Origin of the sequence: Paenibacillus sp. GCM10027630 (assembly GCF_042676305.1) — a bacterium.
GTDB lineage: Bacteria > Bacillota > Bacilli > Paenibacillales > NBRC-103111 > Paenibacillus_S.
Window position 1 is genome coordinate 115,344 of sequence record NZ_JBHTGY010000049.1, and the last position, 54,494, is coordinate 169,837.

Consider the following 54,494-nt stretch of genomic DNA (forward strand, 5'->3'; position numbering starts at 1 on the left):
GTATTAATGTTCTGCGCAGTGAGATTCAAGGAAATCTGCTGAACCGTCAGCAATTTTTTATATCACAAGTGGATGCGGCCGTCGATCAACTGGCAATGTTCCCAGTTATTGTCGGCCACGATCCTTTTATACGCGAGTATGTAGGGAAGAAGTACAGCACTGTATTAGATAGACTTCTTTTACAATCAAGAGTTATAGAGAAGCTTGGCTATCAAAGCGCATCCAGTGAATGGACGAATGAATTAAACATATACTTGGCGGAAGAGAAGCAGGTATTGTCGTCCAACATTTTTGTCACTTACAATGATGCCTATATGAAACAGCCGATTAAAGCTAATTGGACTTATGATCAAGGCAGCGGCAAACCATTATACGACTCATTCGTCCGTCAAATCGCAGAGCCTGCTTCAGCATCAGGATTAGAGAAGACCCACGTCATATATGAGGTCCGGTTTTCCGCAGAAAATCTCCGGCTAATGCTGGATCATTTTAAAGCGGGGGGCAAAGGGGACCCTTTTTTATATATTCCGGGAATGCCAGGTGTTTATAATCATAGCGTTACTTCACCGCTTGCTGCCATTGTTACACAACAGCTGGATAAGCAGAAGATAGAAGCGGATTCTGGCAACCGTATTCTAGAGCTGGATTCCAAAAAATATTTAATTAACTTCGTTAAATCCAATACTTTAGGCTGGTATTTGGTTGATTATGTTCCGTTAGAGCAAACACTGCTGCCTATCAATAAAAGCAGGAACTTCTTCTATGTAGCCATTAGTTTGCTGCTTGTTGCCGGTATGGTTGCAGCTTATTTGCTGTATCGCCATGTTCAAAGGCCAATCGCTAAGCTGCTTCAGGGAGTCATGCTGCTCAAGAGAGGGGTTTATTCAGCGCGAATTGATTATAAGCCGAATAATGAGTTTGATTTCTTAATCCGCCGCTTTAACGAAATGGCTGAAGAAATTCAAGAATTAATTGAGAAAGTGTACGCAGAACAGCTACGGTCACGGGAGGCAACGCTGAAGCAGCTTCAGGCGCAGATTAATCCTCATTTCTTATATAATTGTCTATATTTCATAAGCAATATGGCCATGCTGGAGGATAAGCAATCCGTCGTAGCTATGGCTAACAATCTGGGAGATTATTATCGGTATACGACCCGGGTGGAGAAACAGCTCGTAAGCGTTCGAGAGGAGCTGCAGCTTATCACCAATTATTTGACGATTCAAAATTTAAGAATGGAACGGGTTTGTTATGAGATTGACGTGCCTGAAGCAATCCTCGCTATGACAATACCAAGACTGCTGCTGCAGCCATTGGTTGAAAATGCCGTTATTCATGGGCTTGAGCGAAAAGCGGGCAAAGGATTGATTCGGATTAGTGGAGAGTCTCACGGCAATGAACATCGGATTATTATAGAGGATAATGGAGTTGGAGTGACGACAGCACAGCTTGCCGAGCTGCGGCAAACATTGGACGAGCCGATGAGTGAGCAGATGGGCTGTGGGGTGTGGAATGTGCACCAGCGGCTGCAGCATTATTTCGGACCTGCTTCCGGACTGGAATTAATGACAGCCGATGACAATGGGGGCTTTAAATCTATCTTGAAATGGAAGGAGCCCATGAATGTATCAGCTGTTGATCGTAGATGATGAAATGCATGTGGTGGAACGGTTATCAACCACGATGGATTGGTTCGCTATGGGTATTGAAACAGTGCACAGAGCATACTCTGCTGATGAAGCATTGGCTATTTTGAGTACAACAACCATAGATATACTGATTACCGATATTCAAATGCCTGGAATGACAGGCTTGGAACTGATTGCAATAGTTCGGGAGAAATGGAAGAAGACCAAATGTATTCTGCTATCCGGTTACGCGGATTTCAGCTATGCACAAGAGGCAATTCAGCATGGAACCGTTGATTATTTGTTGAAGCCTGTGTCTGAAGAGCAGGTTCAGGAAACGGTGCAGCGAGTGTTGGATCAAATTCAGTCCGAATGGCAGGTGGTTCTTTCACACCAGCGTATTCAACATACCCTTAAGGAGCATCTGCCGCTATTGAAGGGAAACCTGTTGAATGAGCTGCTCCAAGGACGCCGATATGGTGTGGAGCGTTGGCGGCAAAAGATGGAGGAATTGAATGTCCCCATCTTCGATAATGGAGTTATTGCTTTGGTATTGGTGCGGATGGAAGAGTATTTCCTGCACTATGATGCGCATAGTTTATCGCTATTTGAATATGCGGTCAGCAACATAGCAGAGGAGCTGTTCGCTCCGCAATATGAGCTATGGCATTGCAAGGATGCCCACGACTATCTGGTATTTATGCTGAAGTGGAAAAGTGTATCTGTGGAGGAGGTTCGGACCTCGATATCCTCAAACTTATCTTCTTCCGGAGAATTTGAGGAACGGCAGCAGCATTTAGAGCGTACAGCAAGCGAGCTGCAAAAGGCTGTTAACACTTTTCTGAAAGGAAAGGTGTCAGTGCTTGTAAGCGGATGGGGATCCTTCCCGAGCGACGTCTCAGCGATCTATAATCAAGCTTTGTCATTATTCCGTAAACGGATTGGCAGTGAGCATGATATCTTTATGACTACACATGAGAAGCCTGCTGCCGAATCGTACCGAACCTTGCAGCGGCTTTACGAGCTGCCTTCCTTAACTCAGCTGTTAGAGGCAGGGAGATGGAAAGAGGTCGAAGATAAGCTCAGAGCAGTGTATGAGGAAATCAACGAAGAATGGGCGCAGTCCCAAGAGCATGTCCTGGAAGTTTTTTATGCAATATCCTCGGCCTATTCGTACATTACTCATAAAAATGGCCGCCAGCTTTCTGAATTAATCGGAGTGGATTATTTAAAGCTGACGGAAGGTGTTCCATTCCGCTCGATTGGTTTGTTAAGAGATTGGAGCTTTCGGGTGCTAGGACAATTAAAGGCTGATATGGACAAAGAAGTACAGGATTCCCGTACGTCTGTAGTGCATCGGGTACAACAGTTTGTAGAGCTTAATCTGAGCGGGGATGTTTCCTTACAGGCAATTGCCGATCATGTCTATCTCCATCCGGTCTACTTGTCCAAAATATACAAGCTTGAAACCAAACAAAACATCACCGACTATGTATTCCATCTACGGATGGAGAAAGCAGCCTATTTGCTCAAAAACAGCCACGATAAAATATATGAAATTGCAGAAAAGCTGGGCTATCAGCGGGCGCATTCGTTTAATCATGTTTTTAAAAAGCATTATGGCATGACACCTCAAGAATACCGCGACCAGAATGCTGGGACTGGGACGGCTGCAACTGTTAATGGATTGCCTCCTACTGTGTAATTAACAGAGGCAACAATACTTTCTGACATTAAATAAACAGCTCCTGAAATGATCTTTCAACGGGGCTGTTTTTGTTTGTGTAACCTGTTTATCACAGAATGTTTGTTCGCATTTTGGGTGATCTCATGTTATGATTAAGTAAACTACTACTTGCTTATAACATCATACGTTCATGAAAGGAAGAATAGCGAGCTTATGACGGGAAGAACCCATTTGATTGTTGGTTCGGGTGTAACGTTGTCTGTATTGAGCTTGATAGGACAGCCTATCACTTTGCCTGCAGCTGTTGTTGCTATTGTCAGCTCACTGCTGCCGGATATTGACGAACCCAATAGTCTGCTTTTGCAGAAGACCATGCCCAAAGCGGTGCTGAATAAGATTAAGCTTGCTCTAGTCGCAGCTGGCGTTGGATTTATGATTTACTGCTATTTTCAATCGTTTTATGTCCCTTACAGCTATGGAGTCGGCGTACTTATGATCGGCGCATTCCTTATTCATCAAAGGCTGTTTAGGCAGCTGCTAATGATTGTTCTAGGAGGATTACTGCTCTATCTTGGCGCTGAAGCGGGACCCTGGTGGGGTACCATAGGGGCACTGCTTATGGTGTGTGCTGTACTTCCTCACCGCGGATTAACCCATTCTGTTTATGGGGTAGCTATCTGGGGAGCTGTGCTGTATTTCGCTTCCATCAGGCTGGGAGAGTCGCTGTGGATTTCTGGTGTAATGGCTTATACACTGCATCTGTTGTGCGATATGCTGACTAAACATGGTATTCACCCGCTGCCACCGTTAAAGTGGAAATTTCGCCTGCCGCTAATGAGCACAGGGAAATTCAGTGGCTTTCTTGTGGAAAGCATATGCATTACGTTGACTTTTGTTTTGGTATGGCATGCCTTTATAGCGCCGATGGGCGATACGATGTTTGGATTTTTTACACATATTAAAGACAGGGTAAGTGCTTTGTGGAACACATAATTCTGAAAGCAAGTAACGTCAAGGTAAGTTTGTGAATGTTTTTTCAGTCATTTTCTATTAGAGGGTTGAAAGCTATAATGAATCTGTATATGTAGTATCTATATAGCACAGCTTAATTGAGTGCAGAACTTAATGAATGGATGGAGGAGCACCTTATTATGAATTCGTTTCAATTTCAAAATCCGACTAAATTATTGTTTGGCCCTGATAAGCTGAACCAATTGGGACAAGAAATTTCTGCTTACGGCAAAAAGGTTCTATTGGTCTATGGCGGAGGAAGTATTAAATCAACAGGTCTATATGACCGGATTTTGCAACAGCTGCAGGAAATTCAAGCAGAGGTGCATGAGCTCGCAGGCGTTGAACCTAACCCGCGTCTTACGACGGTAAAGAAAGGGATTGATCTATGCCGTCAGCATGGCGTCGAATTTATATTGGCAGTCGGTGGAGGAAGCGTGCTTGATGCTGCCAAAGCAGTAGCGGCTGGAGTACCTTATGACGGAGATGTGTGGGACTTCTGCATAAGAAAAGCACAGATTCAATCTGCTTTGCCGCTTGGTACGGTTTTGACGTTATCGGCTACAGGCTCTGAAATGAATGGTAACTCCGTAATAACGAATTGGGAAGAGAACCTGAAGAAATCGTTCGGAAGCATTCACGCGTATCCGAAATTCAGCATTCTTGATCCTACATTAACGTATTCAGTACCTGCAAACCAGACAGTCAATGGCATCGTTGACATGATGTCGCACGTATTCGAACAATACTTTAGTCCGACTACAGATACTCCCTTGCAGGAGAGATTGTGTGAATCTATTCTTCAAACTGTCATTGAAAATGGTGAGCTAGCCTTACAAAATCCGAACGACTATGCTTCGCGTGCAAATATTATGCTCTGTGGAACCTATGCATTGAACGGCGGCATGATCAGTATTGGTATGCAAAATGATTGGGCGACTCATATGATTGAGCATGAGGTCAGCGCTATTTATGACATTGCACATGCTGAAGGGTTGTCGGTCCTATTCCCGAATTGGATGAAATATGTGTATCAAGAACGAATCGACCGTTTCGTACAGTATGCCGTACGGGTGTGGCAGATAGATCCTAATGGTAAGACGGACAATGAAATAGCATTAGCTGGTATTCAAGCAACTCGTGACTACTTTACTAGAATTGGAGCACCGAGTCGTTTAGGTGATTTGAACATTGATGGCAAGGAGCTGGACCGGATGGCGAAGGAAACTGTCAGATTCGGATCTGTAGGCTCTTTCAAGCCACTTAACGAAAGCGACGTTCGCCAAATTTTAGAGATGAGTCTGTAGAATTTTATGTGAGCCATCCAAATAAAGAGCCCAGCTATATCAATAGCAGGGCTCTTTATTTGGATGGAAATCATTTAAACTATGCCGGAAATAAATAATCATTTCCCGGGCAAGCGCATAACTCGCTAAAATCAGAATTCCTTCGACATATATGTGAGGATGCTTGGCAGTTGTAAATCTTATTGTGTCGAGGAAGTCGAACTGTGCGTCCGTTAATAGTTCTAAGGACACATAGATGGCTATGATCCAACCTCTATGAACATGTTTTGGATTTTTTGCAGTCGAATATACTCGTTTTTCTCAAGTCCAGGACGGAAGTAGCTGAACAAATAAGCGGCATGGTCAAAGGTCAAGCTCGGATGGCATACAACTTCTTGTATCGTATGCGGATTGTCCAGAATGACCTGCCATTCCCCGTTTCTCTCTTCGACTGGAACCGCTTCCATTAATTGAGTCTTTATCGAAACCATCTCGGACAGCTCTTTCCAAATATGGAGCCATGAAGGGCTAAACAGACCAGGATTAGGAAATAGACGTTCAGCGGTTTGAAGCCATTCCAATACATTCTGAACCTGTGTTTCGTTCATTTCCTTTATCTGCAGCTTAAAGCCCTCCAGAAGCTGATGAAATGCAGAGTAACCTCCATTCTGAATAGAGACTTGAAGCTCAGCAAGCTCCTGTTCGGATTTGGCTTGAACTAACCGCTCCAGTGCATGTTCATTCATTGTTAGAATTCATCCTCCTGAAAAAAATGAAAATGATTAGATTTTCTTTAATTTAGCATAAATGTTGAATTTTAAAAAGCCAATATGCTATTGTTTTTGATCAACCATATTATTCCTCTGAGCCGTTTTCTGTATCCTATTGGTTAAGTATACTCCAGCTAACACAAGCGCAGCGCCGACCCAATGGTATAGGTGTAAACGTTCCCCTGTAAAAACGGTAGCAAAAACAGCACTGAAAACTACTATTAAATTTAGAAATCCTGCACAACGGGAGGGTCCGATCAATGCTATTGCCTTATTCCAGGCTGTAAAAGCTACAAGAGATGCAAAAATCCCTATATACAGCAGGCCCAATATGAGATTGGCTGAACCGTGAATGACAGGCTGACGTACCGCATACTCGATAATAGATGACGGAATCAAAACGATTATTGTAACGACTATTTGCCAAAAAAATAACGCTTGTGCAGGAAATTGTCCAGCTGCTTTTTTCATCCAGACCGAATACAAAGCCCAGCAGATGATCGCAGCTATCATCCACATATCGCCTTTATTGAATGATAAATAAATAATTGCTTCCCAGCTGCCGCGGCTAATAATCCATAGAACACCAACCAGCGACAGAGCAATTGCAGGCAGCACTGCAGCTGTAAAAGGCTCACGCAGCACAATGGCTGAAATTAATACGATAAGAACCGGTGTAGCAGAATTCATTAGAGCTGCATTAATGGATCCCGTATATTGAACCGCTATGTAGGTTAATGTATTGAAGCCGGCAACGCCAGTCAGTGACAGGAATAAGAGTGGCTTCCACTTGGCAAACATAATCGAGCGCTGCTTCCACATGTCACGTCCGATAAACGGCAGCATAGCCAGAAGTGCGATACACCATCGAATGGTAGCCAGTAAAATAGGAGGGATTTCTGTAACCAGTACTTTGCCTACAACAAAGTTTCCTCCCCAGAGGCAGGTGGCCAGCACTAATAGAATGTAGGGGGAACGCCAAAGCATAAAACATCGTGCTCCTTTGTATTTAAAGTCAAGTGACATCAGTTTACATGGGATGCGTATAGGATACAAGGCCATAATGAATTAAATTGATTAAATATTAATACGATTAACTAAATTCAGCTGCAAATGAAGCAAATCCAGTTTGATAAAGAACGCATCTGTTTTGACATCTTTAACCATTTTGTGTAGCATTAGTAGTGCAGACAAGCTTATAGACATCATGATTCCAATACTGAGAGGAGATATCCCAAATGTACGATATTGTTGTGATTGGAGCAGGTCCGGCAGGAGCAAGCGCTGCATTGTTTGCGGCCAAAGCTGGAAAGAAAACATTAGTTATAGACAGCGATCAAAGCATTACGAAACGGGCGTGGGTAGAGAATCATTATGGAGTATTGGAAATTAGCGGTCCTGATCTCGTAGAGATTGGCAAGAAGCAGGCTGTCAAGTTTGGGGCAGAGCTGGTTCAGGGTAAGGCAGTGCAAATTACTAAAGGCTCTGAGGGCTTCACCGTTTCAACAGATGCAGGCAGCTATGAGGGAACACATGTGATTCTCGCTACAGGTGTGATGACGGATCTTGCTGAACAGCTCGGAATTAAGACAAAGCCCGCAACTGAGCCGCGGATTAAAACTGTATTCGATGTGACGGCTGATGGCAAGACCTCGGTAGAAGGCATTTGGGCTGCTGGAACGGCAGCTGGGGTAAGCGTGCATACTATTATTACATCAGGCGATGGAGCGAAAGTTGCGATAAATATCATCAGCGAGCTGAACGGCGAACGTTATGTTGATCACGATATGATGAAGCAATAATAATTCAACACTTGATAGTATATAAAAGGTTCAACAGCTTCCGCTGTAATCTAGTAGGGTTGATCCATTCAAAAAAAAGAGGGTGTCTCAAAAGATCAGTTTAAAACGATCTTTGAGACATCCTCTTTTACGCTGGAAAGTCACTTGCTACCACAGACTCGGAAGTACCTTGATTCGTGAATCCAGCTTAGGCAGGAAGGCATAGCTTGGATTAAATGTAAATATACGCTTGATCTGATAGGTGATCATCACTACAGCCGTGACGGCTTCGCTCAGTGATAACTGTAAATCAGGACAATCCATAATAAGACGTTTGGATTCATTCTCGAACTCGGGTCTACCGGAGATAACAGTCAGCTTTGATTGAGCGGTGGCTGTTTCCATGGTATCCAGAAAAAATTGCGCATGTTCAAATCCATAGCTGTTTCTAAGCCACTGATGGGTATCAAACAGTACATAATTCGTTGTAACCAAGTTACGGTCCAGATCATCCAGATCAATGAATATGGACCTGGCTTTGGAATAGTAGGAAGCCTGCGGATCCATAAAGGAAGTAAGGGCGGATTGGTCTACAAACACAGCTTGATCTAAATTAATTTGTTCATGATTATTCATAATTATTCTCCCCAACTCCGAATGGTTTAAAATTTCGGTGGGCTAGCGCATCCAACAGGAATATTGGGTTTCGATCTATATGTTCCCTCGAAATAGGAGTGGAAAGCTCGTTAGTGCGCTGAAGCCAATATTGTTCCAGTATTTGTTGAACCACATCATCCACGGTAGTCTGTTTATCCTCGGCGAGTACTTTGCATTTCTCCAGTATCACCGGACTAAGTTCAATACGTTCATCGATTTCCTCAGTGCCGGAGATCAGATGATTTGCTTTGTGCTTCCAATGCTCCAGCTTTTTTTGCCAAACTCGTTTCGTAGTACTCAAACTTTATTGCACCTCCGTCGCTAATAATCATTTATTGAGTCGGAATAGCAGGACATCCTACATATTTCGAGTCGAAACGACAATTTTGAGGGGATAGCTGGAAATATAGGCAAGGGAGGGCGGTTACCGTCCGCCCCTTCATTGTGGGCTCTTTTTCAAATAAACCTGCTTCATTTCTTCTACCATCTGTAGAATGCCTGGCTTAATATCGTTTTCCTTTGCGTTAGAAGCCGTGATCTTCAGAATAGGTAACTTAGTAAATGAGGTTAAATAATTTTTGTGGACGGATTCAATCAGAATTGACTTTTTATGAAGACGGTTAATGAGCTGAGAGATTGAAACGCTGCTGTCAAGTAAGATATGAGCATGAATACACGGTTGTTTAGGTGAAGGGTAAGTTAATAATTCCCCATTAAGCTCGGACTGCTGCTGCAAAGCATCATTCAATAATCGAGATCTGCGGGAATAAGAAGAGCGGATCTTCAGTTTGTGGCGCTCAAACATGCCGCTTTTTAAATAAATGTCTAAAGCTGCTTGCGAAAGCATAGAGCTGTCGATATCGAGAAGACGCTTGTAGCGGTTGAACAATTCCATCAGAGCATCAGGGATCACCGCTATTCCTATCCGCAGCCCAGGGAAGATGATTTTGGAATAGCTTTTGAGATAAATAACATGTGACGAATTATCGTAGGCATATAGAGGATCAGCTTTACTATCTTGCTCGAAATCAGCTAAATAGTCATCCTCGACAATATACACATCATAAGCTTGAGCCAGCTCCACAATTTTCTTTTTTTCCTGCTGAGTGAGCGAGCTGCCTAACGGGTTATGGAACCGTGGCATCGTGTAAAAGAATTTAATAGATTCCGTACGAAACAGATGCTCCAGCTCGTCTAAATCAATTCCTGCAGCCGTTCTTTGGATTCCTAAGACAGGAAGCTGCCGCGTTTCCAGATGCTCGATGAACAAGTGATAGCCGGGTTGTTCAATCAAAATTTTTGATTTTCCATTTGGAAAAGGAATGGCCGTCAGCAGAGACAGCGCCTGTTGAATGCCGGAAGTGACGATAATATTGCGTTGATCTGCAAAAACTTGATGATTGGCCAATTGTCCTTTTACCGTCTGGATGAGAGAGGGAAGCCCTTTGGGTGTCCCGTACACGAACAGATCGTTTTTGTACGTATCTATCGCCTTGTTAATGCAGTGCTGGAAATCCAAATAAGGGAACACGTCGGGATCAGGAGCGTAAGTGGCAAAATCGATGATACCAGTTTCATTATCTTCTTGAAGGTTTGTTCTTTTGACCACGTAATATCCACTCTTGGGAACCGAATAAATCAGATGCTGTTTTTCCAACTCACTTAAAGCACGGATTATGGTGCTTTTATTGCAGCTATATTGTTCAGCCAACGCTCGTATGGAAGGAAGCCGTTCTCCTTCTTTGTAAGGGCGGCTATGGATCAAGCTCTCTAGGCCGTTTAATATTTGCAAATACTTATGCACGAATTCACCTCAATCATTGATTTGTACTGGTACAGATCATCTTTTTTAGCATTGTATCATACGGATGAGGGAGTTACTATGGGGATACAACTTCCGGTTAGTTATTAACTTGCATGCATGCATAAAGTTTGGGGGGAATACAGATGGAGCTCAAAAACAATAAGCAAACTCAGTACGCGTATCTTGCTGCTGGTTTATATTCTCTGTGCATTGGTTTTTCATTTATTTTTGTTAAATTGGCGCTGCTTGCTGCTCATCCAATCGACATTCTGGCGCATCGTTTTACGGTTTCTTTCGCGGCTGCTTCGATTCCAGTATTAATGGGGTGGGTACGGATAAATATAAAGCCTAAGGCCATATTGCCTATTCTTCCGTTGGCTTTATTATATCCGGTGTTGTTTTTCACATTTCAAACGTTCGGCTTATTCTATATTTCATCTTCAGAAGCAGGGATCATACAAGCTACTGTACCCATCTTTACGATGATAGCAGCCGCTTACTTTCTTAAGGAGCACTCGAGCCGCAGTCAAAAGCTGTTTGTTCTGCTCGCCGTTGCAGGAGTTATTTATATGGTGCTTATGAAAGGAGTCCGGTTTGAATCGGCTAATATGCCGGGAACGATACTTATGCTTTTAACATCACTATCGTTAGCTGGATATACAGTACTGACCAGAAAAAAAGCAAAGCTCGGAAATGTACTGGAAATCACTTATCTGATGACAGCCTTCGGCTTCGTAATCTTTAATAGCTTATCAGTTATCCGACATCTATCGGCAGGAACCTTGAACCTGTACTTTGAGCCTTTTACAAGCCCTTCATTTGTTGTTTCCATCCTGTACTTGGGCATTTGCTCATCACTCGCTTCATCCTTGCTGTCGAATTATGCTTTATCGCAGATTGAAGCTACCAAAATAAGTGTGTTCAACCATATCGCGACATTAATCACGATTGCAGGCGGGTATTTGTTTTTGCAAGAGAGTCTGGAATATTATCATCTAATTGGAGCCATAATGATCATTGCTGGGGTGGCCGGCACGAACAGCCGATTCTCAAGAGCCAAGCCCACGCCAAAAAACATTCCAGCCGCATAAGCCGAAATGTTGGTTAACTTATTCCTTAGGGTTGTCGATAGCTTCTGCCATCGTCTTGTCTGTCAAATGAGCATAGATTTGTGTAGTTTCCGGTGAAGCATGGCCCAGCTGCTCTTGGGTTTTGTACAGATCATTACGCATATAATAATCAGTGGCGAACGAATGGCGCAGCTTGTGAACGGAAAGGTAAGGCTTGCCGAACCGTTTGGCATACTTGATGACCATTTCCTGAATAGCTCGCTTGGTCATACGTTCTCCCTCTTTTTTGCCGTTTGCAATGGCGAGGAAGAGGGCTTTTTCCTTACGAGGAGCTTTATACTGGGATTGCCGCAGCTCCATATATTTTTTCAAAGCTTCAATGGCTTCCTGGCGGAAATAAACCGGCGTTTTGAAAGAATCGTCATTTTTACCTTTTCGATAAACATGCGTCAGCCGCTTTTTCATATCGATGTCATCGACATTCAGATTGAAAACCTCCGACACGCGTAACCCGGAGTTGAGAATAAGGCTTACGATACAGCAGTCTCTGACCTTATTTCTTTCAAAGGAAAATAAAGCCTGCTTGTTGTTGACAACCTCTTGTCCGTAACCGGTTTGAATATATTCGAGAAATTCGAGAATTTCTTCCTCCTGCAGCAGTTTTCCCTCCAGCTTGGCGGCCGTATCCTTTGGTTTGTGCATGCGCTTAATCTGTACCTTAGCCATTACGTTTCTCTTCAATAAGGGGTAGAATTGCTCATCCTCCGCTATTTGACTCAAGTAATGAAACAAGGAACGGAGAGAGGACAGCTTGCGGGAAATCGTCGTTCGGCTGTTTGTATTCTCGGTCCGCGTCATCAGAAACATCCGGAAATTATCCACGCTTTCCATGTGCAGCTTCTCTAATGCTTCTATCGGGATTTGTCTTATCGAATCCGCTTCTGCCAAGCCTTCGGCAAGCATCCAGGAAAAAAAGATTTCGTAATCGCGCACATATTCCAATAACGAAGAAGGAGAGAGATCCGGCAGCTTGAAATTAATAAATTTTTCCACATACCAGGGCATAGACGGGACTTTCTTATCAAGCTCCTGCCGGTCTTTCACTTTTATTATATTCATGGGTATGCACCTCAAGATAAATTTGGTTGACGCAAGCATTGTAAATTCAAGTATAGTACAGATGTTCGCTTATGGAAAGAGATCGTTGGCGGTTCGCGTAGCTTTTTGACCTTGTGCTGTGGTAAAGTGAAATGAAAACGATTGCAATAAAAATGATTTGATCAAATTTCAAAACTGTATGAAAATGGTAATGAGTTCTTATTAAATAATCAATCATTCACGTAAATCGGGTAGAAAGAGGGACCATGATGGAGCTCTTGCAAATTAAAGAACTGGCAATGAAGATCAAAAGCAATGTCAATCAGGTAGTAGTAGGAAAAGATGATGTGATCGATAAGCTGCTAATTGCAATTATTGCTTCCGGACACGTATTACTGGAGGATGTACCAGGTACTGGGAAGACTTTGCTGGCCAAGGCTATGGCGAAGTCAATCAATGGGAGCTTCAAGCGGATACAGTTTACACCGGATTTACTCCCATCCGATTTAAGCGGAATTAATTTTTATAATCAGAAGCTATCCGAATTTGAATTCCGGCCGGGGCCGCTGTTCACGAATTTTCTGCTTGCCGATGAAATCAACAGGGCAACTCCGCGGACGCAGTCCAGCCTGCTGGAATGTATGGAAGAGAGGCAGGTCAGCATTGATGGAGAAACGCGGCTGTTGAATCGTCCGTTCATAGTGATTGCAACGCAGAATCCGGTGGAGAATCAAGGCACATTTCCATTACCTGAAGCCCAGCTGGATCGGTTTTTATTTAAAGTGAATATGGGGTATCCCAGCACCGAAGAAGGTATCCATATCTTGAAAAGGTTTAAGGAACACAACCCTCTGGATGTGATTACCAGTGTAGCTGAAGCAGAAGAGGTTGCTGCGGCTCAACAGCATTATGCTAAGGTCGCTGTCAGCGACGATTTGCTTTCTTATTTGCTCGCCATAGTTGAGAAGACACGAACACACGCGGATGTAGCGACAGGGGTCAGTCCCCGTGGCAGCCAAGCCTTGCTGAAGGCGGCTCAAGTGCACGCTGTACTGCGTGGAAGAGACTTTGTAACGCCTGATGATGTAAAAGCAATGGCTCCTTCCGTGTTGGCCCATCGAATTATCGTTAAGGGCTCCTACCGTTCCCGCAATGAGGCGGCGGAAGCTGTAGTTGCCGCGGTACTGCGGGAGGTTGCCGTACCCGCTGAAGAAAACCTGCTTTCCAGATAGGATGTGACGTATGGCGATCCATTGGTTTCTTATTGTTGCATTCATCATTATTGTCATACAAGCAGCGCTGTTTCGTTATTTTGGCCAGCGTGGACTCAACTATAAACGTTATTTCAGCAAAACGGCATGTTATCAAGGCGAGGAAGTGGAGCTGGTGGAACGGATTGCGAATCGCAACTTCATTCCGGTGCCGTGGCTTAGACTTGAATCTTTGATACATGCAAGCCTTAAGTTTCAAAGCCAAACAGGCCTCGATATCAATGATGGAGCGATGTTTCAAAACCATAAAAGCCTGTTCAGCTTGATGCCATTTACCCAAATTACTAGAAAGCACCGGATTGCATGTACAAGAAGAGGCTGTTACAGACTAAATACAGCAGCTTTAACATTTGGTGATTTGCTGGGGCTGTATCGAAATACGCTGCGGCTAACGCTGGATGTCGAGCTGTTGGTATATCCGAAAATAGCGGAGCTTAATCAGATCTCGATTCCGTCTCACAGCTGGCAGGGGGATATGACCGTGCGCCGTTGGATTGTTGAGGATCCTTTCATGATTTCAGGAGTCCGGGAGTACCGTTATGGCGATCCATTGAACGGGATCAACTGGAAGGCGACAGCACGAAGCGGCAGGCTGCAGGTTCACCAGCATGATTACACGGCGGATCATCGCCTTATGATTCTTCTTAATGTGGAAGATCATGAGAAGATGTGGAATCAGGTGAACGATGAGGCATTATTCGAGCAAGGTGTTTCCTATGCTGCTGCATTCGCCCAATATGCCATCGGGCAAGGAATGGAAGCAGGGTTTGGTTCGAATGCCTATTTGGTTGATATGCCTAAGCAGACGGTTCATATTGAACCGAGAAGCGGCCCTGAGCAGATGACCTTCATTCTGGAAACGATGGCCAGGCTGGTTGTAGCCCGCAGCATTCCTTTCGATGATTTGCTGGAACAATTTGCTGCACATAATCGTGGAGCCGCGCGAATGGATCTGGTCATTATTTCCGCTTATGTGAGTACGAAGATGCAATCGGCAATTGAACAGCTTGAGTACAATGGGAATGGTATTCAAGTGCTGCTTCTTCAAAAGGAAGAGAATCATTCGGCCTCAGTGGAACAGGCAGGTGCTGGAGCATGAAGCAATCCTTTTGGAAGGGTATGGGCTCGTGTGTCATAAAGGGAGGCGTGGAGCTGCTGATGGGGCTTCCACTCCTCACTATGATGGCGGTCTATTTTGTGCCAGCTGGTATCAGTATGTGGTTATGGTTCCTTTTATTGCCGCTATGCTATGCGGCCGGTTACACAGGTGGAAGCTTGCTGTCATTGCGGAAAAGATACCAGCTCTTATTATTCATTGGCATTATTGGCGCCTTGGCGTCGTTTGTGGTTTTTGATACATCTTATGGATTTTACTTGGGACTGCCGATTGCTGCATGGCTCGCAGCACGTGGAGTAAAGCTCGTTACAGTACCCTGGTATGTGCTTTTTCCAGTAACCTTTTATGGGATTGCTCTGGTGGTGTACTTTTTATGTTCTTTGATTTGGTCGTATGTCCCGGTTCTTCAACCCTACTCGTCCTTGCTGTTATGGGGAGGGCTCGCATCGCTTGCGATTACATTACTTATGACGAATCAGTCGAATATGAAACAGGAAACTTTACCCGGAGATAAAGAGCCGGTGCTTGCGACAGCCGTTGTTTGGCAGAACCGCATCCTGATTTTTATCGTATTGGCTTTGATTCTTATTGTTGTAATGTTCCGTAAGCTGCAGCAGGCGGTTATATGGCTAAAGGAGCTATTGCTAGCATGGCTGCGGGAGCTGCTTGCCCGAAATCCGGAGCCGCCACCTGCCGATAAGGCCGAGCAACCTCCTATGAATCTCAGCGGGCTAGGGGAAGGTGGTCAAGCTGCACCTTGGCTATTATGGCTGGAGAAGGCATTCATGATTTTGATTGAAACGGCATTAGTTCTGCTGCTGCTCTATATCCTTTATTTGATTGTCAGAAAGCTTCCAAGGCTATTTAAAACCTTGTACTTAAAGCTGATGGGCATACTGGCGCGAAAGGAAACTCGCAAAGGCGCTGGTGGTTATGAGGACGATGTCGAAAGCTTAATGGATTGGCAGTCGCTTCGTGATCAATTGGCTGCTCGCTTGAAGGGCTGGCTGCCGCATAAGTCAGAGCCGCTTGAGAAATGGGAGAATTTAAACGATAACAAGGAGAGAGTTCGGTATTTATATCGGGCCTGGATACTAAAAGCAGTCGGTGAAGGCTATCAGCTCAAGCGTCACCAAACACCTTTGGAGAATACGAAGGACATTCAGAAATGGGATCCTATAAAAGGGCAATCACCCGAATCATTGATTGCATTGTATGAACAAGTTCGCTATGGCGGGAAAGCTGCCGAAGATAGGGAAGTTAGCGATTTGAAGAAATCAGTTGAGAAGAAGCAATAAAACAGAAGAAGCACGGAAGTGATGCTTAAAAACGATGACGGTATCCTTTGATCATTCATAGGCATACCGTTTATTAATTTCTTATTGATAGTTTAATATTTTAACTAAAGGATTTTGAGCGGATAAATAGAATTTTCTATAGTAGAGTGGTGATAGAGAATACACTAATGAAACCGTAGAGGGATAAAACATGGATATCAATGAGCAGTTGCTGAGCGAGGCCGGTCAAATAGTAACAAAGCAGCCTGGAGAAGTTATTTTTCGTTCGGGTGAGCCAGGTGTGGACATGTATGTTGTACTTAACGGGGAAGTCGATGTTTTTTTGGAACAGGACGGCAGGACGATTCCTGTTGCAAAGCTGGGTAAAGGTGATTTCTTTGGCGAGATGTCGCTGCTCGAAGAGATGCCCCGGAGCGGGACGATTGTAGCTTCCCGTGCATGTACACTTGTGTTGCTCCAACAGAATTCTTTTCGCAAGCTGATGCAGGAGGACAGCATGCTGGCCTGGCGGGTGATGAAGGGGCTCTCGACGCGAATCCGCGGGCTAAACAGAGAACTGGCGCAAAGGATTGGACATGATTTGCAGGAGGTCTCGAAGCTGCTGCATGAGAATGCGCAAGGCTTGTCAGCAAGCATTACCCATATTGCGGCTTCAGCTCAAGAAATTGATACCAATGAGAAGCATTTGGCAGGACAAATTCAAGAGGTACAGACTATTTCCAAAAACATCAGCGAAATGTTACAATTTATTCGCAACGTAGCGAGTCAGACCCATATTCTAGGCCTGAATGCAGCGATAGAAGCAGCACGAAGCGGCGAACACGGCAGGGGCTTTGGGATCATCGCAGAAGAAATCCGTAAGCTGTCTGCGGTGTCTAAACAAAATGCTGAGAAGATTTCCGAGTTAACCGAGCTGATTAGCATTAAGATGGACGCGGTTACAGCGGCTTCACAGGATAGCGCGAGCAAAAGCAACGAGCAGGCTGACGCCACACAGCAAATGGTAGCCTCAGTAGGTAAAGTTACAGGATTAGCCGAACGGTTAACAGGCATTGCGAACTCTTTGGCATAATAGGTAGAATGATTTGTAAAAGTTGCATGATTTGTATGATTAGTAAATGAAAGAAGGATGATTTTGTTGATTACCATTTTGGAATCCAGCATGACGCACAGCAAGGAAGATGGCTACGTAGGTAAAGTAGAATTCCGCGTAGAAAACCATAAACAGCCTTATGAGATTACCCTGTACAGAAAGAAAGGTAAAGAGTGGAGCTACAGCTTGAACTTCCTGAAAGATTCCGGTGGGGAAGAAGAGATTGAAGCAGTAGAAGAGCTTCTTGAAGAGAATGATGAAATTTACGAGCTGTTGGTTGAGGCTGCAAAAAGCAAGCTGCAGGAATAGCATAAACCCCGAAGATTCTCTGATGCCGGTTGGCTCAGGGAATCTTTTTTATAACATACAAGAAAGTTACAGCACTAAAGTAAGGTACCCTTTCTAATATAAGTTTGCCGAGAGTACCCTATTTATCTCGTTAGACAAGCTGCCTATAAGGTTGAAATGTATCCTCAATGAAAGAATTTCGTTCAGAAAGCTTTTCGAAGGAATGAAGAATGAGCGAGTAACCTGCCTACTTTACTTAGATTAGAGCTGTATTAGAGCTTAAAATCTTTAATGCACCCCACGATCAAGGGGGGATTTTTATGGGATTGCGTCGATGAGCCCTGAAGGATTTTGTGCGGAACGGAGAGTTCCGTTATTCCATCTGCCGCCGCCAATCTGGGGCGATAGCGGAAGTGGGAATTCCGTTATGTTAGCCGAATTGGAGCATTTATGCACAAAACAGAGCAATAACGGAACTGGCTGTTCCCTTATTGCTCTGATTTTTGGACTCTTCAAGTGATAAAGGAACAATTACTTCCGCATTGCCCTTCACTTCCGTTGGGAGCAGTACTGGCGCCGTATGACGCAGCTTATCGGAATATCGAGCTGACTTGAACTGAAGAGACAGCGATGAGCAGAGGAATGGGGTGGAGCGGATAATTTCATTTAAAGAAAATAATAATAAATGGTAGCGGTTTCTTCTACTTCTCATCTGACGAAATCTGTTGTAACATGTGGATAAGCGCTAGCGAATAGATTAGTTATTCAACAGGAAGTTACGAACGGAGGCATACAGATGAGAGTACATGAGATTCAAATTTGCAATGACTTGCAGCCCCAATACTTGCAGGAGGTCGCTCATCAAGCAGCGAGATTCAGCTCGGATATCAAAATTAAGTTTGATCATGACAACTTGCAACTGGATGTGAAAAGCATACTGGGCATGATGATGATTCCACTGCGTTCTGGTACCAAAATCACTATTCAAACGAAGGGCAGAGATGAGAAAGAAGCAATTGACATCATGTCCGACCTGCTCGAAAACAAATCTTAGAAAAAGGTTCATCAATCAACGACAATAAACTTCAATCGGGGTCGATTAGAAGAAACATGCGGAAGCCTGAGCATTCAGGCTTTTTTTGCACCATAAACTTATCAGGAAGGTGAGAGGTGGATGAAAATTTCATTTAAGAACGCTGATACGGGCAAGTATGTAAAAGATTTCAAGTTTGTTGTAAAGCATGTATATAAGGTCGTTTACACTGACGATTTACAAGAGGCCTATCTTTACAATAAGGAAGACTTTGAAACTCCCAAAGGGGATGAAGCGGAAACCAAAATGCAGGTTCAATTGAAATGGTGCAAAGAAAAACTTAATCAAAATATAGTGCCGCTCGACGTCACGATCAGTCTATAAATAGTCGACCAATAACAGCCTTCACCTCTTACCTGGCCTTATGTTAGTTACTCTTACTTAACTAGCGTACTTTTTTTTCATTTCTTGTTGACTTTTGGAAACTCTTCTATAATGAATCAGGAAAGAGGAAAATCCAAATGCTGGGCTAAGGAGCTGACGATTCATGAAATACCGCAGACTAGGGAAAACGGAGCTAAAGGTTTCGGTAGTTGGTGTAGGAACATGGCAGTTCGGGGGAGCTTGGGGGAAGGATTTCACTCAGGACGAAGTGGATGCGATTCTTGATAAAGCTTCGGATGTCGGTATCAATCTGATTGACACAGCGGAATGCTATGGTCATCATCTGTCAGAAAGCTTTATTGGGGAATATGTGGCTCGTCGCAAAAGCAGGGCGGAGTGGATTATAGCAACGAAGTTTGGACATAACCACTCGGATCGGAATAATCCAACAAGAAATGATTGGTCGGCACAAGAAGTGCTTAAGCAGCTTGAAGCCTCTTTATCGGCATTGCAAACGGACTATGTAGACTTATATCAATTTCATTCCGGTTCAAATGAAGAGTTTGACAATGATGAGCTGTGGACCATGCTGGACAAGCAGGTGCAGGCAGGCAAAATAAGGCATCTGGGCATTTCCATCGGCAGCAACGATAATCTGCATCAAACAGATGCAGCATCAAGTGTAGACGCAAAAGCGATTCAAGTGGTTTATAACCGGCTTGATCAAACACCTGAAAATCGCGTGTTTCCTTCCTGCGAACGTCAGGACTTGGGCGTGCTGGCTAGAGTTCCACTTGCTAGCGGTTATTTAAGCGGCAAATATAAGCCGGGAGCTCAATTTGCCGATAATGACGTCCGTTCCAGGCATGATAAGGAAGTCACGGCTTTGAAGCTGCAAAAAGTACAGGAGATCCAGCAGAACGAGCTGCCGCAAGGCGTTAATATGGCTGAATGGGCTCTGGCCTGGTGCTTGCAGCATTCTGCAGTTGCCACGGTCATACCGGGCTGCAAAAGCCCTGAGCAGGTAGAAGCGAATGCAAGCGCGGCCAACCTGGAGCTGGTGAGCGAAGAGCATCCTTCTGCTTGGAAGGATACGAAGTAACGCCCCTTGAATCAACAAACAAACAAGCCTCTATTCCCACGGTCACAGTGGATATAGAGGCTTGTTTGATTAAGATATTAGGACTGTCACGTTGGAGCGGTTCTCAATGACTGGCCTTCTTTTAAGGCTGACGGCGCAATCTTGCGTCGAGCACAAAGGTACCGAACGGTAAAAGAGAAGCAATAAGTGCACCAATCACACGAAGAAAGGACCAGCGGTTCGTAAGTGTCACATGAGCGAGGGTGAGAATGTAAAGAACAAATAGCAAGCCATGGAGCATTCCGATAATTTTAACCGGCTGCGGAAAACCTGCGTAATATTTTAGCGGCATGGCAATTCCAAGGAGAAGAATAAACGAAATTCCTTCGTACAGACCGATAAGACGAAAGCGCCCTAGCGCAGTTTTTAACATAGCATTCACACCTCTTCTAAAATTATCGACTCTATCCGTATACAGTATATATGAAATAATCAATTTACTATACAGGTAGAAGAGTTTGTTCGAAAAAGGTTCACGATTCTAATGTTCACAACTTGTGATTTTACTCCATTTGCCTGCAGTGTTAAGGTGATAGTAGAGCTAAATTAAGAAAAGTTAGGAATGATATTGTTGAGAGACAGGATTGTATATCTAATTGCAGTTTGCGCTACGATAGTTTTAGGCCTTGGCTCAAGAGCTTACTCGGATCTATTGCCTGGTTTTGTTTCAAGAAATTTTGGTGACGGATTATGGGCAAGTATGATCTATTTTGGCATTCGTGTATGGATGGTCAATAAGAAATTATCGTTGGCTTTTATACTCAGCTTCCTATTTTGTTTCGCCATTGAATTTAGCCAGCTATATCAAGCCGAGTGGATAAATGGGATTAGAAGCAGTTTAATAGGTTCTTTAATTTTGGGAAGAGGGTTTTTGATAGAAGATTTAATAAGGTACAGCATTGGCATTTCAATTTCATTTTTGATAGATAGGTATGGATTTAAGCGTGTTAAATAAATTATATAGAGGTTATTCCGTCAAAGATGGAGTGTGCATAAAAGGTTTAACATCAAAGGGAAAGTACAATTTATGCAGCGCTTACAAGATGCTGTAAGTGCTCCTATAACAGCCGATTAAGCGCTTTACCTAAAATTTACGCAGAGTTTACAAAAATGGGTTGTAAGAATAATAATACGTATGTATAATAGGAAATGTGAACCAGTTAAACCGGTTTAACGATTTGATGAATCGGTGGATTAAACCAGTTGTAGGAACTGGTTTTTATTGGGAAAATCATTAAACCGGTTTAATGATTTCTTAATAATATCAGGTAGTCTAAGTTTCAGCAGGTGAATTAAAGCTTTTCTTACAATAACTGAAGTGGGGGATCGTGTGGCAACAATTGATGATGTAGCTAAAGTAGCTGGTGTTTCTAAAGGAACGGTCTCCAGTGTATTCAGCAAGAAACGTCCAATCAGCAAGCAAGTAACAGAAAGAGTGCTTGAGGTAGCTAAAGACATGGGGTATTTTCCAAATCATGTAGCACGAAGCTTAGCCATCAAGAAAACGATGATTGTTGGATTGAAAATGCCTATTTCCAAAGACAGCACAATGTCGGGTTTCGAAATTCAAATGATAAATGGTGTGATTAGAGAATGCTCGAAGCAGGGATACCGAGTATTGCTTGATTCGTTGCCTGAGCACGATGATCCGACCCAATTCTCAATTGATCCCATTGATGGCGTTATTATGCTGAATCCGAGGAAGCATGATCCCCGAATTTCTAGATACAATCAAATGAACATTCCATTGGTGCTGATCGGCAGACCCGATCCTGAGGATGCATCCATCTGCTATGTGGATAATGACAACACCAACGTGAGCCTGCAGGTTGGAAACTATTTATTGCAGAACGGCCATACTTCGATTTTGTTCCTCAATGCTGCAGCAGATATGACGGTGTCAACTGACAGGCAGAACGGATTGTATCAGGCCTTTACCCAGCATGGGAAGCCTCTTAGCAGCGTACATGTGGTGAATTATTCGAGAAAGCATCATAGCCACGCAACAGATTACGGGTACAGCGCTCTTAAAGCACTATACGGCAAACAGGAGTTTACCGCCGTAATCACTGACACGGACCGTGTTGCACTTGGGGTACTGAGAGCCGCGAGGGAGCTGGGTATCGATATTCCGGAAGACCTCTCGGTGATTGCATTAAGCAATGATGCGACGTTGGCTCAGGAGATTACGCCTAAATTGACTTCTGTCGAGCTATCGGCAGAACGGCTTGGTGCAGAAGCAGCGCAAATTCTTATAAAAAAAATGAATGACCTCAGCGTCGTAGAGCAAAGGATCATTGAAGCCAGACTGGTGATCCGTGAATCATGCCGTAAGCTGATCTAAAGCCTCATATTGAGGCGGGCACTTTTTGAAAGCGCTTTATTAACGAATTGTAAAGGCGGTGATGCCTCAGGTTGAATTGGGTTATCAGTTTATCATTAGCCATAAAACAGAACTGTCCAAGAGTAATTAACATTGGGAGGTTAATATGATTAAGAAAACTAAAGCGGTTAGTTCGATGGTAGCATTCATGCTTCTTGGTGGAGCACTTGCAGGCTGTTCCGGTGGAGATTCACCCGCGGCCAATAATACAGGCACCAGCAATAACAACACCACGACCCCTCAGCCTAAGGCGGATGCCAAGAAAGAAGATAGAGCACTGCGTATGATGTCATCCGTAATCGGCGGTAAAAATCCGGATGAGAATACGCTTTTCGAGAAAGAAATCGAACGGTTAACCGGCATTAAAGCCAAGCTGGATAAGCCTGCGTCCGATTATGATCAAAAGCTGATGGCCGCAATTTCATCCGGTGAAAAGTTCGATCTGCTGCAAGTAAGTAAAGAAAGAATGAACCTTCTGGTCGATCAGGGTGTATTAACTCCGCTGACGGATCAAGTTAAGGCTTCCAAAGTATTGCAGGATCCGGATGTTCTGCCGACACAGGAATGGGATCAGGTAAAGACGAAGGATGGTAAAATATTCGGCGTATTTACTAAATTCCAAGGCGGCACCATGCCCACAGTACGGAATGACTGGTTGAAGAAGCTGAATTTGCCGGAACCGAAAACATTGGATGATTACTATAAAGTACTCAAGGCTTTCACGGAGCAGGATCCTGACGGTAATGGAAAGAAAGACACGTATGGCTTATCAACTGCCGGCATGTATGAACTGCAAGGATTTTTCAGTGCAGCAGGCTTGAAACAGCGATATGTGGAGAAGGATGGCAAGAAAGACGTTCCTTATTCCACAGATGCTGCTATTCCAGTATATGAGTGGTTAAACAAGCTGTATAAGGAAGGTATCCTTGATCCTAACTTTGCAACGAATGATACCGGCAAAATGCGCAACCTGTTCCTGACGGACCGTGTTGGCATGATTACTTATTGGGATGCATGGGTTGGTATGCTGAACAATACGAGATTGGAGCAGGACCCGAAAACAACATTTGAAGCAAAAGGTCTACCGGGTGCTGCGGGCCCCGACGGTAAATATATGCTGCGTCGCGGAGATCCGGATGTATGGGTAATTCCTGTCAATGCAGAGCATCCCAAAACAGCGTTTGAATTTATCGAATGGTGGCATTCCAAAGATGGAATCATTCTGGGCAGCCTTGGTATTAAAGACAATGACTACACAGAAGCTGGGGGCAAATATGAGCTGACCAAAGCAGGTAAGGAACATGCAATGGATCATGGCGTACCGTTCTGGTACAACAAAAAGGTTCAACCGCCATTCGGCTTACTGCCAGGAGTTAAAGAAGCTCAGGAGCTCGTTATCAAATATGCTACTTTAGAATTGACGCCGCCAAAATGGGCTGATGCAGAAAAAATTATTAATGAATTTTCCTTTAAAGCAATTCTCGGAGAAATGCCTGCTGCTGAAGCAGTTAAGAAAATGCGCGAGCAATTAAAAGCGAAGCAACTGATCGATTAATAGCATTAAATGCATGGACGAACGGATAAGCTGTTATATCAGCATAAGAGGGGGAGTATGGTTAGCATACTCCCTCATCAATCAACTTCGAATCGGATAAGGTGGTGGCTATCGTTTGAAAGCCGTCTGGAAATATAAAACTTTGTATTTAATGATGGTTCCTATTCTCGGTTATTTCATGCTTTTTTCCTATTATCCGCTTGTTAGAGGGTTTATCATCAGCTTTCAAAACTTTCGATTAATTGGAAATCGGCCATTCGTTGGCTTCGACAATTACATGGAAGTGCTTAAAGACAGCTCTTTTTGGGATGCTCTTCAGAATACGCTCATTATCGGCTGCAGCTCGCTAGTTGTTGGATTTATTATGCCAATCGTATTGGCGCTATCATTAAGTGAAATTTTCTCTACCTGGTTTAAAAAAGTAACGCAAATGGTCGTATACCTTCCTCATTTGTTCTCATGGGTCGTCGTGGGCGGTATGTGGATTATGATGCTCTCACCTGATACGGGGATTGTGAACCAGCTGTTAATGGCGTTAGGGGCAGGCAAACCGATCAGCTTTATGTCCAGCACCATCTATGCGCGAGGGATTATGGTATTCACCTCGGTATGGAAAGAGATGGGTTTTACATGTATTTTGTACTTGGCTGCAATCGTTTCGGTCAATCCTTCGCTTTATGAAGCAGCAAGAATTGATGGCGCCAATCGTTGGCAACTGGTGCGCTTTGTGACTCTTCCTTCTCTGGTATCGACCATGAAAGTTGTCATTATGTTAAATGTGTTAAGCATCCTTCGTATGTTCGATCAGATTTTCGTCATGAGAAACGGGGCTATTGCCAAGAAAGTGGATGTAATCATGATGTATACGTATCAGAAGGGGATTCTTGAATTCAAAGTTGGTCTTGCGACAGCCTCCGGATTTTTGGTTATTTTTGCAACGTTAATCCTGACTTTTATAACCAGGGCGCTTATTCGTTATGACGATGGGGGAGACAAATAAGATGAATAATCAGTATACAAGTTTGTCGAGCCGCGTATTCGACGTTTTCAATATATTATTCCTGTTCCTGCTGGTTTCAACGATGATTATTCCCTTTATGAATACATTTGCGTTAGCGTTTTCCACGAATTTTGCTTCCATGCAGCCAGGCATTGTTTTATGGCCGAAGGAATTGAGCATAGAGGGCTTTAGTACCGTATGGAACCGGATGCAGCTGTATTTACCTTTTACCAATAATGTCATTGTTACCGCAGTTGGTACATTTGGTCATGTGCTGCTGTGTGCGATGGCGGGATATGTGCTGGTTCAACCGCTGCTTCCAGGTAAAAAGCTGATGGTATCGCTTATTTTGATTACAATGATGGTTCCGGGAGAAGCGATAATGATCCCGCTCTATGTGGTGAACAAAGAGCTTGGCTTATTAAATACATTGTCAGCGCTTATTATTTCAGGTCTCGTCTCTGGCTTCAGTGTGTTATTAATGCGCAACTTTTTTGCTACGGTTCCTATTGAAATGTCGGAATCGGCGCGAATGGACGGGGCTGGAGATATGCGGATATTCGCTACCATGTATTTGCCGCTAGCAAAGGCAGGTCTGGCGACAGTCACCTTATTTGAATTTGTAAGCCGTTGGAATCAATTTACCCCGGCGCTGCTGTACATTAGTGACCATGCCAAATATACGTTACAAATTGCTTTGAAATCGCTTATTATCGATACGGATGCTACCTCCAGTAACTTTATCATCACCACAAATGTACGTATGGCAGGCATTGTTATTGCTCTAGTTCCGCTTATTATTATTTATCCTTACGTTCAGAAGTATTTCGTTAAAGGCATTATGATAGGAGCAAATAAGGAGTAAGGGTCATTATTGCTTATAAGGAGAGAACTTTATATGAAAAAGGTTGAGCCGAAACGTACTATATCTATTTTCTCGCTTTTTATAGAACATGCTCAGCAGGGCACTTATGTAGAGCTTCCTTTTGACATGCCGAGCGATGTAGAAGAAATTCGGGTTGGCTACATAGTGGAAGCCAAGGAGGGCTCGGGCGCCGTTATCGATCTGGGAATTCGCGATTCTCATAAAGTTAGGGGCTGGAGCGGTGGCGCACGCACTTATTTTAACTTGGGACTGGAAAAGGCAACGCCAGGATACTTACCCGGTCCATTAAGTGCCGGCAGCTGGGCTGTACTGCATAATGCTTATAAAATACCTCAGGATGGCTGCACAGTTAAAGTAACGATTGAATTCACCTACGCAACGCAGCGTTGGCTTAAAGGCGATTTACACACACATAGCATTAATAGCGACGGGTCATATACATTGGAGGAAAATGCGGCAATCATGGAGCAGCTTGGCTGCGATTTCATTGCAATGACCGATCATAATACATCCAGCCAAAATCTATCTTACCCACGTGGCACAAGTGTGGTTATGATTCCAGGCTATGAGTTTACGACCAACTTTGGCCACAGCAACTTTCTTGGGGTTACAGATCCTCTTGATGATTTTCGCGTTTCCAATCAAGCTGATGTTAATGACAGATTAAGCGTAGCCAGAGAACGTGGAGCCAAGATTGTGTTGAATCATCCGCATTGCGATTATTGTCCATGGGAATGGGATTTTCAGGTGGATCATGATTGGGTTGAGGTTTGGAACGGCCCTTGGACTATGCGTAATGAGCATACCTTAAACTGGTGGCAGCAGCAGCTCGTATCCGGAAGGCGATTGACCGCGATAGGAGGCAGCGATGTGCATAGGCCTGATCCATTTGTGAAACATGCGATGCCTTGCACATGGGTATTTGCGTCATCCAAAACCGTAGAAGGGATTCTGAATGGTATTGATAAGGGACATGTGTTGATAAGCTATTCCCCTGAGGGTCCGTTTGTAGAGCTGGAATGCGGGACCTATAAGATTGGTGAGGTTGTACCGGAGTCTGAGAGTAATAGAACGATCCGGTTGCAGGCAGAGAATCTGAAGGCAGGGGACAGAGTAAAGCTGATCAGCAGCAGCGGGGTTGAGCAGGAAGTAATAGCCCCCGATGGTGAAAATGGAATGGTTGAACTTAGGTTTGAAGCGGATCATGTGACATTTGTTCGGGCAGAGGTATGGAGGCATTTTAAAGAGACCGACTCTTTATTGATGGCTGCTTTAACGAATCCCATTTATTTTGATTAATAGACTAACTTCTTGAGGTGATTTAGTTGAATATGACGGTCATGTCTTTTAATTTACGATACAATACGCCGAATGACGGAGAAAATATTTGGCCGAACCGAGTCGATCGTGTCGCAAGCATTATTAAGGATCATAATCCGCTTATCATCGGTACTCAAGAAGGCTACCATGTCATGCTGACCGGACTAAACGAGCGGTTAGAGGATTACGCATGGGTAGGCAATGGGCGGCTGGGTGAGCATGAGAATGAACATTGTGCTGTTTTTTATAAAAAAACAGAGCTTACCGTACGGCATCACGGGCAGTTTTGGCTGTCGGAAACGCCCTATGAAGTAGGCTCCAAGAGCTGGGACAGTATGCTGCCGAGAATATGCACCTGGGTACACTTTAAGCATCATGAGAGCGGCAGAGAGTTTCTTGTTTATAATACGCACTTGGACCACTTTGGCCAGACAGCCAGAGATCGGGGTTCCGTACTCATCTGGGATACTATCAGCTCACATAGAACTGAGTTTGGTTTACCGCTTATTCTGACGGGAGACATGAACAGTCATCCCGATCATTTTCCAATCCGCTTTTTGCGGGGGGAAACGGACTATCAAGGCCGCCAGACTTGGCTAAAGGATGCTTATGCAGCGTTACCGGGTACTATTGGACTAACCGCTCACGAATTTAAGGGCGGAGATGAGGGAGAGCCGATTGACTATATTTTTGTATCTCCCGAAATGGAAGTTATGGAAACTAAGGTTGACCGCAGAGAGATCAATGGAGGATACCCTTCTGATCATTACCCGATTGTGACATTCATTCAGATTAATGATGATGTCTTCAAGCAGCAGGCATAAGCCGACAATTAGACCGACAAGAAGACAGACTGGTTCGGTGTTAAGCAGAGAAAAGGAGACAGAGCCCATGAACGATCGTTTGGAAAAAATATATGTGGTTTTTAAAACACATTTTGATATCGGTTTCACGGGTTTGGTATCGGATGTAGTTCACAAATACAAAACCGAGATGTTGAAAGACGTTATTGCAATTTGCGATAAAACCAAAGATAACGAACCGAATGAAATGTATGTGTGGACAATGTCGGCGTGGCCTTTGCTGCAATCCTTGCAGGGAAGCGATGAGCAGGATAAAGCCAGCGCTTTGAAGTTTATGGAAAGTGGTCAATTAATATGGCATCTGCTTCCTTATACGACCCATACCGAATTTTGCGGCCTTGAGGAGTGGATTCGGGGAATGTATGTTTCTCGCGGCTTAAGCGAGAAGTTTGGATACCGACCCATGGATGCAAAAATGACCGATGTTCCAGGACATACCTGGATTGTTCCTTCCTTACTGAAAAAAGCGGGCGTAAACATCTTGCATCTGGGCTGCAACGGGTTCTCAACGCCTCCCGATGTACCGCCGGTATTTTTCTGGGAAGGCCCGGATGGGGAGAGGCTGCTCACCTTTTATTCCAAAGGCGGTTATGGTACCGGCATATTGCCTCCCGAGGAGTGGACGCATCCGGTATGGCTCGCTTTGATTCTTACAAGCGACAACCATGGGCCGCATGAAGCATCGGTAATCGAAGATATGAAAGCTTCGATTGCCGAAAGCGGGCTGCAAGCTGAGCTGCATATCGGCAGCTTGAACGATTTCGCCGCGGATTTCTTGTCAAGAAATCCGAACCTGCCTGTAATCCGCGGGGATTTGGCGGATGCATGGATTCACGGCGTTGGCTCGGCACCGCGTGAGGTTTCCCGCGTGCGGGAGCTGAGAAGCCGCATCGCGGCTGCTGAAAGCGCGCTGGTGCTCAGCATGCTTAGCGGCGAGACAAGCGATGTTGGCGGGGCTGCAGGCCATTCGCAGCAGATCAAGGGCAAAATAGACGAGAGCTACGAGCATTCTCTCTTGTTCGGTGAGCATACGTGGGGGATGGATTGCAAGAGCTTCTTATTCCCCAGAACTTATGATAAGAAGTCGTTCCTCAAGGATAAGAGCAGTGAACGGTACCTCAAGATGGAGCACTCCTGGCAGGAGCAGATCGATTATTTGAATAAAGCGGAAGCTGCGCTTGATGCTGCGGTCGAAATGCTTAGCGGTAGCGGCAGTAACATTGTGAGAGAAGCCAGCGATAAAAAAACGTATCGGGTATACAATTATTTGGGCTGGTCACGCGATGCGCTAGTTCTACTGGAGAACCTGGAAAGCCCCGAAGAAGATGAAATCTTTATCGATTGCATCAGCGGCGAGAAGCTTGTTTGGAGCCATGCCAGCAACGGTATTATCTTAGAAGTGAAGCAGCTGCCAGCTCTGGGATATAAAACGATTGCTTGTATCAGGCAAGCAGAGCTTCAAGCAGCGTTCAAAGGTTCGGCGGTTGAGGTTGCTGCAGCCGTTGATACGCGATCAAACCTGCTAAAGGGGTTCATTAACCACCAAGAAGCTGTAATAGAAAATGCATTTGTCAGGGTGCAGGTAGACTGTCAGACCGGATGGATCACCAGCTTATATGACAAGAAGCAGCAGAAGGAATGGGTAGAAGAAACGTCCTCCTTTGGCTTCGGGCAGTATGAATACAATATTTATTCCAGTGAAGAAATTACCCGGTATATTAAGAAATATGCATATCGGTTTCATGATTGGGGGGTCCATGACTTTGGTAAAACGGATTATCCTGAGCAGCAAAAGCGGTTATCGTTTACAACTGAGCTTAGTGAGATACGTCTTATTGAAGAATCGGATTACGTACGATTGGTATGTAAAGCTTCGAGCATTCCATCATCCGTTAATGAGTATGGCAATGCCAACGAGACGGTATGGAGCATCACCCTAACAGAGGACTCACCTAATGTTGATATGGAGTGGAAGCTGACCGGCAAAGAGGAAACGCCTATGGCTGAATCCGGTCACATCCTGTTTCCGTTGAAGCTGGATAATCCAAGCTACCGAATTAACAAAATGGGCAGTGTTATAGATCCCTGCACGGATATTGTACGTTCGTCCAGCACATTGCTGCAATGCTGTGAAAACTTCGTAGATGTATCGGACGGAACCGTGGGAATGGCAATCGTACCGCTCGATTCACCTTTATTTTTTATTGGACGGAACGGGATGTGGGATTATGAGCATGATTACAAGCCCGAGAAGCCCGAGATCAACTTCAATCTATTCAATAATTGGTGGGGAACCAATTTCCCACAATGGGTTGGCGGCAGCTTAAGCTATCGATACAGGCTTATCCCGCATAAAGGGGACTGGGTTGAGGGCTCCGTATGGAAGCAAGCCCAAGAAGCAATGACGCCTGTTTCTGGCGTACCTGTTAGCGAGGAACATTCGCAAACCGCATTTACCGATTTTTTGCCTAATGGATTGGAAGGTATGGCAGTAACATGCTTAAAGCCTGCTGAGGATGGAGACGGATATATTCTACGCCTTCGTGATTGGTTAGGGCAGAGCCGCGAGGTTACAGTTGGTATTGCAGTACAAGCCAATGAGGTTCTTAAAACAGATTTACTAGAATATGAGGCCAAGGTAAACACATGTGTATTAATCGAAAGTGAAGATGCAAGCATGAATCAAATTTGCTTTCAAACAGAGCCGTTTGAAATCCATACTTTCCGAATTCGTTAATTTCGTAATTTTCCTAAATCTATTAGAACCCTTGTCGAGGCTTGCTAAGCAGGCGGGACAAGGGTTTTTTATAGTAAATATTTGGTTCTGATTGGACTGGTAACGAAAAGCTCTATTGAAATTCCTGCTGTACATGGTATTGTTGTAGTAGTGGAGGTTGATAGTTATGAGCTATATAGTAATAGATCTAGAGTTTAATGGAAGAAAGCATTATGATATTTATCCAATGGAAATTATTGAAATAGGTGCAGTAAAGCTGGACCGTCATTTAAATATTGTAGACACATTCCAAAGCTATGTGAATCCAAATTTTGAGTTGAACCGGTTTGCTTTGAAATTTTGCGGTATTGAGAAAGAGACTTTGCATGCGAGTCCATCGTATCAGGAAGTGATTAGCCGTTTTATAACGTTTTGTGGTGAAGATTATAAGATGTTTGCATGGGGCGGCAGCGATTTCTTTAATCTATTCGTAGATTGCAAGGTAAATAAAATTAATAACGAATGGCTTGGCCAGCTGATCGATTTGACACAATTTTTTGACGGGGGTTTACAGCAGGCTTTGGAAGCCCACGAACTGACACCAATCGGACAACATCATTCTGCTCTTGACGATGCCTTAAATGCTGCACAGCTTGTAAAATTGAAGCCGGAAGTAGTAGCATCGGAACAATATTTTGCACCAAATGAGTTTAAAATATGTACAGGCGGTATCAAGAAGTGGATTGCGTTATCGCATGATCATGCTGTTAAAATTGGTAATAAGCTAACTTGGGAGCAATTTACGAATAATGAAAAAACTAAGGCCTATTTTAGAGTGATGAATTTGACTGTCTCAGAGATTGCCATGGTTGAAACCTTATTTCACAAATATGGCTCTCAGAAGTTTGGACGTAAATACAATAAGCTGCAGCTTGCCTAACGATTAGGAGCTGCGGCTTTTTTTTTGATGTGATTGGAGACGATTGTCTTAATATTCCACTCTGTATAGGTTATAATAATAATTAACTTCAATCGACAGCACACATTTCGTAAATCCGTTAATCAATACGTAGGAGGGATTCAAGTATTATGGAAAAACGTCAATTTGGTAAAACCGGTTATGAATTCCCTATTTTAAGCTTCGGCGCTCAACGAATTGTCGATGAGCATAACTGTACAGAGGACGAGGCCATACAAATTGTTAACCGCGCTATTGATGAAGGTATTACTTATTTTGACACTGCACCTACTTATTCCAAAGGTCAATCGGAGGAACGTCTCGGCAAGGCATTAGGTGACCGTCGTGATCAAGTATGGATTGCTACAAAAACCGGTGATCGCACCAGAGACGGCTCTTGGAGAAAGCTTGAAGAGAGTCTTAAAAGACTTAAAACAGACCACGTAGAGGAATGGAGACTTCACGCGGTAGGCACAATGGATGAGCTGGATCAAATATTTGCTGAAGACGGGGCGCTCAAAGCACTTATTGAAGCTAAAGAGCAGGGTATTATTAAGTATTTAAGTATTAGCGGCCATACTAACCCGCAGGTTCAATTGGAAGCTATTAATCGATTCCCATTCGACAGTGCACTTGTAGCCTTGTCCGCGGCAGATCATTTCATATACAGCTTTGCACATGAATTTCTACCCAAGGCCAATGAAAAGGGAGTAGCTGTTATCGGTATGAAGCTGCTGGGTCTAGGTCGGCTCGCTGACTGGTATGAGCAATCCATTAGATATACATTCAGCTTGCCTGTATCCACATCCATAATTGGCATTTCATCCATGGAAGAGCTGGAGAAAAATTTGGCCGTAGCCCGGAATTTCAAGCCTATGTCGGATGTGGAATTGCTGACCTTCTTGAAGGAAATTATGCATATGTGTACCCCGGAGATATTACGCTGGAAAGCAAAGGACTGGAATAACAAAGAAGAATGGGCGGTTCGATAATCGACTGCGATTGCATTACCAAGAGGAGCAGCGGCTGCATTATGAGCCGGATGCTCCTTATTTTCTGTGCTGGGAGACTAAAACCATCCTTTTTCGAGAAAAGATAGGATAATAGGGGGATAGCTCATCCATACTATTCTAAAGTCGTAATATTGCTTACAGCGGATATTCGGGGAGTGAGACCTGATATGAATAATGCAGCTTTATTAGAGGGGCCAAAGAAACGCAAATTACTGGTCAGTGTTGGTCTAAGCTGGCTATTTGATGCCATGGATGTGGGTATTATCTCATTCATAGTTGCAGCGCTAGCTGTAGAATGGAAATTAGGAGCAGAACAGATCGGTTTTTTGACTGCGATAAACTCGGTTGGAATGGCTGTAGGGGCAGTGGTGGCAGGGTCGTTAGCCGATCGGTACGGACGACGGTCGGTATTACTCTGGACCCTGCTTATTTTCTCCGCTTCAAGCGGGCTATCCGCGCTGGCTGCGAGCTTCGGCGTATTATGCGTGCTGCGCTTCTTTACCGGGTTCGGCCTCGGTGGCGAGCTGCCGGTGGCTTCAACGCTTGTTTCCGAGTCAGTTCCTATCGAGGAGAGAGGGCGTACTGTCGTGCTGCTAGAAAGCTTCTGGGCAGCAGGCTGGATTCTTGCGGCTTTGATAGCTTATTTCGTTATTCCTGCATATGGCTGGAGAACCGCCTTTGTTATCGGGGCTTTACCCGCTCTATACGCTTTGTACCTTAGGAAAACCGTTAAGGATTCTCCTCGCTATATGGAGCAGTCGCATGTAAAGCTGACGTTTAGAGAACGTGTAGCTTCCGTATGGTCTGTTAAGTATCGCAAATCCACAATTACACTATGGATTCTATGGTTCACCGTAGTATTCTCCTACTATGGCATGTTCTTGTGGCTGCCGACCGTTATGGTGCTGAAGGGGTTCACCCTTGTCAAAGGCTTTCAATATGTACTTATTATGACTCTGGCACAGCTCCCTGGCTATTTTACGGCGGCTTACTTTATCGAGAAATTCGGGCGCAAATTTGTACTCGTCACGTATTTATTGCTGACAGCGGTAAGTGCGATCTGGTTCGGTAGTGCGGAAACTGTATTAATGCTGATTGCGGCAGGGATTAGCCTCTCCTTTTTTAATCTGGGGGCATGGGGGGCGATGTATGCCTATACACCAGAGTTATACCCAACCGCGGTACGTTCTACCGGAGTGGGGCTTGCAGCTTCCTTCGGACGCCTTGGCGGGGTTATCGGTCCTTACCTTGTAGGGATTCTGGTAGCACGGGAAGCCGCAATAGTTTCGATATTTATTATATTTTTCGTGGCAATCGTTATTGGAGCTCTTGCTGTGTTATTCTTCGGCAATGAAACCAAAGGTACGGACGTCGGTTGAATTAGTAATTAGTAATGCTGGAAGGTCTAGCAATGAATACATAGTTATATTAAATCAAATAATAATTCGGATGCATGGACAAACATCTTAACATCTTAACTATTAAAGGAGATTAACTATGTCTAATGTCAAATTAGCAATCGTTTATTACAGCTCAACAGGGACCAACTACCAATTAGCGCAATGGGCTGCAGAAGGCGGTAAAGCAGCAGGGGCAGAGGTCAAAGTGGTGAAAGCTCAAGAACTGGCGCCTCAGGCGGCTATTGACAGCAACCCGGCTTGGAAAGCACATGTGGAAGCAACAAAGGATGTACCGGTAGCTTCACCAAACGATCTGGATTGGGCGGATGCTATTATTCTCAGCGTTCCTACCCGCTTTGGCAATATGCCTTCGCAGATGAAGCAATTTATTGATACAACAGGCGGGCTGTGGGCCCAAGGTAAATTAGTCAACAAAGTGGTAAGCTCGATGTCCAGTGCCGGCAATCCTCATGGCGGTCAAGAAGCAACCATACTTGCACTCAATACTACCTTTTATCATTGGGGAGCAATAATTGCAGCGCCCGGGTACACGGATCCAGTTCTCTACGGTGCTGGAGGGAACCCATACGGGACCAGCGTAACGGTTGAACAAAATGGCTCTATGCGGGAGCAAGTGAAGGAAGCGGTTATTCATCAGGCCAAGCGGACGGTAACGGTGGCCGGATGGGTGAAAAAAGGGCTTGAGGGTTAAAATTCAGGTAGGAGAGATGGCCTAACAGGTTCTTCTCTTTCTCCACATATAAATATTTAACGCACTCCATGATCAAGGGGGATTTTTATAAGGATGCGGCGAAGCTGCGCTGCGACGAGCCTTGGAGGAAAAACGAGCCTTGAAGGATTTTGTACGGAACGGAGAGTTCCGTTATTCCATCAGTTGGCTCTAATCTAAGGAGATAGCGGAAGTGGGAATTCCGTTATGCAGGCCGAATTGGACATTTATGCACAAAAACAGAGCAATAACGGAACTAGCGCTTCCGTTATTGCTCTGTTTTTTGGGCTCTCCAGGTAATAGAGGAAGAACTACTTCCGCATTGCCCTTCGCTTCCGTGGATGAGGTGCTGGCGGGTTGTATAGGGTCATATGCAGGTGATCTCTTCTTATGGGATCCTGCAAAGGTGTTCATTGCTATGAATAGCGGCTTGAATAGCGACATAGGGAAGTAAAGAAGCGTCAACACAAAGTAGAACAAAAGAGGGAATAGGTGTGGAGTGTGAGCATCCGCCCTGGTCGTCGCCTCAAGCGACTGCTCGGGTATGCAACCTACCCTTTGAAGCTCGTATTCCTCCCGCTGCAAGCATTCTATGCAAAGAAACATGACTTCAACAGCGGCCGAAATTCCATACCCTCATCCAACGCACAAACGAAGATTACATCAAGGACCTGGCATCGGCCAGCTTTTCTTATTGAATGAGTGAAAACGGTACATAATACGACGATTTGGTGATATTCAAACGAGAGTCTATGCCTTATACTTAGGCTGCCCAATTGTAGCATTTTTACCTAACTACCTTCAGCCAGTCGAGAGGAGCTGCATGAATTATGAAATCATTCCAAATTAGCTCTTATATTCCGTTAAAAAATAAATTATTCCTGCGCATCTTGCTTTACTTTTTATCATTTCTTTTGCCTATTCTTATTATCGGATCGTTTTTGTATATTCATTTCCATGACCAGGCAAAGGATGATTTTAAACAAAAAATTCAACTCAACCTTCAAGCCTCCGCAGATTTTATTGACGTATATCTTCTGACAGCACAACGGAGCAGCCTTAGCTTTTATTCGGATAAAAATGTGATGTCTTATTTACTCCCTTACAAGCTCTATGCCCCTGCCGATAAAGTGAATTTGCCGAATATTCCTTATACATTAGCCCGTATTTCCAATAACATCGGTGAGTTGATTGATAATATTTTTGTTTTTGTCGATGATGAAAAGGTTTATACGAAGGATGGCCTGGAAAATTTCAATTATTTCTTTAATAGCATTTATCAGTTTGCCGCTTACGATCAAAGCTTTTGGAGAAGTAAAATCAGCACGGATAAATATTTGGAGCAATTGAATCCGTCTAAGGTAACAGTCACTAATTCTATGGAAAAAACCGCGATCCCATTTGTGTTTGCCAGAACGGTCAATGGTCATCAAGCGGCCATGGTAATGACCGTATCTGTAGAAAGAATTGCCCAGACGATCCAAAACAACGGTGGCTTTTCATCCACTCATTATCTTATTTTCGATAGCAGCAATGATATCATTTGGACCAGCATTAAAGATCTGGACCCTTGGAAAAGCAGCATAGAAGAATTTACAAAGGAGCAGATCAACAGCGGAGAGCTTCGTATTGACGGCAATAAGTATGTGTTAACCAATGTAAAGTCAGGTACCTACGGATGGACCTATTATGCGGTCACGCCTTATGCCGAGTTTACGGATCAATCCACGCAAATTTTCGCGACAGTTGCTTCGATATGTGTCATTTTATTAATTGCAGGTTGTGTATTGTCATTTGTTTTTGCTTATAATCTTTACAGCCCGATCCAAAAAATACGCGATATTTTAATGCAGGATGGATATGAAAGCGATTACACTAATCGTCCGCTAAAGAAGGGTAATGAGCTAGAGTGGATCGGGATGGGAATCCATCAAATCATAGAAAAAAACAACACATTTAAAAAGAAGCTGGATATTTTCTCCACAGACTATCTCGATTATGTGCTGCTTAACGCAGTTCTTGGGACCAAGCCGGTTAATGAACAGGAGCTATCCAAGCTTTTGAAGGAGGATCTGCAGTTTAGGAAGGATTCTTTTGTATGCTGTAAAGTGACATTTTCGTATAAACCGGCGTTTTATGAAGAGATCCAGGATGTGGAAAGGCTGCTTATTATTAATAAAATCAAAAAAATTATCGAGGGTTTTATTGCCCAATATGTGCCGGCCTATATTCTTGAATCAAAACAAAATGTATTCATATGTTTGGTCAATATCGATGAGAGCGAAGGGCTGGATGAGTTGAAAAGCGCCATGCTGAGCATAGTGCAAACCTTCCGGCAAGATTCCAGGTATTGCAGCATTCATATCGGTATCGGTAAAATCTACGCGGGTTTAAGTGGTATTGCAAAGTCTTTTCAAGATGCGGCAACGGCGCTGGAGCATGCGGATACACGGCAAGATTTTCTTATTACGGAGTTGACTGATATGTCCAAAGAGAGAACTAACTACTCCTATAAAGCAGATCAGCTTGTATCGACTATTGTAACTTATATTGAGGAGAATTACGGGCAAGATCTTTATTTGGAAAAAATAGCGGAGCAAATGGGTGTCTCCTCCAAGTACATATCGAAGGTGTTTAAAGAAAAGAAAGGCATTAATCTGACCGACTATATAAGCTTAATCCGAATTACGAAAGCGAAGGAAATTTTAATGAACACCGACCGGAACATTAGTGATATTTCGGAGCAAGTGGGAATTTACAGCAGAACGACTTTCATTCGATTGTTTAAGAAATTCGAGGGCTTGCCTCCCAATGAATTCAGGAAAACTAAGGGCTACAAGCCGGAAGCGGAAGAATGAAACAAGGGCGGAAAGCTGAAACAAATGCAGCACGTTCCCAAAATGGAACAAACGAAGCGCGGAATGGACGTTTATTTAAGCGCTTATGCCGTGATACAAATAGAACAGCTTAAGAGAAAGGAGGTTTTGGTATTAAACAGACCGGCTATATGGGTGAAAGAAAAAAATTAATACTGCAAAGCAAATACCTTTATCTGATGTTGATTCTCCCCATGGTGTACTTTGTGATCTTTAAATACGGTCCATTGTTCGGGCTGTTAATAGCATTTAAAGAGTACAATGTGTTTCAAGGCATTTGGAAAAGCGAATGGGCGGGCATCAAATATTTTCAGCAATTTTTAGCGGATCCTTATTTCTGGACTCTGGTGCGAAATACGGTTCTCATGAATGTCTACCTGATCTTTTTCTTTTTTCCGGCTCCTGTTCTACTAGCACTATTATTGAATGAAATGAAAAGCAAGCTGTTCAAGAAATTTGTGCAGACGGTCAGCTATTTGCCGCATTTTCTATCGACAGTCGTTATCTGCGGGATGATTATTAATTTCTTAACCAATGAAGGCTTGATTAACCGCATCATTGCCGGTCTTGGTTATGAGCCGATCCAGTTTTTGATGCAGCCCGGCTGGTTCAGGACGATCTATGTCAGCTCTGAGATATGGCAAGGGGTGGGTTGGGGCGCTATTATTTATTTGGCCGCACTTACATCCATTGATCCGCAGCTGTATGAGGCGGCTACAATGGACGGTGCGAACCGCTGGAAGCAAATGCTGCATGTGACGCTTCCCGGCATAGCGCCTGTAATTACAATCATGTTCTTACTGAACTTAGGCAACATCATGTCAATTGGTTATGAAAAAATTCTGTTGTTGTACACAGGGCCAACTTATGAAACAGCTGATGTTATATCGACCTTCGTGTACCGCAGGGGCCTTGTCGGCAGTGATTTCAGCTTTGCTACAGCGGTTGAATTTTTCCAATCGATCCTTGTTTTATGCTTTGTGGTCACTGCGAATACCATTGCAAGAAAAGTTAGCCAAACCAGCCTATGGTAGAAATGAGAGTGGCGTTGTGAGAACTAACAAAGGCATCGGCCCTTGGCTTTTTGACGGGTTCAATTATTTGCTCTTATCGGTGCTTGTAATAGTGACTTTGTATCCGATTTATTACATGGCGATTATATCTGTGAGCGACGGTTTACTGGTATCTCGGGGGGATGTGAGGTTTTTCCCCGCCGGTTTCAATTGGGAAGCTTACAAAACAGTGCTCGAGGATCCTGCGATCATCCGCTCCTACGGAAACACATTCGTCTATACGTTTCTTGGAACGCTGATTAATGTTGGATTGACAGCTCTTTGTGCGTATCCCTTATCCAGAAATAAGCTGTATGGGAAATCGGTTTTTACCTTTCTAATCATCTTAACGATGTTCTTTCATGGCGGCATTATCCCGAACTATTTGGTTGTAAACAATTTGGGCTTGCTCGATTCGATGTGGTCAATCCTGCTGCCTCCGGCGATTAATGTATGGTATATGATCATGATGCGCACCTTTTTCTCAGGAATTCCTAATGAGCTTCATGAATCCGCTTTCATTGATGGAGCTAATGATGTGCACATTTTCCTGCGTATCGTATTACCGCTCTCGATGCCTGTATTGGCTACCATGACGATGTTTTATGCAGTGTGGCATTGGAACAGCTTCTTCCCGGCGATGATCTATCTCAATGATCAAAAGCTGTTTCCGGTACAAATCATTATGCGCAAAATTGTTGTAGCAGGACAGATGGGCAATCAGAGCATGGCCGCCAGTGGCTCGGAAATGACTGTTCTGGTCTCTGCAGAGAACATCAAATATGCTGTCATTATTATTACGATCTTTCCAATATTGGCCATCTATCCGTTTATCCAGAAATATTTTGTAAAAGGGGTTATGGTGGGGTCTTTAAAGGGATAACGATGCTTCAATTGCGATTGGAAAAATAGGAAACGGAGTGAAATATATGGCCGCTAAACAGAAAAAAGTGATCTCCTTAATTTCAAGCATGGTGTTAACCGGGGCCGCGTTAATAGGCTGCAGCACGCAAGGTACGCCCCCCGCAGGGTCGCAAAAAGCGGAAGGACCCGGACAGAAAAGTGCCGAAACCAAAACTCCGAGCGGCGGCAAGCTGTTCGACCAGCCCATGACCTTAAAGGTTATGCTGCCCGATGGTGCGTCCCAGCCTATCGTAACAGATTCTCCTGCTATACAAGAAATATTCAAGAAGACGAATGTCAAAATCGAGCTTCAGCCTTCCCCTGACACGAATTATGCGGAAAAGGTGCAAACCTTGCTCGCAACCAATAATATTCCGGAAATTATCCGTATTCCCAAAACGAATTTCTTAGACGCGGCTCCTTTGGCTAAAGCGGGTATGTTTGTTGCTGTCACAGACTATTTGGACGTTGCTCCCAACTTTAAGAAGGTGATGGAGCAAAATCCCGAGATCAAAAAATTGATGGTGGATGGAAAGCTGTACGGATTCCCGGTTATGGGGAAATGGAAGGTGCGTTACGGTCAACTGCCTCTCATCCGTGATGACCTGCTTAAAAAGCTTAATTTGCAGGCTCCTACTACATTCGAAGAGCTGTACCAAGTGCTGAAAAAATTTAAGGAAGCCTATCCCGAAACTTATCCTATTACTTTCCGGAATGGAATTGCGAACTTTTTACCTTATATGGCTTATACGCTTGGCTCAGGGTATCCGACTTACTATGATCCGGACGTTAACGGAGGCAAGTATGTATACGGGCCGGCTCACTCCGCTGATTTCAAACCGGTGTTGACCTATTTGAACAAGCTGTACAGCGAGAAGCTGCTGGATCCGGATTATGCGGTGAATACAGGTCAAACATGGCAGGAGAAATTAAGCTCCGGAAAGTCTCTATTCTACTATGATAACAATACCTTTGGGCTCACTTTTACTAAGGCTCTGCAGGCCAAAGATCCTCAGGCTAAATTCGAGCAAATCCGCATTCTGAAAAACGATAAAGGGCAGACGCGAAACTACGAGTATCCGAAGGATTGGTGGCATATGTTTGCTATCAGCTCCAAAGTGAAGGATCCGAAGGCCGTTGTGAAATTTATGGACTGGATGTACAGCGATGAGGGAGTTATGGTAACCAACTTCGGCATAGAAGGCGAGCATTACAAGATGGACAACGGCAAGCCTGTCGTTCTGGACAGTGTCCTGCAAAAATTTACGGATAAAAAAGACCCGTTCCATGCCATGCAGTCAGCTCTGGGTACCGGATTGTTAGCTTTTGCAACCTATGTGGACGAAAAACCGCTGATTGCTATTTCGCCGCCGGAATTGGATAAATGGAGTAAATTGATGGATCAGGATAAGGGATATTTTCAAAATATAATGGATCCGCCTTTTAACAAAGAAGAGATGGATAAATTGAAGCAGCTGAAAACTCAGGTGGATACACTGGTTCAGCAGGAAATGGATAAGTTCATCATGGGCACAAGAAAGCTCAGTGAATATGATGATTTTGCCAAGCAGCTGGAAAGCAAGGGCGCTTTGGAAATTGAGAAAATTTACAATGATGCCAACGCACGATTGAAATAAATAGGGAGAAGAGATGAGACCGGATGATTATCGATCATATTAACAATGCTTCGCTGTATTACGGGTTGAACGGGAAATTTGCTGCAGCGTTTCAATATTTACAAGAGCATGCGCTGAATGAAATGGATCCCGGTAAATACGAGATTCAAGGCTCTGAGTTATTTCTTATGATTCAGAGCTACGACACGAGAAGACAGGAGGAGGGCTTCTGGGAAGCGCATCGCAGTTATATCGATATCCAGATTATGCTTGAAGGTACGGAGAGGATGGGATATGCCTATGCTGGTCACTTGGTTACTACAGAAGACCATCTGGACGAGAAGGACTACAAGGTACTGGAGGGCGACGGAGACTTCGTGGATGTTAAGGAGCATTGCTTTGTAATCTTTTATCCCGATGATGCCCACATGCCTTGTCTGGCTGCCGCTTACGGTTCGGCTCCTGTAAAAAAAGCAGTTTTTAAAGTGAAAATTTAATGCTAAAAGTTCAATGGCTGACTTTTGGAATAGCCCTTATAAGGAGATGAAAGGATGAACAGCACTGAATTATTGGCCCATCTGAAAGACGGGGGCAGAGCTTACGGGACGTTGATAATATCAACGTCTCCCCGTTGGCCGGCTGAGGTGAAGAAGCTGGGCTTGGATTTCGTGTTTCTGGATACCGAGCATATGTCCATGGACAGGGATCAGCTTTCCTGGATGTGCCGTACGTATGGAGCCCTCGGAATGGCACCGATCGTCCGGATTCCGTATCCGGATCCCCATCAAGCAACCATCGCGTTGGATGCCGGTGCCGAGGGTATTGTAGCACCTTATGTAGAAACGGTGGAGCAAGTACAGGCTTTGCGAGGGGCAGTGAAAATGAGGCCGCTTAAAGGTCGGAAGCTGCAGAACATTTTGGACGGTACAGAAGCAGCTGAGCCGGTTCTCGCTGAATATTTAGAAGAATACAACCGTAAGCATATATTGATCGTGAACATAGAAAGCCAGCCTGCATTGGATGTACTTGACGATATTCTTGCAGTTCCTGGGCTGGACGCCGTACTTATCGGTCCGCATGATCTTTCCTGCAGCCTTGGCGTACCAGAGCAGTACCGGCATCCTGTGTTCGTGCAGGCAGTGGAAACGATTATTAAGAAAGCCCGTGCAGCTGGTGTTGCCGCAGGCATCCATTATTTTTTCGGAGTCGATCAGGAGATCGGATGGGGCAAGGATGGGATGAATCTGTTCATTCATGCTTCTGATATGACGGCTTTTATGGAGAGTATGTCCCGTGATTTGTTGACGATCAAAGAAGGACTCGGGGATAAAACAATGGATACCACTAACAGAATCCATATATAAACCTTAACTTATAAAAGGATAGCAGGAGGATGCGAAATGAAACCGGATCAAGAGGCAGTTAAAATAAGATTGGATACATGGGACTTTTCGGATGCTGTACTTTTAGTGCCGGAAGGGCTTGAGGGTGCAGAGGCTAAAGCAATAACCATGTTAATTGAAGAAACGGAGAAAAGAACTGGGATTGCTTTAGCTGTGACGCATGAATTGCCTGCTGACAATCAACCTGTTATTGTTGCAGGGACGGAAGCTTCCTTACAGGATATGGTTAAGGACTATTCGGTAGAGCTTGAGAAATTGTCCCTTCCAGGGAAAGAAGGGTACAGGCTGCTTGGATTTAAGGACGAAAGAAGGGTCGTACTGATCGTGGGCGCAGATTCGAGGGGGATGCTTTATGGGATTGGCAAATTTCTGCGTAAATCAAGCTTGACGAAGCAGTCGCTGCAGGTACCTGCGAACCTATCCATATCCAGTACACCACGTCAATCCTGCAGAGGTCATCAGCTGGGCTATCGTCCCAAAACGAATGCTTATGATGCTTGGTCATCAGCCCAATTTGAACAATATATTCGGGAATTAGCGATATTCGGCGCAAACAGCATCGAAATAATGCCTCCCAGGACGGATGACGATGCGACCGGACCACTAATGCAGGAGGACCCATTGAAAATGATGATCCGCTTATCGGAAATCATCGATTCTTACGGTCTCGACACCTGGGTATGGTATCCTAACATGGCTGAGAATTATGCGGATCCGGCAACGATTCGTGAGGAGCTGCTGGAACGTGAGGAGATTTTCAGCAAGGTTCCCCATATTCATGCTGTGTTTATTCCGGGGAGTGACCCGGGGGAGCTCGAGCCGGATCTCTTGTTCGAATGGGCTGCACAAGTAGCGGAGCTGCTTCAGAAATATCATCCTGAAGCCAAGTTATGGATTTCGCCCCAGGTGATGTCGCATGAACCAGCGAAATGGCTGGAAGGCTTCCTTGCTAACGTGGACAAAGAACCGGAATGGTTGGGAGGATTAGTTTTCGGTCCTCATGTGGATATTACATTGCCGGATTTGCGCCGTCGCATTCCGGACAAATATCCAATACGCCGCTATGAAGATATTACTCATAATTTCCATTGTCAATATCCTGTTGTCAATTGGGATTTGGCGTTTGCGCTAACTTTGGGGAGAGAGAGTATTAATCCGCGCCCACTGGCGGAGAAGCATATTCATAACCTGCTCGAATCCTATGCTATTGGTAATATTTCATATTCCGAAGGCATTAACGATGATGTGAATAAATTTATATGGAGTGATCAGGACTGGGATTCGAAGACGGAGGCTGTAGAAACATTACGCGATTTTGCCCGCTTCTTTATATCGGATGCGTACACAGAGGGGATTGCACAAGGCTTGCTAGCTCTGGAGAAAAACTGGGAGGGTCCATTAGCGGTCAATGAAGGTGTAGATCAAACTTTAAATCAATGGCGGATGATGGAGCAGTCGGCTCCTCCGGAAGTTTTGAACAATTACCGTTTCCAAATGGGGCTTCTCCGCGCTTATTATGATGCTTACATAAAACGCCGGCTAATCTACGAAACGGAGCTGGAGTTGGAGGCGATGGATGCATTGAAATCGGCTCCTTCTCTAGGCGCAATTGTTGCGCTGGAACAGGCGGAAGCTGCCTTATTACGCGCGAAGACCCATCCTGTCGCCGAGTCCTATCGGCAGCGCTGCTGGGAACTGGCTGACGAGCTGTTCAAAAACATCGGAGCACAGTTATCCGTAATCAAGCATCAGGCAATAGCCTTAGGCCGCGGTGCGTTTATGGATGCTATCGATTTTCCGCTGAATGATTCGAGATGGCTATCTGCTCAAAATGCTATTATCCGGGAAATGGATAACGAACAGTATAGGCTGAATGCTATTGATCAAATTGTGAATCGTACCAATCCGGGGCCTGGCGGTTATTATGACAATTTAGGCTCCTATAAGGGATGGCAGAGGGTCGATAAGGGCAAAGGCTGGGAGAATGATCCGGGCTATCTCGAATCCCCGCGAATGGCTCCTGGAATTTATTTGCTGCAAACCGAACGGGAGATCGATAAGAGCGCTATTCCTCCGATAGCATCAACACGCCATGTCAATACGTTGGCCGATACACAGTTGACGCTTCAATATGACCACCTGGATCCTGGATCATCTTACACTGTGAAGGTTACTTACGTTGGGGATACCGCAAGTGAATTATCGCGGGATTACAAGGTAACGCTTAGCGCACAAGCTGGAAGCGCCTTACACGAAAATGTGCTGGTCAAACAAGGCGAGTGCACGCAAATTGAATCGCCAATTCCTCAGGAGGCTTTTGCTGATGGGAAGCTTAAGCTAACTTTTAAAAGAGTCAGCGGTTTCAAACGTTTGAATGTGTCCGAGATCTGGATTATCCGTAATGGGGCATCATGAATACCGAGTGCATAATAGTGTCGTACCTGAAGAGTTCAATGCTACAGGGTATTCATAAAAACTAGGAGGTAACACATGAGTACAACTCTCGTCCTTTATGAGGATGGGAGTTTTTTTGTTAAGCCTTCTTGAAACTATCACAGTAGTCTGGTTGGGAAATGAGTCAAAAACACTAACTGTATTTTTATTTCCAAAATATGCAATACCGGATATAATCATTTGAAAGGGCCAAGGGATAGCAATAATCCAAAAAAATCGATTGAGGGGTGGCTTCATAATGGTTAATAATGTTAATCTTATTGAATTTGTAAAGCCTTTTTACGAAAAAAAGGATATTATGCATGACTTGTCTCATATTGATAGAATGATAAACTCCGCCCAACGTCTGTTAATGCATTACCCTGAAATAACGGATCATGAATTAATCAAGTATGGTTGTTATTTTCATGGTTTTATTTATTTGGAGGAGCAGTTGATTAGAGATTATTTATACCAGCAAGGGTTAAAGGAGCCTTATGTAGAGAAAATTATCCGGATTTCCTGGGAATCCCAGAAGGATGAGGTTCCCGAATCATTGGAAGGCAAATTATTGCATGATGCTCATATGATTGAAGGCGGCAAAACGTATTTAATCGTCAAATCCTTATGTACAGGTACTGCCAGAGGCCAAAGCTTAGAGCAAACACTGGAATATTTTGAAACCAACGTTCTCGGAAAAGGTGCATGCTATCTGCCTGAAGCTCAGCCTCTATACAAGGAAATGCAGCAATTTGCGAGGGATTTCATTAACGATTTACGGCAAGGACTACATGGAGTATAGTGGGTACTTGATCCCAATTAATTTCAAAACGGAAAGAGTGATCGGGTTTGCTTAAATTATTTTTTTCTTACTACCGACCTTATAAGAAGCTGTTTTTTTTGGATTTTACATGTGCTGTTGTTGCCGGTCTTCTGGAGCTGGGATTTCCGCTTGCTGTTCACCAATTTGTTGACAAGCTGCTGCCGAGTAAAGACTGGTCGTTAATAATGTGGGCTTGCGCGGGGCTGCTTGCGGTTTATATTTTGAATACCGTGCTGCAGTTTGTTGTAACTTATTGGGGACATATGCTGGGTATAAATATCGAGACGGATATGCGCAAGAAATTGTTCGAGCATATTCAGAAGCTATCGTTCCGTTTCTTCGATAATAATAAAACCGGTCATTTGATTTCCAGAATCACCAATGACCTGAATGAAATTGGGGAAATTGCTCATCATGGACCCGAAGATATTTTTATTGCGATTATGACTTTGGTTGGCGCTTTTATCCTAATGCTCTTTATTAATTGGAAGCTGGCTATCCTTACGTTCCTGATCATTCCGTTTATGGCTTGGCTGGCGATTTTCTTCAGTCGCAAAATGACGACGACTTACCGCCGTTTGTTCGGGGATGTTGCTGATTTTAATGCGCGTGTTGAGGATAATGTTGGAGGGATTCGCGTTGTGCAATCTTTTGCCAATGAAGAATATGAGAAGGAATTGTTTGCGATCAACAACAAGCGGTTTCGCGAAACAAAGCTGCTTGCCTATAAAATTATGGCTAAAAGCATGTCCGTCAGTTATATGATGATGCGCTTGGTATCGATGTTCGTCATGATTTGTGGGACATGGTTTGTTATTCAGGGCGAGCTGAGCTATGGTGGTTTTGTTGGGTTCCTGCTTTTGTCCAATGTTTTCTTCCGTCCGATTGAGAAAATTAATGCCGTTATTGAGAGTTATCCCAAAGGTATTGCAGGCTTCAAAAGATATGTGGAGATCCTTCATACAGAACCGGATGTGTCTGATGCTCCGAATGCAATCGAAGTCAAGAAATTAAACGGGGATATTCGGTTCAACTCGGTTACTTTTGGCTATGAAGCCGATAAGAAAATTATAAGCAATATTGATCTTTCCATTCGAGCTGGAGAAACGGTTGCTTTCGTAGGGCCGTCGGGTGCGGGTAAAACTACGATATGCAGCTTGCTGCCGCGCTTTTATGAAGTCAACAGCGGAAGCATTCTGATAGATGGCATTGATATTCGAAACATGACTTTAACCTCACTGCGCAGACAGATTGGCATCGTCCAGCAGGATGTTTTTCTATTCTCAGGTACCATTAAAGAAAATATCTCCTATGGCAAGCTGGATGCATCCGACGCAGAAATCTGGGACGCAGCTAAAAGAGCACAATTGGAGGATTTCATTAAACAGCAGCCTCAAGGAATGGAAACGGTTATAGGAGAGCGTGGGGTCAAGCTGTCAGGAGGTCAAAAGCAGCGTCTCGCGATAGCACGGATGTTTCTGAAAAATCCGCCGATATTAATTTTGGACGAAGCAACTTCAGCGCTTGATACAGAGACAGAAGCAGCGATTCAACAATCGCTCGCCCAGCTTTCAACTGGCAGAACTACCCTAGTTATTGCACATAGACTTGCAACTATTAAGAATGCAGACCGGATAGTAGTTGTTACGGAAAAAGGAGTTACCGAGCAGGGCAGGCATCAGGAGCTTATTGCAGCAGGCGGAGTGTACAGTCGGCTTCACAAAGCCCAATTTGGGTCCTGATGAACGGAATTATATAATTTGTTAAACTGTTGCAAAGTGCCTTCATTTTGGAGGTGCTTTTATTTTTGTAATCAAAACTTTATAATGAGTGTATCAAAATGCAACGAGGTATAAATGATGAAAATACATGCATTAGTAATAGCGCCCTATAAGGGTTTAATCGAACTTACATCAAGCTTGAAGGAAGAGTTGCAAGATTTCCGGATATCCATGTTGCAAGGGGATCTATCCGAGGTGCTGCCGATGGTCACGCAGATTGAAGAGGGAAAATATGATGTAATTATTAGCCGCGGTGGAACTGCAAGGCTTTTGCGCCAGCATGTCAGCATTCCGGTTATTGATATTCAAGTCTCTGGTTATGATATTATGCGGATTATTACGTTGGTAAAGGATACCCAATCCAAAGTGGAAATGATCGGATTTCCTAACATTATCGATGGATTTATTGCTGTATCGCGTATTATGGATATCCAGATTCAGCATACCGTTATCGAACATGAGAATGAAGCAGGAAGAGCGTTGGTTAAAGCTAAGGAAACAGGCGTCAGCATGGTGCTGGGAGATACGATAACAGTAAGAATGGCGCAGGAGCTTGGTCTTGAAGGTGTGCTCATCACTTCGGGAAAGGAATCTGTGCTGGAGGCTTTCGCACAAGCCCGGTATATGCAGACCATCGTCAAAAGGTACCAGCAGAAATGTTCGCTGTATGAACAACTGCTGAATAATCTGGACACAGGCTTTGCTGTTTTTGACGAAAATAACATGTTTCAATATGGAAATAATACGTTCTTCTCGCAATGGGGCATATCCCCGGAACATTCAAAAGGAGAGCTTCGCGAACAAAATCCTAACATCACTCGTTTACTCGATTGTTTGAAACAAGGAGTAGTGTTTGATGAGGTTATTACGATTTGCGAACCTTTACAGCCTTTTGTATTGAGTGCGGGTCCGTCTACGACAGAATCAGGGCCGGGTTTTTACATGAAAACGAACTCTCGTCCTTCAATGGATAGTGAACTGAAAGTAAGCTTTTCTATGGGGGACATGCTTAGTTATCCGCTTCTTTTATCACGTGACAATGCTGCAAACACTAGCTCTGAGGGAATAGGCAAAGAACATGGCGATTTTCCAATAGCCTTATATGGTGAGAAAGGCACAGGCAAACGGCTGTGGAGTTTAACTCGGATACAAAGCGATCAGCCGGTTAGAAACAAGCTTTTCATTGAAATAGAGCTGTTGAAATCGGGCAAGCGCTCTGTGGAGGGACTTCAAAATATATTGATGCAGGTGGACGAATCGATTGTACTGTACTTGAATGGGATAGAAAACATCGAGCTTGTTCATCAAAAATCGTTAGCAGCGTGGATAATGGCTTCACAGGCCCAAGTAATCTTGTCCTTCGCACAGAATCCGGCCGTCTTATTAGGTGAGGGAAGCTTGGAACCAGCCCTGTATGAGATTATTAAAGACAAAGCTTTATTCTTTCCCCCACTTCGTGAAAGGAGCGAGGATCTGGAGACGCTGATCCGGTCCTTTATAGCTAAATCAAATGAGACGACTGGCAAGCAGATTGTAGGCATGAGGACTTCTGTGTTGAATGCGCTGCTACAGCAGCCTTGGACAGGCAATCTCATTGAGCTTAAAGAAACGATAGATTGGCTCGTTCAAATCTCAGATGGAGATTTTATTGAGGAGGAAGCTTTACATCTATTGGCAGCTCAGAAAATTAAACCTGTTGTTAATGGTACGGATACACAAGAGAATAGCAATAAAATCAATCTTAATCAAACACTTGAGGAGATAGAGCGGGATATTATTCTAGTTATTATGGAGGAAGAGGAGATGAATCAATCCAAAGCAGCAAAGCGTCTCGGGATTAACCGGTCAACTTTATGGCGGAAGCTGAAACAAACTGAAAGTTAAAGCTAGCAATTTTATGAAATGGATCACTTAATTATGCAACACACATCACTAAGTTATTACATTAAAAATTAACTGTTGCAAAATAATATATAATATACTACATTTTAGAGGGAGTAATGAAAAACAAGTGAGTTTTGAGGTGATGTGTTGAAAATTGCAATAATTGCCGATGATTTGACAGGAGCCAATGATACGGGAGTGCAATTGGCGCGCCGTGGTTTGAAGACATCTGTACTACTCAAGTTGGATGAGACCGCGGCAATAAGTGATGCTGGGTTAGAAGCGATTGTTATTGATACAGATAGCAGAGCCGCTAGTCAAGAAGAAGCTTACAATGAGGTCCGAGCAGCTTCTGAGTATATCAGGCGTCGTGGTTGTAAAATTATTTATAAAAAAATGGATTCAACGCTAAGAGGTAATATTGGTGCAGAGCTTAATGCTGTTTATGATGCACTTGCCCCTGATTTGATCATTATTGCACCGGCCTTTCCACAAAGCGGTCGATTGGTTAGAGAGGGCATCCTTTATGTGAATGGTAAACCTGTTCATGAAACAGCTGCAGGAAGGGATCCAAAAACACCAGTGAGCGAATCCCATATCCCGACGCTGCTCGATTCACAAACAGGCCGGGCAATTGGACTTGTCGATTACAAGGATATAGCTAAAGGCAGCGACCATATGCAGCAGAAGCTCAGTCTATTTTATGACCAGCAAATTCGTTATGTAGTATTCGACACCACTTCAGATGCGGATTTGAAAGCTATCGCGAATTGTTTAGAGCAAACCCGTTATCATGTAGTTTGGGCCGGGTCTGCCGGCTTAGCCAATTATGTGCCGTTCCTCAAGGCAGAGGTCCCTTCAATGAGTATTGACCAAAATGATGAGCTTGCTGCGAATCCGAATCATTCGGTACTACTGGTTGTCGGCAGCGTGAACGAACAGTCCAGAAAGCAGCTGAATTTCCTGTTGGAACATCATGATTCCATTAAGGCGGTCGAGCTTCAATCCCATACTGCGGTTGAAGGAAGCGCGAAGAAAGAGATGGAGGTTGCGCGAATCTGTGCGGAGGCGGAGCAAGCCCTGCGGGAAGGCATGGATGTGGTGCTGTTCAGCTCAGGTGATAAGGCAGACATCAATCAGGCTAATCAAGTGGGCAGAGGTTTGGGTCTGAATCCTACCGCTGTTAGTCAGCGGGTTGCGGATACATTGGGCGAAGCAGCGGTTTACCTGATGAATCACTGCCCACTGCAAGGTGTTGTTATGACTGGAGGAGATACAGCCAAGCAAGTATGCTTGCATTGGGGCGCTTTACGATTTGAATTGCTGGATGAGGTAGAAAGTGGTGTGCCCAAAGGGCTGTTGATTGGCAGCAATTCGAGCATTCATGCGATAACAAAAGCAGGCGGGTTTGGTACAGAGCAGGTGCTGCTTCATGCAATTGAACATTTACGACAGGGGGATACAATTGGATGATTAAACCGATCATTGGAATTACGATGGGAGATGGGGCGGGTGTTGGCCCTGAGATTATTGTGAAGGCGCTTCAGCATCAGTCCTTATATGATATTTGTAAGCCGGTAGTAATAGGCGACACTAAAATGATAGAGAAAGCTATTCGAATCGTCAATAGCAGTGCTATTGTTAGGGTTGTTGATAATGTTTCGGAAGCGCGATATGAGTATGGAGTCATAGAGGTAGTTGATTTGGATTTGCTGCCGACGGACTTGGTTTTCGGACAGGTACAGGCTGCGGCGGGTAATGCTGCTTTCCATTATTTGGCCAAAGCTATAGAGTTAGCCTTAGGCAATCAGATTGCTGCAATATGCACCGCTCCACTAAACAAGGAAGCACTGCATAAGGGGGGGCATCTATATCCGGGTCATACGGAGATATTGGCCAGCCTGACGGATACTGAGGATTATTCGATGATGCTGTATACACCCAATTTGAAAGTCATTCATTTGACCACTCATGTAGGTTTATTGAAGGCTATCGAAATGATCAATCCAGAAAGAACGTATAAGGTCGTAAAGCTTGCCCACGACACATTAGTCCGGGCGGGAATGTCAGCACCGCGTATCGCTGTTTGTGGTATTAACCCTCATGCAGGCGAAAATGGATTATTCGGAAATGGCGAAGAAGAAGAGAAGCTTATTCCCGGGATTAAACGCGCAGAAGCGGAAGGCATTTGTGTGACGGGACCTTATCCGGCAGATACTTTGTTCTATCGCGCTGGCCGAGGTGACTTTGATATGGTGGTGGCGTGTTATCATGATCAGGGCCATGCGCCGGTGAAGGTGCTTGGTATTGAATCAGGAGTCAACATTACCGCGGGACTTAAAGGAGGCGTTATCAGGACCTCCGTAGATCACGGTACGGCTTTTGATATAGCAGGTCTCAATAAAGCGGATGAACAAAGCTTGTTAACTGCGATTCGGGTGGCGGCCGAGATGGCACCTAAACCAAGTGTGGACAAACCGCTTCTAGGATAACGGGGTGAAACAATGAAAACGTATCAATTTCAGACGGCTGGAAAAGTTGTTGTGGGCAGCCACTCATCGCAGCAGACAGTATCTTATGTAAGGGAAACTATCGGTACCGTTAAGTCTGCATTCATTATTTCCCAGCCTTCTATTCTGAAATCAGGCTTTTTGGACAACTTGGTACATGACTTGAAGCAGGCGGGCATTGGCTCTCAATTGTTTACAAGCATAAAGCCTGAGCCGACAGAGGCACAATTAACTGGGATTTATAATCAATTTTCTGAAGAAAGCTTCGACGTATTGATTGGGGTTGGCGGGGGCAGCGTGCTGGATGCAACTAAACTGCTTTCCGTAATGTTCACAAACTCAAGTGGAATTCGCGATATGTTAGGGGCAGATTTGGTTGGTCAAGCCGGTATTCCGATGGTGCTCATTCCTACGACCTCGGGCACAGGCTCCGAGGTTACACCGAACGCCATTGTCACGCTTCCGGAGGAAGAGTTGAAGCTGGCGGTGGTCAGCAGACATCTGTATCCGCAGCTTGTGCTTTTGGATCCCGTGCTGACATTAAGTTTGCCGCCCTCGATCACTGCTGCTACCGGAATGGATGCTTATACGCATGCACTTGAATCCTATATCTCGAATAAAGCTAATCCGATTAGCGATATGTTCGCTCTTGAGTCTATTCGTCTTATTTCTGAGAGTTTGGTGCAGGCTTATGAGAATGGCCATTCACTTGTGGCCCGTGAAAGCATGCTGCTAGGCTCCATGTATGGAGGGATGGCGTTAGCCTCCTCGGGAACTGCAGCAGTGCATGCACTTGCATACCCATTGGGCGGCAAGTTCGGGATCACTCATGGAGTGGCCAACTCCATGCTGTTAACACATGTTATGGAATACAATATGGATTCCATTCAAGACCGTCTGGCAGTTGTTGCTTCAGCAATGAAACTGCCTGAGGCTTTGGAGCCGTCGAGCTCCAGGGCGGCGGAAGCGGTTGTTGCGCGTATCGCCGAATGGACGCGTGTGCTTAATATCCCGCAAAATTTGCGGGATTACGGAGTGCAAGAGGAGCATATCGATTCTCTGACACTCGCTGCGTCTAAAGTGACTCGTCTTTTAAATAATAATCCCAAGCCTCTTGGACTGGATGATATTAGTGGGCTGTATCGCAAATTATTGGCTGCTCCTTGCTGAGATAATAACCGTCACGCATGTAAGGTACGATAACTGAGTCGGGTTTGGGCGGCCTTTGGAGCGCTATAAGGCGCTCGGGATTTGCGCGCGCTGGAAAGGCTGGAAGCGGATTTCTGGTTTCTGTTGTTGAATTGAATAATATCATTTTTATAGTAAATAAATGGCAGGAACCCATGTGGAACTGGTTATCACATTTAAGAAATAGTGCCGACAGTCCTTTTTGATCAGCAAGCTTTGATATCTTGGGGGTAAGCCCTTGCTTACTCCCTTCATAACTTTTTCTCGACATCACACGAGAACTGAGTCACCGGTTACTCGTGACATTAAACGTTCTAAAGCTACTCTCAAACTTAAATCCATAACTCAAGCTCCAATTCAATCTAAACTCTAATCCAAACTCAAACATACTCAAACATACTCAAAATCCAAAACTCAAGCCCCATACACAAATCCAATTTTAAATTCCAAAACTCAAACCCCCAAACACAAATCCAATTCAAATTCCAAAACTCAAACCCCAAACACAAATCCAATTCAAATTCCAAAACTCAAGCCCCAAACACAAATCCAAATTCAATCTAAATTCAAATTCAAATTCAAACCCAACCCAACCCAACCCAACCCAACCCAACTATTCCAACCTCAAACCCCAACCGGGTGATTGACGGGACTGAAAAAAAGGATTAGCTGGAATTTCTCAGGCTGTCGAGAAAGTCTCGGCAGTCTTTTTTTTCTTTAATATAATTCACTAATTCACCGCGTTAATTTGATATAATATAGTAAATAAGTTGGAAAGTGGTGA

At 44.2% G+C, this 54,494-nt stretch carries 48 protein-coding genes (1 of these 48 only partly in view); 40 read left to right on the top strand and 8 right to left on the bottom strand.

Annotated elements, in window-relative coordinates:
* From ACFQ0C_RS23735 to ACFQ0C_RS23750, 4 genes are all read left to right on the top strand, one after another.
* On the top strand, nt 1–1,649 hold the 3' portion of the coding sequence (locus tag ACFQ0C_RS23735; protein WP_379370217.1) for a sensor histidine kinase. It extends 97 nt beyond the left edge of the window; the window shows 1,649 of its 1,746 coding nt (coding positions 98–1,746); the start codon falls outside the window, past its left edge; it ends in the stop codon at nt 1,647–1,649.
* Complete coding sequence (locus tag ACFQ0C_RS23740; protein ID WP_379370219.1) at nt 1,624–3,333, top strand: response regulator; 1,710 nt, start codon at nt 1,624–1,626, stop codon at nt 3,331–3,333. Before ACFQ0C_RS23735 ends, ACFQ0C_RS23740 begins: the two co-directional genes overlap by 26 nt.
* 195 nt (nt 3,334–3,528) lie before the next feature.
* Complete coding sequence (locus tag ACFQ0C_RS23745; protein WP_379370221.1) at nt 3,529–4,308, top strand: metal-dependent hydrolase; 780 nt, start codon at nt 3,529–3,531, stop codon at nt 4,306–4,308.
* Nucleotides 4,309–4,466: 158 nt separating this feature from the next.
* Nucleotides 4,467–5,633 (top strand): iron-containing alcohol dehydrogenase, encoded by a 1,167-nt coding sequence (locus tag ACFQ0C_RS23750; RefSeq protein WP_379370223.1) that lies wholly within the window; start codon nt 4,467–4,469, stop codon nt 5,631–5,633.
* A gap of 239 nt (nt 5,634–5,872) precedes the next feature.
* On the opposite strand, the gene ACFQ0C_RS23755 is transcribed toward ACFQ0C_RS23750, so the two are convergent.
* Nucleotides 5,873–6,358, bottom strand: a complete 486-nt coding sequence (locus ACFQ0C_RS23755) for a hypothetical protein (protein ID WP_379370225.1) — start codon at nt 6,356–6,358, stop codon at nt 5,873–5,875.
* 87 nt (nt 6,359–6,445) lie between these two features.
* Complete coding sequence (locus ACFQ0C_RS23760) at nt 6,446–7,369, bottom strand: DMT family transporter (RefSeq protein WP_379370227.1); 924 nt, start codon at nt 7,367–7,369, stop codon at nt 6,446–6,448.
* A gap of 251 nt (nt 7,370–7,620) precedes the next feature.
* On the opposite strand from ACFQ0C_RS23760, the gene ACFQ0C_RS23765 reads away from it, so the two are divergent.
* On the top strand, nt 7,621–8,184 hold the full coding sequence (locus ACFQ0C_RS23765; RefSeq protein WP_258213323.1) for an FAD-dependent oxidoreductase: 564 nt from the start codon (nt 7,621–7,623) through the stop codon (nt 8,182–8,184).
* Between the two features lie 147 nt (nt 8,185–8,331).
* Here ACFQ0C_RS23765 and ACFQ0C_RS23770 read toward each other — a convergent pair whose 3' ends face one another.
* The 3 genes from ACFQ0C_RS23770 to ACFQ0C_RS23780 all read right to left on the bottom strand — a co-directional run bounded on the left by ACFQ0C_RS23770 (nt 8,332) and on the right by ACFQ0C_RS23780 (nt 10,624).
* Complete coding sequence (locus ACFQ0C_RS23770; RefSeq protein WP_379370230.1) at nt 8,332–8,799, bottom strand: type II toxin-antitoxin system VapC family toxin; 468 nt, start codon at nt 8,797–8,799, stop codon at nt 8,332–8,334.
* Entirely contained in the window at nt 8,792–9,121 is a 330-nt protein-coding gene (locus ACFQ0C_RS23775; protein ID WP_379370232.1) for a hypothetical protein, read from the bottom strand. The genes ACFQ0C_RS23770 and ACFQ0C_RS23775 overlap by 8 nt, the downstream gene beginning before the upstream one ends.
* A gap of 138 nt (nt 9,122–9,259) precedes the next feature.
* Nucleotides 9,260–10,624, bottom strand: coding sequence for an aminotransferase-like domain-containing protein (locus ACFQ0C_RS23780; RefSeq protein WP_379370234.1), 1,365 nt, complete (start codon nt 10,622–10,624; stop codon nt 9,260–9,262).
* 143 nt (nt 10,625–10,767) lie between these two features.
* On the opposite strand from ACFQ0C_RS23780, the gene ACFQ0C_RS23785 reads away from it, so the two are divergent.
* The gene (locus ACFQ0C_RS23785) at nt 10,768–11,715 is read left to right on the top strand and encodes a DMT family transporter (RefSeq protein WP_379370236.1); all 948 of its coding nucleotides are present in this window, start codon (nt 10,768–10,770) and stop codon (nt 11,713–11,715) included.
* Nucleotides 11,716–11,733: 18 nt separating this feature from the next.
* Here the strand turns inward: ACFQ0C_RS23785 and xerS are convergent, their stop codons facing one another.
* Nucleotides 11,734–12,813, bottom strand: coding sequence for a tyrosine recombinase XerS (xerS, locus tag ACFQ0C_RS23790; RefSeq protein ID WP_379370238.1), 1,080 nt, complete (start codon nt 12,811–12,813; stop codon nt 11,734–11,736).
* A gap of 245 nt (nt 12,814–13,058) precedes the next feature.
* Between xerS and ACFQ0C_RS23795 the strand changes: the two genes are divergently transcribed.
* The 5 genes from ACFQ0C_RS23795 (at nt 13,059) to ACFQ0C_RS23815 (ending at nt 17,880) form a co-directional block, all read left to right on the top strand.
* Nucleotides 13,059–14,024: an AAA family ATPase gene (locus tag ACFQ0C_RS23795; protein WP_379370240.1), complete on the top strand. Its 966-nt coding sequence runs from the start codon at nt 13,059–13,061 to the stop codon at nt 14,022–14,024.
* A gap of 10 nt (nt 14,025–14,034) precedes the next feature.
* The gene (locus tag ACFQ0C_RS23800; protein ID WP_379370242.1) at nt 14,035–15,162 is read left to right on the top strand and encodes a DUF58 domain-containing protein; all 1,128 of its coding nucleotides are present in this window, start codon (nt 14,035–14,037) and stop codon (nt 15,160–15,162) included.
* Entirely contained in the window at nt 15,159–16,478 is a 1,320-nt protein-coding gene (locus tag ACFQ0C_RS23805; RefSeq protein ID WP_379370244.1) for a hypothetical protein, read from the top strand. Before ACFQ0C_RS23800 ends, ACFQ0C_RS23805 begins: the two co-directional genes overlap by 4 nt.
* A gap of 190 nt (nt 16,479–16,668) precedes the next feature.
* Complete coding sequence (locus ACFQ0C_RS23810) at nt 16,669–17,550, top strand: methyl-accepting chemotaxis protein (protein ID WP_379370246.1); 882 nt, start codon at nt 16,669–16,671, stop codon at nt 17,548–17,550.
* Nucleotides 17,551–17,616: 66 nt separating this feature from the next.
* On the top strand, nt 17,617–17,880 hold the full coding sequence (locus ACFQ0C_RS23815) for a hypothetical protein (protein WP_379370248.1): 264 nt from the start codon (nt 17,617–17,619) through the stop codon (nt 17,878–17,880).
* Nucleotides 17,881–18,307: 427 nt separating this feature from the next.
* Here the strand turns inward: ACFQ0C_RS23815 and ACFQ0C_RS23820 are convergent, their stop codons facing one another.
* The gene (locus ACFQ0C_RS23820; protein WP_379370250.1) at nt 18,308–18,571 is read right to left on the bottom strand and encodes a hypothetical protein; all 264 of its coding nucleotides are present in this window, start codon (nt 18,569–18,571) and stop codon (nt 18,308–18,310) included.
* A gap of 84 nt (nt 18,572–18,655) precedes the next feature.
* Between ACFQ0C_RS23820 and ACFQ0C_RS23825 the strand changes: the two genes are divergently transcribed.
* The 3 genes from ACFQ0C_RS23825 (at nt 18,656) to ACFQ0C_RS23835 (ending at nt 20,378) form a co-directional block, all read left to right on the top strand.
* Complete coding sequence (locus ACFQ0C_RS23825) at nt 18,656–18,913, top strand: HPr family phosphocarrier protein (protein WP_258213312.1); 258 nt, start codon at nt 18,656–18,658, stop codon at nt 18,911–18,913.
* A 120-nt stretch (nt 18,914–19,033) separates the two neighbouring features.
* Nucleotides 19,034–19,276 (top strand): hypothetical protein, encoded by a 243-nt coding sequence (locus ACFQ0C_RS23830; RefSeq protein WP_379370252.1) that lies wholly within the window; start codon nt 19,034–19,036, stop codon nt 19,274–19,276.
* A 163-nt stretch (nt 19,277–19,439) separates the two neighbouring features.
* Complete coding sequence (locus tag ACFQ0C_RS23835; RefSeq protein WP_258213310.1) at nt 19,440–20,378, top strand: aldo/keto reductase; 939 nt, start codon at nt 19,440–19,442, stop codon at nt 20,376–20,378.
* Nucleotides 20,379–20,499: 121 nt separating this feature from the next.
* Here ACFQ0C_RS23835 and ACFQ0C_RS23840 read toward each other — a convergent pair whose 3' ends face one another.
* Entirely contained in the window at nt 20,500–20,790 is a 291-nt protein-coding gene (locus tag ACFQ0C_RS23840; protein WP_379370255.1) for a DUF3817 domain-containing protein, read from the bottom strand.
* A gap of 198 nt (nt 20,791–20,988) precedes the next feature.
* On the opposite strand from ACFQ0C_RS23840, the gene ACFQ0C_RS23845 reads away from it, so the two are divergent.
* The 26 genes from ACFQ0C_RS23845 to ACFQ0C_RS23970 all read left to right on the top strand — a co-directional run bounded on the left by ACFQ0C_RS23845 (nt 20,989) and on the right by ACFQ0C_RS23970 (nt 53,692).
* On the top strand, nt 20,989–21,372 hold the full coding sequence (locus ACFQ0C_RS23845) for a ribosomal maturation YjgA family protein (protein ID WP_379370257.1): 384 nt from the start codon (nt 20,989–20,991) through the stop codon (nt 21,370–21,372).
* 375 nt (nt 21,373–21,747) lie between these two features.
* Complete coding sequence (locus tag ACFQ0C_RS23850; RefSeq protein WP_379370259.1) at nt 21,748–22,761, top strand: LacI family DNA-binding transcriptional regulator; 1,014 nt, start codon at nt 21,748–21,750, stop codon at nt 22,759–22,761.
* A gap of 145 nt (nt 22,762–22,906) precedes the next feature.
* Nucleotides 22,907–24,355 carry an extracellular solute-binding protein gene (locus ACFQ0C_RS23855; RefSeq protein ID WP_379370261.1) on the top strand — a complete coding sequence of 483 codons (1,449 nt, stop codon included), beginning with the start codon at nt 22,907–22,909 and terminating at the stop codon, nt 24,353–24,355.
* Nucleotides 24,356–24,470: 115 nt separating this feature from the next.
* Nucleotides 24,471–25,355, top strand: a complete 885-nt coding sequence (locus ACFQ0C_RS23860) for an ABC transporter permease subunit (protein WP_379370263.1) — start codon at nt 24,471–24,473, stop codon at nt 25,353–25,355.
* A 1-nt stretch (nt 25,356) separates the two neighbouring features.
* Nucleotides 25,357–26,220, top strand: coding sequence for a carbohydrate ABC transporter permease (locus tag ACFQ0C_RS23865; protein WP_379370265.1), 864 nt, complete (start codon nt 25,357–25,359; stop codon nt 26,218–26,220).
* Between the two features lie 33 nt (nt 26,221–26,253).
* Complete coding sequence (locus ACFQ0C_RS23870) at nt 26,254–27,540, top strand: CehA/McbA family metallohydrolase (protein ID WP_379370267.1); 1,287 nt, start codon at nt 26,254–26,256, stop codon at nt 27,538–27,540.
* 32 nt (nt 27,541–27,572) lie between these two features.
* Nucleotides 27,573–28,385, top strand: a complete 813-nt coding sequence (locus ACFQ0C_RS23875) for an endonuclease/exonuclease/phosphatase family protein (RefSeq protein ID WP_379370269.1) — start codon at nt 27,573–27,575, stop codon at nt 28,383–28,385.
* 67 nt (nt 28,386–28,452) lie between these two features.
* Nucleotides 28,453–31,161: a DUF5054 domain-containing protein gene (locus ACFQ0C_RS23880; RefSeq protein WP_379370271.1), complete on the top strand. Its 2,709-nt coding sequence runs from the start codon at nt 28,453–28,455 to the stop codon at nt 31,159–31,161.
* A gap of 166 nt (nt 31,162–31,327) precedes the next feature.
* Nucleotides 31,328–32,080 carry a 3'-5' exonuclease gene (locus tag ACFQ0C_RS23885; protein WP_379370273.1) on the top strand — a complete coding sequence of 251 codons (753 nt, stop codon included), beginning with the start codon at nt 31,328–31,330 and terminating at the stop codon, nt 32,078–32,080.
* Between the two features lie 149 nt (nt 32,081–32,229).
* Nucleotides 32,230–33,090, top strand: a complete 861-nt coding sequence (locus ACFQ0C_RS23890; protein WP_379370275.1) for an aldo/keto reductase — start codon at nt 32,230–32,232, stop codon at nt 33,088–33,090.
* Between the two features lie 188 nt (nt 33,091–33,278).
* Nucleotides 33,279–34,490, top strand: a complete 1,212-nt coding sequence (locus ACFQ0C_RS23895) for an MFS transporter (protein ID WP_379370277.1) — start codon at nt 33,279–33,281, stop codon at nt 34,488–34,490.
* A 118-nt stretch (nt 34,491–34,608) separates the two neighbouring features.
* Entirely contained in the window at nt 34,609–35,223 is a 615-nt protein-coding gene (gene wrbA, locus ACFQ0C_RS23900) for an NAD(P)H:quinone oxidoreductase (protein ID WP_379370279.1), read from the top strand.
* A 211-nt stretch (nt 35,224–35,434) separates the two neighbouring features.
* Nucleotides 35,435–35,695, top strand: coding sequence for a hypothetical protein (locus ACFQ0C_RS23905; protein ID WP_379370281.1), 261 nt, complete (start codon nt 35,435–35,437; stop codon nt 35,693–35,695).
* Nucleotides 35,696–36,071: 376 nt separating this feature from the next.
* Complete coding sequence (locus tag ACFQ0C_RS23910) at nt 36,072–38,099, top strand: helix-turn-helix domain-containing protein (protein WP_379370283.1); 2,028 nt, start codon at nt 36,072–36,074, stop codon at nt 38,097–38,099.
* A gap of 149 nt (nt 38,100–38,248) precedes the next feature.
* The gene (locus tag ACFQ0C_RS23915; protein WP_258213294.1) at nt 38,249–39,151 is read left to right on the top strand and encodes an ABC transporter permease; all 903 of its coding nucleotides are present in this window, start codon (nt 38,249–38,251) and stop codon (nt 39,149–39,151) included.
* 16 nt (nt 39,152–39,167) lie between these two features.
* A complete protein-coding gene (locus tag ACFQ0C_RS23920; protein ID WP_379370285.1) occupies nt 39,168–40,052 on the top strand; it encodes a carbohydrate ABC transporter permease in 885 nt (294 codons plus the stop codon).
* A 46-nt stretch (nt 40,053–40,098) separates the two neighbouring features.
* Nucleotides 40,099–41,709: an extracellular solute-binding protein gene (locus ACFQ0C_RS23925; RefSeq protein ID WP_379370287.1), complete on the top strand. Its 1,611-nt coding sequence runs from the start codon at nt 40,099–40,101 to the stop codon at nt 41,707–41,709.
* A gap of 23 nt (nt 41,710–41,732) precedes the next feature.
* Nucleotides 41,733–42,185, top strand: a complete 453-nt coding sequence (locus ACFQ0C_RS23930; RefSeq protein ID WP_379370289.1) for a NanQ anomerase/TabA/YiaL family protein — start codon at nt 41,733–41,735, stop codon at nt 42,183–42,185.
* A 54-nt stretch (nt 42,186–42,239) separates the two neighbouring features.
* Nucleotides 42,240–43,052, top strand: coding sequence for an HpcH/HpaI aldolase family protein (locus ACFQ0C_RS23935; RefSeq protein WP_379370291.1), 813 nt, complete (start codon nt 42,240–42,242; stop codon nt 43,050–43,052).
* A gap of 36 nt (nt 43,053–43,088) precedes the next feature.
* Entirely contained in the window at nt 43,089–45,506 is a 2,418-nt protein-coding gene (locus tag ACFQ0C_RS23940; protein WP_379370293.1) for a hypothetical protein, read from the top strand.
* Between the two features lie 277 nt (nt 45,507–45,783).
* The gene (locus tag ACFQ0C_RS23945; protein WP_379370295.1) at nt 45,784–46,326 is read left to right on the top strand and encodes an HD domain-containing protein; all 543 of its coding nucleotides are present in this window, start codon (nt 45,784–45,786) and stop codon (nt 46,324–46,326) included.
* Nucleotides 46,327–46,373: 47 nt separating this feature from the next.
* Nucleotides 46,374–48,089, top strand: a complete 1,716-nt coding sequence (locus ACFQ0C_RS23950) for an ABC transporter ATP-binding protein (RefSeq protein ID WP_379370297.1) — start codon at nt 46,374–46,376, stop codon at nt 48,087–48,089.
* Between the two features lie 114 nt (nt 48,090–48,203).
* The gene (locus ACFQ0C_RS23955; protein WP_379370300.1) at nt 48,204–50,012 is read left to right on the top strand and encodes a PrpR N-terminal domain-containing protein; all 1,809 of its coding nucleotides are present in this window, start codon (nt 48,204–48,206) and stop codon (nt 50,010–50,012) included.
* A 147-nt stretch (nt 50,013–50,159) separates the two neighbouring features.
* The gene (locus tag ACFQ0C_RS23960; RefSeq protein WP_379370302.1) at nt 50,160–51,485 is read left to right on the top strand and encodes a four-carbon acid sugar kinase family protein; all 1,326 of its coding nucleotides are present in this window, start codon (nt 50,160–50,162) and stop codon (nt 51,483–51,485) included.
* On the top strand, nt 51,485–52,504 hold the full coding sequence (gene pdxA / locus ACFQ0C_RS23965; RefSeq protein WP_379370318.1) for a 4-hydroxythreonine-4-phosphate dehydrogenase PdxA: 1,020 nt from the start codon (nt 51,485–51,487) through the stop codon (nt 52,502–52,504). Before ACFQ0C_RS23960 ends, pdxA begins: the two co-directional genes overlap by 1 nt.
* Nucleotides 52,505–52,516: 12 nt before the next feature.
* Nucleotides 52,517–53,692, top strand: a complete 1,176-nt coding sequence (locus tag ACFQ0C_RS23970; protein ID WP_379370304.1) for an iron-containing alcohol dehydrogenase — start codon at nt 52,517–52,519, stop codon at nt 53,690–53,692.
* Nucleotides 53,693–54,494: the final 802 nt, after the last annotated feature.

Coding starts and splice junctions, on each gene's coding strand:
- ACFQ0C_RS23740 (WP_379370219.1), top strand. CDS start 1,624: ATGTATCAGCTGTTGATCGTAGATGATGAAATGCATGTGGTGGAACGG.
- ACFQ0C_RS23745 (WP_379370221.1), top strand. CDS start 3,529: ATGACGGGAAGAACCCATTTGATTGTTGGTTCGGGTGTAACGTTGTCT.
- ACFQ0C_RS23750 (WP_379370223.1), top strand. CDS start 4,467: ATGAATTCGTTTCAATTTCAAAATCCGACTAAATTATTGTTTGGCCCT.
- ACFQ0C_RS23755 (WP_379370225.1), bottom strand. CDS start 6,358: ATGAATGAACATGCACTGGAGCGGTTAGTTCAAGCCAAATCCGAACAG.
- ACFQ0C_RS23760 (WP_379370227.1), bottom strand. CDS start 7,369: ATGCTTTGGCGTTCCCCCTACATTCTATTAGTGCTGGCCACCTGCCTC.
- ACFQ0C_RS23765 (WP_258213323.1), top strand. CDS start 7,621: ATGTACGATATTGTTGTGATTGGAGCAGGTCCGGCAGGAGCAAGCGCT.
- ACFQ0C_RS23770 (WP_379370230.1), bottom strand. CDS start 8,799: ATGAATAATCATGAACAAATTAATTTAGATCAAGCTGTGTTTGTAGAC.
- ACFQ0C_RS23785 (WP_379370236.1), top strand. CDS start 10,768: ATGGAGCTCAAAAACAATAAGCAAACTCAGTACGCGTATCTTGCTGCT.
- xerS (WP_379370238.1), bottom strand. CDS start 12,813: ATGAATATAATAAAAGTGAAAGACCGGCAGGAGCTTGATAAGAAAGTC.
- ACFQ0C_RS23795 (WP_379370240.1), top strand. CDS start 13,059: ATGATGGAGCTCTTGCAAATTAAAGAACTGGCAATGAAGATCAAAAGC.
- ACFQ0C_RS23800 (WP_379370242.1), top strand. CDS start 14,035: ATGGCGATCCATTGGTTTCTTATTGTTGCATTCATCATTATTGTCATA.
- ACFQ0C_RS23805 (WP_379370244.1), top strand. CDS start 15,159: ATGAAGCAATCCTTTTGGAAGGGTATGGGCTCGTGTGTCATAAAGGGA.
- ACFQ0C_RS23810 (WP_379370246.1), top strand. CDS start 16,669: ATGGATATCAATGAGCAGTTGCTGAGCGAGGCCGGTCAAATAGTAACA.
- ACFQ0C_RS23820 (WP_379370250.1), bottom strand. CDS start 18,571: ATGAGAAGTAGAAGAAACCGCTACCATTTATTATTATTTTCTTTAAAT.
- ACFQ0C_RS23825 (WP_258213312.1), top strand. CDS start 18,656: ATGAGAGTACATGAGATTCAAATTTGCAATGACTTGCAGCCCCAATAC.
- ACFQ0C_RS23830 (WP_379370252.1), top strand. CDS start 19,034: ATGAAAATTTCATTTAAGAACGCTGATACGGGCAAGTATGTAAAAGAT.
- ACFQ0C_RS23835 (WP_258213310.1), top strand. CDS start 19,440: ATGAAATACCGCAGACTAGGGAAAACGGAGCTAAAGGTTTCGGTAGTT.
- ACFQ0C_RS23840 (WP_379370255.1), bottom strand. CDS start 20,790: ATGTTAAAAACTGCGCTAGGGCGCTTTCGTCTTATCGGTCTGTACGAA.
- ACFQ0C_RS23855 (WP_379370261.1), top strand. CDS start 22,907: ATGATTAAGAAAACTAAAGCGGTTAGTTCGATGGTAGCATTCATGCTT.
- ACFQ0C_RS23865 (WP_379370265.1), top strand. CDS start 25,357: ATGAATAATCAGTATACAAGTTTGTCGAGCCGCGTATTCGACGTTTTC.
- ACFQ0C_RS23870 (WP_379370267.1), top strand. CDS start 26,254: ATGAAAAAGGTTGAGCCGAAACGTACTATATCTATTTTCTCGCTTTTT.
- ACFQ0C_RS23875 (WP_379370269.1), top strand. CDS start 27,573: ATGACGGTCATGTCTTTTAATTTACGATACAATACGCCGAATGACGGA.
- ACFQ0C_RS23880 (WP_379370271.1), top strand. CDS start 28,453: ATGAACGATCGTTTGGAAAAAATATATGTGGTTTTTAAAACACATTTT.
- ACFQ0C_RS23885 (WP_379370273.1), top strand. CDS start 31,328: ATGAGCTATATAGTAATAGATCTAGAGTTTAATGGAAGAAAGCATTAT.
- ACFQ0C_RS23890 (WP_379370275.1), top strand. CDS start 32,230: ATGGAAAAACGTCAATTTGGTAAAACCGGTTATGAATTCCCTATTTTA.
- ACFQ0C_RS23895 (WP_379370277.1), top strand. CDS start 33,279: ATGAATAATGCAGCTTTATTAGAGGGGCCAAAGAAACGCAAATTACTG.
- wrbA (WP_379370279.1), top strand. CDS start 34,609: ATGTCTAATGTCAAATTAGCAATCGTTTATTACAGCTCAACAGGGACC.
- ACFQ0C_RS23910 (WP_379370283.1), top strand. CDS start 36,072: ATGAAATCATTCCAAATTAGCTCTTATATTCCGTTAAAAAATAAATTA.
- ACFQ0C_RS23915 (WP_258213294.1), top strand. CDS start 38,249: ATGGGTGAAAGAAAAAAATTAATACTGCAAAGCAAATACCTTTATCTG.
- ACFQ0C_RS23925 (WP_379370287.1), top strand. CDS start 40,099: ATGGCCGCTAAACAGAAAAAAGTGATCTCCTTAATTTCAAGCATGGTG.
- ACFQ0C_RS23930 (WP_379370289.1), top strand. CDS start 41,733: ATGATTATCGATCATATTAACAATGCTTCGCTGTATTACGGGTTGAAC.
- ACFQ0C_RS23935 (WP_379370291.1), top strand. CDS start 42,240: ATGAACAGCACTGAATTATTGGCCCATCTGAAAGACGGGGGCAGAGCT.
- ACFQ0C_RS23940 (WP_379370293.1), top strand. CDS start 43,089: ATGAAACCGGATCAAGAGGCAGTTAAAATAAGATTGGATACATGGGAC.
- ACFQ0C_RS23945 (WP_379370295.1), top strand. CDS start 45,784: ATGGTTAATAATGTTAATCTTATTGAATTTGTAAAGCCTTTTTACGAA.
- ACFQ0C_RS23955 (WP_379370300.1), top strand. CDS start 48,204: ATGATGAAAATACATGCATTAGTAATAGCGCCCTATAAGGGTTTAATC.
- ACFQ0C_RS23970 (WP_379370304.1), top strand. CDS start 52,517: ATGAAAACGTATCAATTTCAGACGGCTGGAAAAGTTGTTGTGGGCAGC.